Here is a 54,697-nt window from a genome sequence, read left to right on the forward strand (position 1 = left end):
ACACCGACCGAGGTATTTATGGCGCATTTGCGCGAAGATGGGTGATCCCCTATCCTGCAAAACAGGCATGATGCACTTGGGTTAGCTTCTCCACCGGGGTGGGTTCAAAGTTGAAGTGTCCTGTTTCTGAGTGTCGCCAGATGATTTTGGACTTCGGTCAAGCACTCTTGGACTGTGCACCAATAATTTTGGATTATGACTCTCCTGCCCGAATGCCTGACCTCTCCGCCTGTCAGGCGATGCCGGAACGAACCGGCAGCGGATCGAACATCCGCTGCCCAAGATAATTCAACGAGTGGTCTGCTTATTTTGCCGGAGCTTTGTAGGCAGATGCGATTTTGCCCGCCTTTTCTTGAGCGGCCTTGAATTCCGCACCTGTGTACGCTCGCACGGTTTTGATATTCGATACTGCTCCCGAAGCGCCGACGACAAGAAGCGCGGGGATCAGGTCAACACCGTCGGGGAATTCTGCGATTACCATCCAGTCGGTTTCGCCGGTCGTGACGTAGAAAGAATGCTGCTTCCCGCCTGCTGCTTCCATGATGGCACGGGCCGCCGCTTCCCGGTCCGATGGATCGGCGATCATTCCCTTTGTTGCCGCGGCTGAATAGCACCCTGTGATTATGAACAGTGGCATAGGACATCCTCCTCAACAATCGGGCAGATCGGGCGATCTGCCGCATATTCAGTATCTCACATCCAGGCGTTGACCGCGATTAGGTAAACCGGAGTAAACCCCGGCGTAGGGCGCCCTGTCGCGCATGGTTGCATGTGCTTGATCTGCAACGTCGTTTCCTATCGCACCTCGAATTCCGGATCTGAGGGAACCTGCATGGCGAGAGCGAGATGATTTGTCTGCGCGGCAAGGCCGATGATCATCAGAAGTTCGCCATGTTGGGCATCGGTCATGCCGCGGGCTCGGGCAGCTGCGGTGTGGGATTGAATGCAATACTGGCAGGCATTGGCCGTCGACACGGCGATGTAGATCATCTCCCGTGTCAACGGATCAATCGCGCCTTCGACGGTCATGACCGATTTGAGCGTCTCCCATACTCGCTTGAGATTTGCCGGATCGTTTGCAAGTGCACGCCAGAAATTGTTGATGAAATCGGTCTTGCGTGTCGCCCTGATGTCGTCGAACACCGCTTGCACGGCTGGAATGGCTGCGGCCTCTTGGTCCGACAGGAGTTTGACTGTTGCCATCGATTTTCCTTTCGGGTTTGCCGATACACGGCCTTGAGCACGATGTTTGCTCCGCGAGCCCATGTTGCCGGCGGAAGATACGAAGAAATTCCAGCGGCCGCCAGCCTCCCTCCCGGCGAGGAAATCGAAGACGGCTGTTTCAGGAAAACAGGCAAAATTAGAAATTATTGTCTACAGATTTTATAGATTATACGGTTCCATAGACCTGTCGACTTTCAGCGATGAGATTTCGAACACCCGAAGAATCCTTCTGCGGGCGCAGGTGACCTGCCGACTTCTTCAACACCAACAGGAGATTTTCATGAGCAATCCGGTTCTCGTCGATCAGATCATACCCGAGTCCGATGTCGTCCCGCTGACCGGCCGCGTCGGCGCCGAAATCAAAGGTGTTCGTCTTGGCGGAGATCTTTCGGATGCAACGGTGGCAGCCATCAACCAGCTTCTGCTCAAACGCAAGGTGATCTTCTTCCGCGATCAGGGACATCTTGACGATTCCGAACAGGAAGCCTTTGCACGCCGGCTCGGCGATCTCGTGCCGCATCCAACCCAGGGGCCCGTCGCCGGCACGGCGTCCATCCTCAATCTCGATTCCAGCCGCGGCGGCGGCAGGGCGGACCAGTGGCATACCGACGTCACCTTCGTCGACGCCTATCCCAAATTCTCCGTCCTGCGCGGTGTCGTCATCCCGGCAGCCGGCGGTGACACGATCTGGTCCAACACCCATGCCGCCTATGAAAGCCTGCCGGCGCCGCTCAAACTGCTGGCGGACAGTTTGTGGGCTATTCACAGCAATGCCTATGATTATGCGGCCGTTCGCCCTCGCGCCACCGCCGAAGAGAAGAAGCATTTCGAGGAAGTTTTCACGTCGACCATCTACGAAACCGAGCATCCGGTCGTGCGTGTCCATCCGGAAACCGGCGAAAGATCGCTGCTCCTAGGCAACTTCGTTCAGCGCCTTGTCGGCCTGTCGAAGAGCGACTCCGCAACACTCTACGAGGTGTTCCAGTCCTACGTCACCGCCCCGGAAAATACCGTGCGCTGGCGCTGGAGAGCCGGGGATGTGGCGATCTGGGACAATCGCGCCACCCAGCACTATGCCGTCAACGACTATGGCGACCAGCACCGCGTCGTGCGCCGCGCCACGGTCGATGGCGATGTTCCCGTCAGCATCGATGGCCGCCGCAGCATAACGCATGTCAAGGCTGCCAAGCCGCAAGCAAGGGCGGCGTGACCGCGCACATATGAGTGTTGCCCGGCCCATGAAGCGACCAGAGCTTCATCGGCCGGTCTTCGCAAGTGCAAATGAGCCGCATGCCTTATGAGAAGGAAAGCTTCTCACTTGGCCGCGTCAGCGTTTCCGGGCGCAGGACCGCATCGAGATGCTCCTTCTGCATCAGGCCGCGTTCGAGAAGGATTTCATAGACTCCCCGCCCCGAATGATGTGCTTCCAGCGCGACCTCCGTGGCATTGCGATAGCCGATATAGGGGTTCAACGCCGTCACGATGCCGATCGAGTGCTCGACTGTCTGGCGCAGCCGGTCACGGTTGGCGGTGATGCCTTGAATGCAGTTGGCCTCGAGCGTCAGGCAGGCATTGGTCAGGTGGCTGAGACTGCGGTAGAGGCTGTAGAAGATCACCGGCTCGAAAGCATTCAACTGGAGCTGGCCCGCCTCGGCCGCCATGGTGATCGTCACGTCATTGCCGATGACCTCGAAAGCCACCTGGTTGACGACTTCCGGGATGACCGGGTTGACCTTGCCCGGCATGATCGACGAACCCGCCTGGCGCGCCGGCAGGTTGATCTCGTTCAGCCCGGCGCGCGGCCCCGAAGACAGAAGCCGCAGGTCGTTGCAGGTTTTGGACAGCTTGACCGCGACGCGCTTGAGGACGCCCGACAGCTGCACGAAGGATCCGCAATCCTGCGTCGCCTCCACCAGATCCGGCGACGTCACCAGATCGACCCCGACGATCTCAGACAGGCGCTCGCGCACCAGCGCTGCATATTGCGGGTGGGCCGTGATGCCGGTGCCGATGGCCGTGGCGCCAAGATTGATCTCGCGGATCAGCGAGACGGCTTCTAAGAGGCGCGCCTCGTCCTCTGCCAGCATCAGCGCATAGGTTCCGAATTCCTGCCCCAGCGTCATCGGCACGGCGTCTTGCAACTGGGTGCGGCCCATCTTGAGGACGTCGGCAAACTCGATCGCCTTGGCCTCGAACGATCGCCGCAGAATCGCCATGGCGTCGACGAGACGATGAACGCCGATCCATGCAGCGAGCTTCAGGGCCGTAGGATAGACGTCGTTGGTGGATTGCGACAGATTGACATGTTCGTTCGGGTGCAGGTGCTGATAATCCCCTCGCCCATATCCCATGATTTCAAGCGCCCGGTTGGCAATCACCTCGTTGGCGTTCATGTTGGTTGAGGTGCCGGCGCCGCCCTGGATCAGATCGACAACGAAGTGGTCGTGCAGTGCACCGTCGCGGATCTCGATACAAGCCGCAATAATGGCGTCGGCGCGCGCCCGGTCCAGAAGGCCGAGGCTTGCATTGGCCTGGGCCGCCGCCTGCTTGATCGCAGCGAGCGACGCAATCAGGTCCGCCGATTCCCGCAGGGTCTGACCGGTGATCGGAAAATTCTCGACCGCACGCAGCGTATGCACGCCGTAATAGGCCGAGGCCGGCACCTCGCGATCGCCGATCAGGTCATGCTCGACGCGGATTTTCGCAATATCGGAGATAGTCATGGCTGGACTTTCGAAAGCGGCGCTGCGGACCTGAAATGCGGCGGCAGGCCGGAGAGATGATCGGTTAAGGCGCGGCAGAATTGCCGCGTCCGGAAGCGTCATTGTATCAAAGCTGCAGGACTGGACTACTCCCCCTCCGGCTCCGGTATGCGCAGCCTGAACGGAAAGGACACGCCACCGCTCGAAACACCCATGGTGTTCACCCGCTTGGGACGATGGAACGTTGCAAGCTCTCGGCGGAGTTCGGGCGAACCGATGCCGAGCTGATCGAGGATTTCCGTCACAACCGCGTAGAGGATTTCGATGTTGCCATCCTCGACCTTGACCGAAATGCCGAGCGCCCCATCCGCCCCCAATTGCCTGGTGTCATCCGAGGCGCGCACACCGATTGCATAGCTGGCATCGGCGCCGAGCTTGCCGATCAGCGCGCCGTTGAACGCGCGCATCAACACTGTGCAGTAACGCCCCTCGCCCGCGACCATTTCGGGGTGGCGCGCCATCGCCCGGAAAATGCGAGCGAGTGCTGCGTCTCGCCTCGACAAACCCTCCTGCCCCTCGCCCCGATCTGCTGCCGAAGCAAGCTTGGCGTAGAGGCGCGCCAGGCGATCCAACGGAAAGGCGGGCGTCGGCAGATTGCATCCGTCGATCCCCCATTCCACGTCCTGCGGATCAAGATCGCATAGTTCGGCGACTGTACGCTTCACGAGCACCTGCATCGGATGATCCGGCAGGTGATAGTCTTCGACGCCCGCGCCGATGGCCCGGGCGCCTGCAATCATTCCAACGTGTTTTCCCGAACAGTTGCTGCAGACCGCCGTCGGCGTATAGTCCTGCCTGATCCAGGCGCGATTCACGGTTTCGGACAAGGAAGGATGGCCGCCGCAGCGAAGATCGGCCTCTTCTGCCCGGATCTTCGCCAGCATGGTCCGCGTGTGCGCGATATGCAGCTCTTCGCTGCTGTGCGAAGCGCATATTAGCGCGAGATCCGCGTCATCGAAGCCGTAACGCTCGATCCCACTCGTCTCCAGGATGGCGAGCGCCTGGGCCGGCTTGGCGGCAGACCGGGCAAGCGTCAGGCGCCTCGGGTTTCCCAGCGCATAAAGCAGCCGGCCTTCTGCATCAACGACCGCCGCATGGACGCGATGGCGGTTCTCGACGATGCCGCCACGGTCGGTGACGACGAAATCCTCACTCGGGATCATTTCTCTCTCCATTGAAGCGGCCCCGGCGGCATTTGGCGCCGGGGCAAGCCTTGCTGTCGCGCCGGTCAGGCCAGATCGAAACCGCCGCGATCGTCGCCTTGTTCTGCCGCGATCATGTGGATGCGCTCCCGCATCAGAAGCCAGCCGACCACCAGCGCCGGAATGATCAGCAGCAGCGACGCGACCGTGTAGGTGCCGACCGGATAATCCAGCGCCATCAGGATCACGACGACCGCAAGGAAGCCGAGCGTCAGCACGCCGGTATAGGGCGCGCCGAACATCCGGAATTCGGGCCGCGCCAGCTTGCCCTGACGCGACAGGTGCCACAGCTTAAGCTGGCACAGAACAATCACGCCCCATGCCGCGATGATGCCGAGCGCGGCGACATTCAGTCCGATCTCGAACGCTTCTGCCGGAACGACGGCGTTCAGCACGACGCCGAAGGCGGTCACGACAGCCGTCACCGCAATGCCGCCATAGGGCACGCCGGATCTGTTCATCTTCGCCAGCGTGGCCGGCGCCGAGCCCGAAATCGCCATGGAATGCAGGATGCGGCCGGTCGAATAAAGGCCGGCATTGAGCGACGACAGGACCGCGGTCAGCACGACGAGGTTCATGACGACGTCGGCGCCTTCAACGCCGATCTTGCCGAAGAAGGTCACGAACGGGCTCTCGCCGCCCTTATAGGCGGTATAGGGCAGCAGCAGCGACAGCAGCAGAACCGAGCCGACATAAAAGACCACCAGGCGCAGCACGACCGTTCGGATCGCGCGCGGCATGACCTTGCGCGCATTTTCGGTTTCGCCCGCGGCGGTGCCGATCAGCTCGATCGAGGCATAGGCGAAAACCACGCCCTGGATCACCACAAGCGCGGGCAGGATTCCGTTCGGGAACATGCCGCCGAAGTCGACAATCGTATTGAGGCCCGGAGCGTGGCCGTCGATCGGCGTGCCGGTCACAACGAAGTAGACCCCGACAAGCAGGAAGACGACCAAAGCGAGAACCTTGACGAGGCTGAACCAGAATTCCAGTTCGCCGAACACCTTTACCGACAGAAGGTTCATGGCGAGAACGAGGACCAGCGCCGCCAGCGCAAAGACCCACTGATCGATCATGGCGATCCATGGGACGTAGGCCTTGAAGAAATTCATGTAGAGAGCCACGGCGGTGACATCGGCGACCGCCGTCATCGCCCAGGTCAACCAGTAGAGCCAGCCGACCGCGAAGGCGAGCTTTTCACCGTAGAATTCACGGGCATAGGAAACGAACGAACCGGAAGTCGGGCGGTGCACGATCAGTTCGCCGAGAGCCCGGAGAACGAGGAACGCGAAAAAGCCGCACAAGGCATAGACCAGCACAAGCGCCGGACCGGCAGCGGCAAGCCGCCCGCCCGCGCCCAGAAACAGCCCGGTGCCGATCGCTCCGCCGATGGCGATCATCTGGATCTGCCGCGGCTTCAGTGCCTTTTTGTAACCGAGATCCTCCTCGGCGAAAATCTGCCCATCGGCCTCGGTTCTGGTGGATTCCATCACTGTCATTTCTCCTCCCTCTTGGGTTCGGCAGCCTCCCCGGCCGCCCCTCCGCGCAGCTTCGACAACATGTCAATCTGCTATGCGGTCTGACAGGTTTAGCGAAGTAGATGGAAACGTACACCTCCGTCAAGCTCCTTCGTTCGAGGATGTGCATAAATGGAAGCCGGTTCGCCCATCGGGCAGCTACCGATGCGGACGCAACGGTGTGTCAGAAGGCTCCGATAGCGTTGGCGCCGCTTAGCGCGGTTCGGCGCCGATGATGCGATTGACCGCCGCCTCCACCTTTTGGAGATGGATTTCCATCGCGGCCCGGGCTTCGATGTCCGAGCCTGCGCGGATGGCCTCGACGATTGCGCGATGCTCATCGTTCGACTCCTGCCGCCGCGGCCCTAACACCGTTAGAAGGCCGGATTGCTGCGCCATCGCCTCCCGAACCTCATCGACGATATCGCGGAAGACGGCATTCTTCGATGCAGCGGCGATCAGTCCATGAAACTCCGAATCCAGCTGCACCCAGGCCTCGGTATTTTCCTCTTGCTCCATCTCGTCGCAAAGCCTGAGCAACCCGGACAGTTCGTCATGGTTTCGACGCAGCGCCGCCCAGCCGGCGGCCGACACCTCGACGTGAGGCCGCGCCTCCCTCAGATCACGCGCCGAATAATCGCCGTAACTGATGTCTCCGTCGCCGGCAGCCGCAAGCACATATGTGCCGCTGCCCGTTCGTGTCTCCGTCAGCCGCAAAATCTGCAGCGAGCGCAGCGCCTCCCGCACGATCGGTCGGCTGACGCCATATTTTGCAGCGAGCTTGGCTTCTGACGGAAGTTTCGAACCGGCGGCAAAACGGCCGGAAAGGATCAGGCTGCGCAATTCCTCGAACACAAGTTCCGAGGCGCTTTTGCGACTGAGGGTCGCGGAATCGGACAGCCAGTTTTCTAGATCGTTCATCGCTTGCATTCGATCGGCCGCACGGGATATCCGGGCGTAAATTTGAAATCATGCCTTCTGGGCAGTTCGCCTTTCATCGGAAATCCCGATGATGGAGCGCTTCACCTCCAGCAGGTGCTCTGCCATCGCCGCCCGCGCATCCTGCTCGCTGCCTGCAGCAACTGCCTCCAGAATTCGGCGGTGCTCCGCATTGGACCTTTTGCGCCGCCCGCGAACATGCTCGACCAGTTCCGACTGCGTCGAGAGCGCGCCGCGAACATCGGCGACGACTTTCCGGAAGATCGCATTGCCTGAAGCCTCCGCGATTTCTCCATGAAAGGCCGCGTCCATCCGCACCCATTTCTGGACATCCTCCTCCTCATCCATTCGGTCGCACAAGGATGTCAGCCGGGCCAGCTGCTCGCCCGAACGACGCAATGCCGCCCAGCCGGCTGCCGGGATTTCAATGCAGGGCCGCGCTTCCATCAGGTCGCGGGCGGAATAGGCGCCGCCGCCGAGCTGCCGCGCGGGGCTGTCCGAAACGATGAAGGTGCCCCGGCCGGTTCGGGTTTGCGTGAAGCCCAGCGTCTGCAGGGAGCGAAGCGCTTCACGCACGATCGCCCGGCTGATGCCGTAGCGTTCGGCCAGTTGCACCTCCGAGGGAAGACGGCTTCCGAGCGGCAGTTTCTGATCCACAATGGCCGTGCGGATATCTTCGAAGACCGCTTCGGCAGCGTTTCTTCGGTTGATTTCGTTCTTCTCCGACAGCCATGAATCCATATCCCGCATCGAAGGACGATGCGTGTTAACCGGAGAGCTGTCAAGCAACCGGACAGGTGCGGGCATGCCTCGTGTGCGGCCTATGCGAAGCCGCTTACCAGAGCTTCATATGCCGATTGACATCTTTGTAGAGCAGGTAGCGGAAGCGGCCGGGACCGCCGGCGTAGCAGGCCTGCGGGCAGAAGGCGCGCAGCCACATGAAATCGCCGGCTTCGACCTCGACCCAATCCTGGTTCAGACGATAAACCGCCTTGCCCTCCAGCACATAGAGGCCGTGCTCCATGACGTGCGTTTCCATGAAGGGGATCACAGCACCCGGCTCCAGCGTCACGATATTGACGTGCATGTCGTAGCGCACATCGGCCGGATCGATGAAGCGGGTCGTGCCCCAGCGGCCGTCGGTGTCGGGCATGGCCTGGATCGGGTGATCATCCTCATGCGTAAAAATTGCCGGCGGCGGCTCCAGCCCCTCGACTTCCTGGAATGCCTTCCGGACCCAATGGAAGATCGCCGCGGTCGAACCATCATTTTTGAGGCGCCAAGCCGAGCCGGCCGGAAGATAGGCGAAGGAACCGGTGCGCAGCGCATGGCTGACGCCCTCGAGCTCAACCGTCATGCCGCCTTCGACGACGAAGAGCACCGCTTCGGCTCGTTTGTCGGGCTCCGGCCGGTCGCTTCCGCCGCCCGGCTGAACTTCCATCACATATTGCGAGAAGGTTTCGGAGAAACCGGAAAGTGGCCGTGAGAGTACCCATGCCCGCGTTCCCGTCCAATGCGGAAGGAGGCTCGTGACAATATCGCTCATGACACCGCGGGGGATGACCGCGTAAGCCGTGGTGAAAACGGCCTTACCGGAAAGCAGTTGGGTCTGCGGCGGCAGGCCGCCGAGCGTCGAAAAATACTCTGTCTTGTTCATCGGTGCGGCTTTCCAAGCATTTGTCTCCGCATCTGCTTTATGCGCCGCTGATCCGTTAGGCAACTCCCAGCCCGGACGAGCGCTCGGCCATGACCAGATGGCCCGGCCCGACCTCGCGATAGGAGGCTATCGGAGGGGCGTAGTCGACCGGGCGCATCGGGCTCTTGATCTCGTCGTTCGCCGCCATCCGCTTCTCGTGGCGGCGGTCGGGATCTGGCACCGGCACGGCGGCGATAAGCTTCTTGGTATAGGGATGCTGCGGATTTTCGAAGACGGCGGCGCGCGGGCCGATCTCGACGATCTCGCCGAGATACATCACCGCCACGCGGTGGCTGACCCGCTCGACCACCGCCATGTCATGCGAGATGAACAGGAAGGCGAGGTTGAGACTCTGCTGCAGATCCAGCATCAGGTTGATGACCTGCGCCTTGATCGAGACGTCGAGCGCCGAGACGCTTTCGTCCGCTACGATCACCTTCGGCTGCAAGGCAAGCGCGCGGGCGATGCAGATGCGCTGGCGTTGGCCACCGGAAAATTCATGTGGGTAGCGCGCCGCCATATCCGCGGACAGGCCAACCTTCACCAGCAGGTCGGCGACGACCTCCCTTGCCTGTTTCGCATTGCCCATCCGGTGTTCGAGATAGGGTTCGGCGATCGCAGCCCCCACCGTCATGCGCGGATTGAGGCTGGCGAAGGGATCCTGGAAGATCATCTGCACGGATTTGCGCATCTCGCGCAGCTCCTTCCTGTCGAGGCCGAGCACCTGCCTGCCCTCGACGAGAACGGAACCCGCCTGCGGCTCGATCAGGCGCATGATGGCTCGCCCCGTCGTCGATTTGCCGCAGCCGGATTCGCCGACGAGCGACAACGTCTCGCCGGCATGAAGATCGAAGGAGACGTTTTCGACCGCGTGCACGCGGCTGGTCAGCCGGCCGAAAAGGCCGGAATGGATGTCGAAGCGCTTGGTGAGGTTCTTCACCTGCAGGACGGGCTTCGCCGCGACCGTATCGGCAGCCTCGGCGGGAATGTCCGATTCGCCCGTCGCGGTGTTAACCAAGGGAAAGCGCAGCGGCCTCTGCCGGCCCTGCATCGAGCCGAGCACCGGCACGGCTGACAACAGCGCCCTTGTGTAGGGATGTTTGCCGCGGTGAAAGATATCGGTAGTGGCGCCGCTTTCCACCTGTTCGCCGCGATACATCACCACGGTCCTGTCGGCGATCTCGGCGACGACGCCCATGTCATGGGTGATGAAGAGAACAGAAGTCCCCTCCTCTTCCTGCAGCAGCTTGATGAGATCGAGGATCTGCCCCTGGATCGTCACGTCGAGTGCGGTCGTCGGCTCGTCGGCGATCAAGAGCTTCGGCCGACTGGCGAGCGCCATGGCGATCATCACCCGCTGGCGCATGCCGCCGGAAAAACGATGCGGATATTCGTCGAAGCGCGAGGCGGCTGAGGGGATACGGACCTTTTCCAGCAGCCTGATCGTCTCGGCCCTGGCATCGGCCTTGCTCATAGCGGAATGGCAGAGCAGCGCTTCGGAGATCTGATTGCCGATGGTGAAGAGCGGATTGAGCGAGGTCATCGGCTCCTGGAAGATCATCGCCACCTCATTGCCGCGCACCTGCCGCATCGCGTGTTCCGGCAGGGCCAGCAGGTCGCGGCCGCCGAGCATGACGCGGCCCTCGATGCGGCTCGTCTCCGCCTGCAGCAGCCGCATGATCGAAAGCGAGGTGACGCTCTTGCCCGAGCCGGATTCGCCGACGATCGCCACAGTTTCACCGGCCGCGACGGTGAAGGAGACGTCGCGCACGACCGGTTTCCAGGCGCCGTCGACCAGGAAGGACGTAGTCAGCCGGTCGACGGAAAGAACGGGGCTCAATCTCTCGATCGGCTGGGCTTGGGCGTTGGCCATATCGGCTCCTCTTGCGGCGGATGAGAACGGTCGATCAATCCGGCCAGCGCAGCAATCCGTCGAAGCGGTGCCGGCTGCGGTTTTCGATCGGTGTGGCGATGATCTCGTTGGAGGCGCGCGCCTTGTCGAGCTCCTCAGCAAGACGGTTTGCGACGATTATCTCTTCGCCCGGATGCAGGTTGCAGGGGTCGAGATAGAAATAGCGGTGCTCCACCTCATGATCGCGCACGATGATCGGCGGACTGCCCTTGGCGAGCGCATCGGCCAGATCCCAGGCGGTGATATGCGCCTCTTCGGGATCGACGATGAGGCGCAGCCGATCGAGCGGATTGTTGGTCGGGTCGGGCTCGATCAGCGGGGTGACGCCGGGGCGACCGTCGAGCGTCTTCTTCCAAAGATTGAGATAGCCGGTCTCGCGCTCGCGGATGCCAGCATGATCGCGCCTTTCCCACGCCTCCAGCGCCGCCATGACGCCGAAGATACTTTCCTTGCCGACCTTCATGCCGCGGCCGATCCCCATATTCTGCAGGAAGGCGTGCCGCACCAGTTCCTTGCTGCCGGCAACGATACCCGAGGTCGGGCCGCCGAGAAACTTGTGGCCGGAATAGAGCGCGATATCGGCCCCCTGCTCCAGGAAGGTCCTCAGGTCATATTCCGAGGCCGCATCGACGATGACGGGAATGCCCCTGGCATGGGCGATCTCGATAAATTCCTTGAGGTTCAGCAGGCCATAATCGACGACATGATGGGAAACGACAAAGACGGCAGCAGCCGTCTTGTCGGTGATCGCCTTTTCCATGTGGAAACGATGCGTCGAGGTCGCCTGTCCCACAAGCACCACCTTGCCGCCGGCAAGCCGGATCGCCTGGTCGACCGGCGCGCCGTAGCTTACCACATGGCCCATCTGCACCAGCACCTCGTTCCTCTCCGGCACGGCGTCCGGGAGTTTCTCGATCGCCAGCAGATTGTCGCCGGTGATTGCGCCGGCGACGGCAAGCGAAATTCCGGCCGAGCAGGAGGCGGTGACGAAACCCGCCTCGCCGCCGGTCAGCCGGGCGATGATGCTGCTTGCCTTGCGCTGCAAGTCGTTGATTTCGACGAAGTGCGGCAGGATCGCTGCCATCGCCTCGATCGCCTGCGGAACGACGATCGAGGCGCCGAGGCTGGTCATCGTGCCGGACACATTGATGACGGGACGAAGGCCGAGCGAAGGTCTGATATCATCGGGCATGAAGATCTCCGGAAGTCTGGGAGGAAGGGCAGAACATGGCGCGACCATGTGGCAGTGTCGAGCAGCCGGGGGAAGGATGCGTGCTAAAATAGAAAAAAGTCATCCGAAGACCACTCCAAACACGAAAGCACGTTCAGCAATGCAAGGCGACGATGGCCTCGATCTCAACGGTGATATTGCCGGGCAGCGAGCTGAAGCCGACGGCCGAGCGGGCATGTTCGCCGGCCGCGCCGAAGACGGCGATCAACAGATCCGAGCAGCCGTTGATCACGCTCGGATGATCCTCGAACTCGGGCACGGCATTGACCATGCCGAGCAGCTTGACCACCCGCCTGACGCGGGAGAGATCGCCAAGCGCTTCATGCATGACGGCAAGCAGGTTGATGCCGGTCAGCCGCGCATGTCGGTAAGCTTCCTCGACACCAACTCCGCCGCCGACCTTGCCGGCATGCAGGAAGCCATCGGCCTCGCGCGGGCCCTGGCCTGACAGATAGAGCATGTTGCCTTCTAGCACATGCGTCACGAAATTGGCGATCGGCGGCGGTGGCGGCGGCAGCGTTATGCCGAGCGCGGCTAACCGTTGGTAAGGCGAGTTCTCGACCTTGCCGGCGGCGGCGGGGAACTGATTCACGCGAACTCCTGTCATGCGAATTTCTATTGGCGGATTTGGATTGGGCGACCTCTGGTCGGCGGATTAAAGGTCCTTGCGAAGTCTTGGATCGAGCATGTCTCTCAGGCCGTCGCCGACCATCTGCAGCGACAGCACCGAGAGGACGACCGCCACGCCGGGGAAAACCGTCATCCAGTCGGCCTGCCCGATATATTGCCGGCCGGCAGCGATCATCGTTCCCCAGGTCGGCACTTCGGGGCTGACGCCGAGGCCGAGGAAGGAGAGGCCGGCTTCGGCAAGCATGGCGCTGGCAAAGAGGAAGGTGGCCTGTACCAGGATCGGCGACAGCAGATTGCGCAACACGTGTCGCGTCATGATGTGGAAGGTCGAGATGCCAAGCGCCCTCGCCGCCTCGACATAGGGCAGCTCGCGGATGACAAGCGTCGAGGCACGGACGATACGGGCAAGGCGCGGCGAGTAGACGATCGACAGCGCAATGATGACCGTCGTCAAGGACGGGCCGAGAGCGGCGACGAGGGCGATGGCGAGCAGGATATCCGGAAAGGCCATCATCGCGTCGATCAGCCGGGCGATCGGCGTATCGAGCTTTTGAAAGAAGCCGGCAAGCAGGCCGAGCGTCACGCCGATGGCGACCGACAAGGCCACAACAGCCGCACCGACGAGCAGCGACAGGCGGCCGGCGAAAATCGTGCGCGAGAAGACGTCGCGGCCGAACTCGTCGGTGCCGAAAAAGAAGGTGCCGCTCGGCGGCTTCAGACGGTTGACGATGGAAAGCTTCGACGGCGAATAGGGCGCGACCACCGGTGCTAACACCGCCAGCAGCACGAAGACCGTCAGGATCAGCAGGCCGAAGGCCACCGTCCTGCGCTTAATCAGGCGGCGGACGAACTTGCTGCCTTCGCTTTCGACGGGTTTGATTGCGACATCGGCCATCAGTAGCGCACCCTCGGATCGACCAGCAGGTAGAGCATGTCGATCGCAAAATTGATCAGCACGTAGAGGGCGGCGATGACGAGCAGCGCCCCTTGAATGACGGGATAGTCGCGGCGCAGCACCGCCGAAACGACGAGATTGCCGACACCCGGCAGTCCGAAAACGGTTTCGGTGACGACAGCGCCCGAGATCAGCACCGCCGCCGTCAGGCCGAGCACCGTCAGGATCGGGATCAGCGCATTCTTCAGAGCGTGCTTGAGGATGACCTTACGCTCGATTAGCCCCTTGGCGCGCGCCGTGCGGATATAATCGTCGCCGAGCACATCGAGCATCGAGGCACGGGTGAAGCGCAGGATCAGCGCCGAAGAGACGATGCCGAGCGCAAAGGCCGGCAGCGTCAGATGATACATCCGGTCGATGAAAGTCGAGCCCGGGCCGCCATAGCCGGAGACCGGGAAGAGATTGAATCGGACAGCGAAGAACTGCATCAGGATGAGACCGAGCCAGAAGCTTGGAATGCTGGCAGCGAACATGGCAAGCGTCGTTGCCGCCTGGTCAATGAAGGACCCGCGCCGATAGGCGGCATAGATGCCGATCGGCAGGGCGACGGCGCTGGCGATGGCAAGCGAAAACAGCGTCAGGAAGAAAGTCGGCTCGGCCCGGTCGATGAGCGCGGATGTGACCGGCATGTTAAGGAAGATCGACTGACCGAGATCGCCCTTCAGCAGTTCGCCTATGTAATAGACATATTGCAGGCCGAGCGACTGATCGAGGCCGAGCCGGGCCCGGAGATCGGCAATATCCTGCGGCGTCGCATCCGGCCCGAGCATGACGGCGGCCGGATCTCCCGGGGTCACGCGCACGATGACGAAGACGATCGTGACGACCAGGAACATCACGACCATCATGCCGAACAGGCGTTGGAGGATGTAGCGTATCATGAATGCCGGCCTTCAATCCCTTGCAGATGCGGCAGAAAAGATGACCGGTACCGGTCCCGAAGGGCGGCACCGGCGGTGTTGCTTACTTCTTGATCGAGGCGTTCCAGAAATATGGCCACGGAGCCGGATCGACGCCTTCGAGCTTGATCGACTTCGCCGAGACGGCGTTGAAATCGCCGATCTTCATGAAGGGTGCGTCTGTATAAACGGCCTTCTGGACATCGGCCCAGAGCGCCACGCGCTTCTTCGGATCGACTTCGGAGGTGAAGGCATCGACCGCGGCCTTGCGGGCCGGCGTGTCCCACCAGCCGGGCGAACTCGTCGACAGCGAGCCGATGAGCGCCGGCTCCGGCAAGAAGGGGCTGTGGGTAATGTAGATATCCCAAAGCTTCGGATCGGTGCGGCGCTGGGTTAGCGTCGCCCAGTCCACCACCTGCATATCGACAGTGAAGCCTGCAAGTTTCAGATACTCGGCGGCGACCTGCGCCATCTTGTAATGGAACTCGTATTGGCGGCTGGTCAGGATGCGGATCGGCTCGCCATTGTAACCGGCTTTCTTGGCGGCCGCGGCCGCCCCTTCCGGATCGGCGACGTTATAGGCGCCCTCGGCGCCGGTATCGGTCGACCAGGCGAAGGACTTCGGATAGATGGCGCCGTCGAGCGCATAAAAATCCTTGCTGCCGAAAGCCGCCGCCAGCATGTCTTCCATGCTGAGCGCCTGGCGGATCGCCTTGCGCACCTCGACGTTGGCAGCAGCACCTTCCTTGGTGTTGAAGACGAAGACAGGATAACCGAAGGGCTTCAGCATGACCGGTTGCGAGGCGGTCGAGGCTTTCAGCTTGTCGTAGGATTCGACAGGAATCGAGTCGACATAATCATACTGGCCGGAAACGGCGGCCTCGACGCGGGTGTTCGGGTCCGGCACCGGCACAAAGCGGATTTCATCAAGATATTGATGACGCGCGCCGCCATAGCCATCGCTCTCGCCGGAGCGCGGCTTATACCCATCGAAGCGGACAAGCTGGATATACTGGTCGGCTTTCCGTTCCTTCAGCATATAGGGACCGGTGCCGATGAACTCCTTCATCGGCTCGTCCTGCTTTTCGGACGGGATGATGATCGCCGCCGAATTGTTGAAGGCGAGCAGCGAGGTCAGCGGCGCATAGGGCTGCTTCAGCGTGATCGTAACCGTCGAAGGATCGGTAGCTGCGACCTTGTCGATAAAGCCGGCCACCTGCTTGCCCCGCGAGGCGATCTTCATCCAGCGGGTAAGCGAAGCGACCACATCCTCGGACGTCATATCGGTATTGTCGTGGAACTTGACGCCAGTCCTGAGCTTGATCGTATAGGTTTTGCCGTCGGCGCTGATCTCGGGCAGGCTTTCAGCGAGAAGCGGCGTGACGTTCCAGCTCTTGTCGAAAGTGTAGAGCGTCTCGAAAATATGCTGCGTGACGATGCCGACGAGATCAGCCGTGGACGACATCGGATCGAGCGTCGGCGGCTCGCCGATCGTCGCGACATTGATGACGCCGCCCTTTTCCTGAGCGAGCAGGGTCGAAGGCAGGGCGACGAGCGCGGTGCCGAGAAGGAATGCGACGAATGTTTTCATATGAGAGCTCCCGATTTAGTTCCACAATTATGTAATTCATCTTTTTGTAACAGAATAGAAGCTGGAGCTATCGTGTCAAGCATGAGCGGTCGATTATGCAGCCGCGGATGGCGCGTTTCCGGAAAGCACCATCTTCAGCTGCGCTAGTTCTCCGCACGGGGCCTGCGTGATACGCCAAGTGAGACGACTGCCCTGCGGCAAGATTAAAGGAAGGGAGAAGCGAATGAGCATCGACTTCAATGACGGGAAATGGCTGAACGAGCCGGCCAGCTGGCACGCCGACGAAACTGGCCTGACGATGACGACAGGCGAAAAGACCGATTTCTGGCGCGAGACCTATTATGGCTTCACCCGCGACACCGGCCACTTCCTCGCCTTTCCCACCGGCGACAGCTTCACCGCACAGATCCGCGTCCAGGGCGAATTCCGCACCCTCTACGATCAGGCCGGCCTGATGGTACGCATGGACGAGAGCCGCTGGGTGAAAACAGGCGTCGAATTCACCGACGGCGAAGCCTTCCTCAGCACCGTCGTCACCGACGGAAAGTCAGACTGGTCGGTGTCGCATCCCTTCAAGGAATTGGAGGATTTCCGCATCCGTGTGACTGTCGCAAACGGCGCCGTGCGCATCCAGGGCTCCCGCGACGGTAGCCGCTGGCCGTTGCTGCGGCTAGCACCCTTCCCGGCTGCCGATCGCTATGAGGTCGGGCCGACAGCCTGTACGCCGGAGCGGAGTGGTTTGAGGGTTCGATTTTCGGAGTTTTCAATCAGGCCGGCTATTACGACGGGGCTGCATGATTTGAGTTAGGCAAAATTGGATGCCTTCAGGATTGCGCTGGGAAGGCCTCCAGCAATGTCCACGCCCAAGGGCAGCCGCTCCGAAATACCGGAATACTCACTTTCGGAGTGACAGCCGCGCCCTTCTCTGCGAAAAAGAGCGTGATGAGAGACAGGGGCGTTCGTCGACAGACGGGCTGAGAAGAACCCTTCGAACCTGAACCGGATAATGCCGGCGGAGGGAGTCGCTCGGGGCATCGCCGTAAGAGCAGCGCCCCGCGCCCGCCCCCGCCTGAAAGGGGCACCATGCAGAGCAAGATCACGTCGGGAGCCATGCTGAAGGCGATGCGCGAAAAGCCGCCGCTCGTTCAGTGCATCACCAATTATGTCGCGATGAATATCGCGGCCAACGTCCTGCTGGCCGCGGGCGCTTCGCCCGCCATGGTGCATGCCGCTGAAGAAGCCGGCGAATTCGCCGGCATCGCCAATGCTTTGACCATCAACATCGGCACGCTCTCGACGCAATGGCTCGAAGGCATGCAGGGGGCTGCCAAGGCCGCCATTGCGGCCGGCAAACCCTGGGTGCTCGATCCGGTGGCCCATTACGCCACGGGCTTCCGTCGCGCCGCGGTGGCCGACCTTCTGGAGCTTCGCCCGACGATTATCCGCGGCAACGCCTCCGAGATCATCGCGCTTGCCGGCGGCGAGAGCCGTGGTCAGGGCGTCGACAGCCGCGATCCAGTCGAACAGGCGGAGGATTCGGCACGGCGGCTGGCGGAGAGGCAGCGGACCATCGTCGCCGTCACCGGTGCTGTCGATTTCGTCACCGATGGCGCAAGGGCAGTCCGTATTGCGGGCGGATCGGCCCTGATGCCGCAGGTCACCGCGCTCGGCTGCTCGCTCACCTGCCTCGTCGGCGCCTTTGCCGCGACCGCGCCCGAAGATCTCTTCGGCGCGACTGTCGCCGCGCTTGCGACCTTCGCCGTCGCCGGCGAAGATGCAGCGCTCGGCGCCGCCGGCCCGGGCTCCTTTTCCTGGCGCTTCCTCGATGCGCTGGCTGCGATCGACGCCGAAACGCTCGATGCCAGGGCAAGGGTATCGGTCGCATGAAGCGCTTCGACCTTTCGCTCTATCTCGTTCTCGATCCCGATCTCTGCGCCGGAATCGGCATGATCGAGACGGCGCGGCTTGCCGTTGCCGGCGGCGCGACGATGGTGCAGTTGCGCGACAAACATGCCGGCACGGCCAGCATGATCGAGACCGGCCGCGCCTTGAGAGAGGCGCTCGTTGGAACCGGCGCCCTCCTCATCGTTAATGACGATGTCGAGGCTGCGGTCGCGATCGGCGCCGATGGCCTGCATGTCGGCCAGGAGGATATGAATGCGCGCAGGGCACGAGACATGATCGGACCCGAGATGATCCTTGGTCTCTCGGTGGAAACAGCCCGGCTCGCTGCCGCCGTCGACCCTGATATTGTCGATTATGCCGGCCTCGGACCTGTCTTTGCGACGCCGACCAAGGCCGACCACAAGCAGCCGGTCGGCTTTGATGGTCTTGCCAGGCTGGTGAAGGCATCGCCGGTGCCGTCCGTCGCCATCGGCGGCCTCAAGGCGGAGCATGTGGCGGAAGTGTTTGCAGCTGGAGCCGAAGGGCTTGCCGTCGTCTCCGCCATTGCGGGCACGCCGGACCCTGAGGCCGCCGCCCGCCGCATCGCCGCAGAAATCCGAAAGGTCCGCCCATGATCCGCAATGTTCTCTCCATCGCCGGCTCGGATCCCTCCGGCGGCGCCGGCATCCAGGCCGATCTCAAGGCCTTTGCCGCCCGCGGCGTTTATGGCATGGCAGTGCTGACCGCGCTGACGGCACAGAACACGCAAGGGGTGACCGGCGTGCATCTGGTGCCGCCGCAATTCGTCGCCGACCAGATCGATGCCGTCTTCGCCGACGTGCGCGTCGACGCCGTCAAGATCGGCATGATCGCCAATGCCGCCATAGCCGAGGCTGTCGCCGCAGCCCTTGCCGATCGACGGGGAATCCCCATCGTTCTCGACCCGGTGATGATCGCCAAGGGTGGGGCCGCCCTGCTCGCGCCCGAAGCGGTCGACGTGCTGACCCGGCGGCTGCTGCCGCTCGCAACCCTCCTGACCCCGAACCTGCCCGAGGCCGCGGCCCTGTTGCACCAGCCGGTCGCGACCAATCGCGATGAGATGGCGGCGCAGGCCGAGCGGCTGCGCGCGCTTGGCCCCGCCGCCGTATTGGTCAAGGGTGGCCATCTCGGCAGCGACGAGAGCCCAGACGTGCTTGCCACGGCCGACGGCCTGCACTGGTTCGAGGCCAGGCGAGTGCCGACGAAAAATACGCACGGCACTGGCTGCACGCTCTCCAGCGCACTGGCCGCCGAGCTTGCCAAGGGCGCATCGGCCGAGCAAGCCGTCGCCATTGCGAAGGATTACCTTGCCGATGCAGTCGCCGCCGCCGGCAGTCTCACTGTCGGCTCCGGACATGGCCCGGTGCAGCATTTTCATGCGCTTTGGAAGCACGGCGAATAACCGATCCCGCCGAAAGCGGCGCAGGCTCACGAGAGAAAACGGCCCGGCCTCCCCCGGGCCGTTTTCATTCGCGCCAGCCGGCGCTGATCCGAAGCTGGGCGCACCGCTCCATTTGAAAATCCCTGTTGACAAGCCCAGTTAGATAGCCAAGTCTATGACATTAAACGGATATATATTCCGCTATAAAGGAATATCTGGAGGAGAGACAGGTGCCAGACCTGCTTGTGAGCTTATATTCCAACAGGCTCGCCGACCTGAAAGAGCGGGCCGATCATCGTGGCATCTCCATTCGTCCGGCTCTTCCTCCGGAACTGCACCTCGTGGTCAACTGGGTTCGCGAACAATTCAGCGAGAATTGGGCGAGCGAGGTTTCGGTTGCTTTTTCCCGCCAACCCGTCGCCTGCCAGATTGCCGTCGACGGCGGCAAGCTGCTCGGCTTTGCCTGCTATGACACGACGGCGCGCGGCTTCTTCGGCCCGACCGGCGTCGATCCCGAGGCGCGCGGCAAAGGCATCGGGCTCGCGCTGTTTTCCGCCTGCCTTCAGACGATGAAGGCGCTCGGCCATGCCTATGCCTTTATCGGCGATGCCGGCCCAATCGATTTCTACGCCAAGACCGCAGGCGCAATCGTTATCCCCGCCCCCGATAAGGGCATTTACGAAGGCATGCTGAAAAGCGCGCCGAAATGACCAGCTGATATCGGAGTTACAGAATTGTCCTCGACCCCGCTCGCCCTTTTCGTCGGCCTCCCGAACGCGATTTCGGATGACGAATACGCCCTGTTTCGCGAGACCAATCCGCTCGGCCTGTTCGTCGGCCGGCGCAATCAGCGCGAGCCGGAGCAGACAAAGCGGCTGATCGAACGCTTCCGCGAAGCCGTCGGCCGAGAGGATGCGCCCGTCTTCACCGACCAGGAAGGCGGCCGCGTCCAGCATCTCGACGCCGGTCCCTGGCCGCTCTTCCGCAGCTTCGGCCAGTTCGCCGAACTGGCCCGCCGCGATTTCGATCTGGGCAAAAAAGCACTGCGCCTTTCCTCCCAGGCCATGGGCGCGATGATGACGGAACTCGGCCTTTCCAGCGGCTGCTCGCCCGTTCTCGACCTCGTCTTCGAGACGACGAGTGCGGTCATCGGCGCCCGCTCCTTCGGCCCCGATCCCGACTTCATCGCTGCCCTCGGCCGTGAGGTGGTCGACGGGCTGCTAGAGACCGGCAACATGCCGGTCATGAAGCATATTCCCGGCCACGGCCGCGCCACGCTCGACTCCCACAAGGAGCGTCCGGTCGTCGATGCCAGCCGTGAGACGCTCACCGCCACCGATTTCAAGCCTTTCGTCGCACTGAAGGATACGCCCTGGGCCATGGTCGCCCATGTCGTCTACTCGACCTACGATGCCGAATTGCCGGCATCCGTCTCGCCTGTCATGCACGACGTGATCCGCAAACAGATGGGTTACGAGGGCGTGCTGATCTCCGACTGCATCTTCATGCAGTCGCTCACGGGCACCTTGCCGGAACGTGTCGCCCAAGTCCTCGATGCGGGTTTCGATATCGCCCTCCACAGCCACGGGGACGTCAGGGAAAGCGAAGCCGCCGCCAAGGCCGCCCGCCCGCTCACGGATGCCGCTCTAAAGCGTATCGCCGCCGGCAAGGCTCGCCTCGGCAATCTCAAGATCGACGTCCGCGCCGCCCATGCCGAGGTGGAAGACATGTTTGCCAGCGTGCCGGCCGCCTGACCGGCAGATCATTTTTCACGCATAAGAAAAGGGGAATGGAACATGAAAAAATATCTATTTGCAGCCGCCGCACTGACGCTGCTTTCGGGATCCGCCATGGCGCAGACGATCCTGACGGCGAATATCGAACCGGCCACGACCTGGGTTCGCAACTTCAACCCGTTCAACCAGACCTCGGCGCGCCAATCGACGCTCGATTTCATCTACGAGCCGCTGGTTATTTTCAATCGCTTCGACAGCAACAAGCCGGTCTATCGCCTGGCCGAAAGTTTCAAGCTCTCCGACGACCTGAAGAGCATCGACTTCAAGCTGCGCCCGAACCTGAAATGGTCTGATGGCAAACCGCTGACGGCAGCCGACGTCAAGTTCACCTATGATTATCTGAAAAAGTTCCCGGCGCTCGACTTCGTCAGCATCTGGACCTTCGTCACCGACGTGCAGGCCGTCGACGGCCAGACGGTGCGCTTCGCGCTTGCCAATCCGAGCTCGCTTGCTGCCGAGCAGATCTCGCAGCTGCCGATCGTTCCCGAACATGTCTGGAAGGATGTCGCCGATCCTGTCACCTTCGCCAACGAGAACCCGGTGGGCAGCGGGCCGTTGACCGAGGTGCCGCGCTTCACCGGCCAGACCTACGACCAGTGCCGCAACCCGAATTACTGGGACAATGCGCATCTGAAGGTCGACTGCATTCGCTTCCCGCAGCTTGCCGACAACAACCAGATCCTGACGGCGACCGCCGACGGCACGCTCGACTGGGGCGTCTCCTTCATTCCCGATATCGACAACGTCTATGTCGCGAAGGACCCGGCGCATTTCCATTACTGGTATTCACCGAGCAGCATGGTCGCCTTCCTGTTCAATCTGGAAACGGCGAACGAGAACAATAGAAAGGCCTTCAACGATGTGAAATTCCGCCGCGCCATCGGTATGGCGCTCGATCGCAAAACGATGATCGACGTCGCCGGCTACGGCTATCCGACGCTGAACGAAGACCCCGGCCTGATGGGCGAGCTCTACAGGAGCTGGGCGGATCCGTCCGTCAAGGCCGACTTCGGCAAGTTCGCGACCTATGACGCCGACGCCGCCAAGGCCCTGCTCGACGAGGCCGGCTACAAGGACAAGGACGGCGACGGCTTCCGTGATAATCCCGACGGCAGCAAGATCTCCTTCTCGATCATCGTCCCGAACTCCTGGACGGACTGGGTCGACACGGTCAACATCGCCGTCGAAGGCATGCAGGCGGTCGGCATCGACGCCAAGATCGAAACGCCTGAAGAAGCCGTCTGGACCGGCAACCTCATCGCCGGCAAGTTCGATGCGGCGATCAACAGCCTGCCGGCTTCGGCCTCGCCTTATTATCCCTACAAGCGCGCCTTCAGTGCTTCGGACAAGGGCAAGACCCGCTTCACCGCGCAGCGCTGGTTCAACCCCGATGTCGAGAAACTCGTCACCGAGTTCACCCAGACAGCAGACCTTGCCAAGCAGAAGGAGGCGATGAACAAGGCACAGCGCATCGTTGCCGAAAACATGCCGATGATTCCAGTCTTCAACAATCCGAATTGGTACCAGTACAACACCAAGCGTTTCACCGGCTGGTCGACCAAGGAAAACCCCTTCGTCAATCCGTCGATCTCGCGCACCAATCCGGCACGCCTCTTGAACCTGCTGGCCCTGGAACCTGTGAAGTAAAGCATCATGGTCTCGGGAGCGGTCTTGAAACGCCGCTCCCGTCACGACGGAGTTCCCATGGCTTTCCTGCTTCGCCGCCTCGTCTTCTATATGGCAGCCTTCATCGCGGCAGCGACGATCAATTTCTTTCTGCCCCGGCTGATGCCGGGCGATCCCGTGCAGATCATGTTTTCGAGCGCCGGCACAGAACTGCCGCCGGAAAGCCTGCAGGCGCTGAAGCTCACCTTCGGCTTCGTCGACGGCCCGCTCTGGCAGCAATATCTCACCTATCTCGGCAGCATCTTCACCGGCGATCTCGGCCGCTCGATCAAATATTTCCCGCTGCCGGTCACCTCGGTGCTCGGCCATGCTCTCGTCTGGACCGTCGGCCTGATGGGAACAGCGACGATCGTCAGCTTCGCGCTCGGCACCTTGTTCGGTATCGTCGCCGCCTGGCGGCGCGGCAGCAGGTTCGATGTCGTCGTTTCCGTCGGCGCGATCTTCGCGACCTCGGTCCCAGCCGTCGTTACCTCGCTGATCGTCCTTTTCATCTTCGGTTTCACGCTAGGCTGGTTCCCGAACGGTTATGCCGCCGACCCGTCGCTCGATCCGGCCTTCAGCCTGCACTATATCGGCAGCGTCGCCTATCACGGCATTCTGCCGATGGTGACGCTCTGCACCGTGCTGATCGGCGGCTTCACCGTGACCATGCGCAACAACATGATCAACCTGCTCGGGGAGGACTATATCGTCATGGCCCGCGCCAAGGGCCTTTCCGACCGGCACGTGATGCTGTGGTATGCGGCGCGCAACGCCCTGCTGCCGACCGTCTCCAGCCTTGCCATCGCCATCGGCACCATCCTCGGCGGTTCGCTGGTCACCGAAGTCGTCTATAACTATCCCGGCCTCGGCAATATTCTGTACCAGGCGATCCTCGCCCGCGATTATCCAGTCATCCAGGGCCAGCTCCTCATCATGACCGCGACCATGCTGATCGCCAATTTCATCGTCGACGTCAGCTATATCTTGCTCGACCCGCGGCTGAAGGGAGCTTGAGATGAAAAGCCTGCTTCGAAACCGCAAGGCCCTTGTTGGCCTCATCATCATCGCTTTCATCGTCGTCGTCGCGATCGCAGCGCCGCTGCTGACGCAATACGATCCCGCCGCCCGCACCGGCAGGCCGCACCAGCCGCCGTCGCTCGACCATCTGCTCGGCACCACCCGCATCGGCCAGGATGTTTTCGCCCGGCTGCTCTACGGCGCCCGCACCTCGCTTGCCGTCGGCTTCGGCGCCGGGCTGCTGATCACCCTCGCCGGCACCGCGCTGGGCATCATTTCCGGTTATCGCGGCGGCAAGACCGACGAAGTCATCAGCTTCTTCACCAATATGGTGCTCGTCGTTCCCAACCTGCCGCTGCTGCTCGTGCTCGCCGCCTTCATCGGTCAGGCAAGCCCCGTCGTCATCGCCCTCATCCTCGGCGCCACTTCGTGGGCTTGGGGCGCGCGCGTCACCCGCGCCGAGACGCTTTCCGTCAAGCAGAAGGATTTCGTCAAATCGGCCGAGATGATGGGCGAGCCGCAATGGCGCATCATGACATTCGAGATCTTCCCCAACGTGATCTCGATCGTCGGCATCAATTTCATCGGCAGCGTCATCTTCGCCATCATCACCGAGGCGACGCTGGAATTCTTGGGCCTCGGCGATCCCAAAGCGATCTCCTGGGGAACGATGCTCTACAATGCCCAGAAGGCCTCCGCCCTTTCGGTAGGCGCCTGGTGGGATATCCTTACCCCCTGCTTCGCGCTTGCTTTCCTCGGCATCGGCATGTCGCTGCTGAACTTCGCCGTCGACGAGATCGCCAATCCGCGTCTGCGCACCGGCAATCAACTGAAGCGCTGGTCCCTGCTCGTCCGTTCCGGGGAGGGTCGCCTGTGACCCAGCCGCTGCTTTCAGTGAGGAACCTCACCATCGACTACATCGGCGAGGAGAAGGATTTCCGCGCCGTCGACGATGTCAGCTTCGATGTCGCACCGGGCGAAGTCTTCGGCCTTGCCGGCGAATCCGGCTGCGGCAAGAGCACCATTGCCTTTGCCATCAGCCGGCTGCACAAGCCGCCGGCATTGATCCGCAGGGAAAGCCGGATCCTGCTCGACGGCCGCGACGTGCTCGGCCTCGACCAGCAGGCGCTCAGCGCGTTCCGTTGGCGCGAGGTCGCCATGGTTTTCCAGAGCGCGATGAACTCGTTGAACCCTGTGCTGCGCATCGAGAGGCAGTTCTACGATGTGCTGCGCACCCACAAGAATATGAGCCGTGCGCAAGCGCGCGAACGCACTGCCGAGATGCTCAAGCTCGTCGACATCGCGCCGGACCGCATGTGCGACTATCCGCACCAGTTTTCCGGCGGCATGCGCCAGCGCATCGTCATCGCCATCTGCATGGCGCTCGATCCGAAGCTGGTCGTCATGGACGAGCCGACGACGGCGCTCGACGTCGTCGTTCAACGCGAAATCCTGCAGCGCATCAACGAGCTACGCCGCAGCTTTGGCTTCTCCGTGCTGTTCATCACCCATGATCTCGGGCTGATGGTGCAGTTCTGCGACCGTATCGGCATCATGCTTGCGGGCAAGCTTGTCGAGCAGAACGGCGCCGAGGCGATCTACAGGACGCCGAAACACGCCTACACGAAGAAGCTGTGGGCCTCCTTTCCCTCGCTTCATGGAGGCGTGCTGCTGTGAGCGATGCCATCCTTGCCCTCGACAATGTGACGAAGACCTTCGGCCACGGCGCATCCGCCGTTCATGCCGCTCGCTCGATCTCCATTTCGCTGCATGCCGGCCGGGCGCTGGCGCTCGTCGGCGAATCCGGCAGCGGCAAGACCACCTGCGCGCGGATGGCGATGCGCGAATATCAGCCGACATCGGGGCAGATCCTCTTTAAAGGCCGCCCGGTGGAAGGGGCGAGAGCAAATGAGATCGCTCGCTATCGCCGCTCGGTACAGATGATCTTCCAGGACCCTTTCGCTTCGCTCAACCCGGCGCATACCATCGCCCATCATCTGAGGCGGCCCTTGAAGCTGCACCGGCCGGAGATCAACGGAGCTGAGATCGACATCACCGTCCGCAGACTGCTACAGCGCGTCAGGCTCGATCCCGATCTCGTCGCGCCGAAATATCCGCACGAACTCTCCGGCGGTCAGCGCCAGCGCGTCAATATCGCCCGCGCCCTTGCCGTTAAGCCCGAGGTGATCGTTGCGGACGAACCGACCTCGATGCTCGACGTCTCGGTGCGCCTGGGGGTGCTCAACCTGTTGAACGAAATGAAGCAGGATATGAATCTCGGCCTGCTCTACATCACCCATGACATCGCCACCGCCCGCTATGTCGCGGAGGACATCGCGGTGATGTATGCGGGCCAGATCGTCGAATGGGGCAGCACCGCCAGCGTGATCGACAATCCGCTGCATCCCTATACAAGACTGCTACTTTCGGCCGTGCCCGATCCCGATGTCCGTTTCGAAGACCCGAAAGCCCGGCTGAGGCCCGATGAAGTCGAGGATATCCGCCGCCGTTCTGCCGCGCCACAGGATGATATCGTCGAAGTGGAGCAGGGTCACTTCATCCGGATGGTCTAAGATCGGCTCGCTGGCCTCGCCCTTTGCGCTATGCTAGGGACCGTCCCTTTCATGTGAGGCGAAACCATCATGCTGCCCTGGATCCAGCTCGATTCCGCGACCATTCCCGGCGAAGACGGCGAACTCAGGCTGAAGCGGCGCGGCGGCGAATTCTCGATCATGCTCGGCGCCAACGAGCTGATGAACAGCCGCCTCAGCGGCTCGGAAGAAGCGCTGGCGACCCTTTCCTGGGAGCGGATCAAGGCGCACCCAAAGCCGAAAATCCTGATCGGCGGGCTCGGCATGGGCTTTACCCTGCGCGCCGCCCTTGCCGTCGTTCCCGAAGATGCCGGCGTCATCGTCGCGGAACTGGTGCCCGCTGTCGTCGCCTGGGCGCGCGGACCAATGGCCGAAGTTTTCAAGGGATGTCTAGACGACCCGCGCGTCCACATTCACCAGGGCGATGTTGGCGAGGCGATCCGCGCCGGCAAGGCTGCCTATGACGCGATCCTGCTCGATGTCGATAACGGCCCGGACGGGTTGACCCGCAAATCCAATGACCGGCTCTACGATTTCGCCGGCCTTCGCGCCGCCCGCGACGCGCTTCGCCCCAACGGCGTGCTCGCCGTCTGGTCGTCCGGCCCAGATCCCGATTTCACCCGCCGTCTCAAGGACAGCGGCTTCTCCGTCGACGTGGTCAATACCCGCGCCAACCGCAAGCGCGGCGCCCGCCACGTGATCTGGCTGGCGGCCAAACCGGCTCGCTGAGACGAGCTCAGCCGGCGGAAGCGATCCTGCGCGCAGCGTTGATCGCTCGGCGGGCGCCGGCGCGCAGTTGCACGGTCTCCGCGCCGGCGATGACCAGATCGAATCCGTACTTCAGCAGTTCCCCGGCCCGTTCGCCATCGCCGGCATAGGCGCAGGCGAATTTCCCGTGGGCGCGGCAGCGGGAAACGGCGTGCTGCATAGCGCTGTCGATCTCGGCGGCGTTCGGCGCCACCTGATCGCCGTTCGACAGAGCTATCGAAAGATCGGCAGGGCCGACGAAAATGCCGTCGATGCCGGTAACGCCAAGAATGCCGTCGATCGCATCGAGCGCGGCGCGGGTCTCAACCATGGCGATGGCGACCGTGAGCTCGTTGGCGCTCTTGAGATAGGCATCGGCCGACAGGCCGGTATGGTTCAGCGCCAATGACGGCCCCCAGCTTCGCTCGCCGAGCGGCGGATATTTCGTGGTCCTGACCAGCGCTCGCGCATCTTCTGCCGAATTGATCATCGGCGCGATGATGCCGGAGGCGCCGGCATCGAGCAGGCGCGAGGCGGAAGCGAAATCGCCGACGGGTATGCGGGCGATGGCCGGCTTTCCGGCGAGACGAACCTGAGCGACGGCGTTTGCCGCCGATTGCATATCCCACATGCCGTGCTGCATATCGAGCACGACGGCATCGAAAGCCTCTTGCGCCAAATGGTTGACGAGCATGGCATCGGGGATGCCGACCCAGGCGGAGATCATGCCGCCCTGGTGCTTTCTGATACGGTCGGCAAAACCGTCGATTTCAGCTGCGCTCATGCCATTCTCCTCATTTCGACAGGCCGTCAGCGGCCGGATTTGCCGCCAGACGGCAGCAGCAATTCATCCTCTGCGACGCAGCCGCGAGAGCATGACGATCACCACGATACCCGCTGCGGCCAGAATGGCTCCCCAGAGCATCCAGATCTTTTGAGCGATCATGAAACTGGACGCCGGATAGGGAAAATAGCCGCTTCCCTGCCCGATCCAGATCAGGCCGAGCAAGACCATGAGCAGACCTATGACATATCCGATCGTTCGCATGCTTCAGCTACCTTCGCCATCGATTCGGCCCCACAATGTCGATCGCGATCGCCGATGACAAGGCTTCTCCTGGACAGAACTGCAACCGCCGCTAATCATTTCTCTTCACCTCATCCACCAGCCAGGCGCTGAGCCTCTCGCTGTGAACGTTTGGAGACCGCGGCGGCACCAGCCAATAACCGCGGTCGGGCGCCTCCAGCGGTGGACCGGCTTCGACGAGCATGCGTGCCGAAAGAAGCGTATCGACGAGGCCCTTCCAGCCGATCGCCACGCCCTGCTCGCTGAGGGCGGCCTGGATGACCAAGGAATAGGTATTGAAGCTGATATCGCCGCGCCCGGCGTTGATGTCGCGCAGGACCGAGAATTCGGCAAAGTAGCTGCGCCAGTCGAACCAGGGCGATGGCAGCGGTCCGTCAAGATGGATCAGCCGCGCCTTTGCGAGCTCTCTTGGATCGTCGAGGGGGCCGTTGCGATCGAGAAATCCGCGCGTGCAGACGGGCACGACCCTCTCCGGCAGCAGGAGCGTACCGACGGCTGCAAATTCCTTACGCGTACCGAAAACCACCGCGACATCGGCTTCATCGCGGAATCCGGCCGCAAGCCTCTGCGTCGCAATGATCTGAATGTCCGTTTCTGGATGCAGAAGGCGAAACCTCTCCATCCGTGGTATCAGCCAAAGTGCCGAGAATGCATAGTCTGTCCTGAGCCTGACGACCGGCCGTTGAGCTTCGACGCGAAAACTGCGGGCGAGTGCATCGATGTCGCCGACCGCTTTGGCCGCCACCGTGAGAAGCCGCTCGCCTTCCGCGGTCAGCTCGACGCCACGATGCTGGCGGCGCAGCAGGCTGACACCGAACTGTTCTTCCAGCCGGCGGATCTGGTAGCTGACGGCGGGCTGGGTCAGCCCGAGTAGCGTCGCAGCCGCCGAAAAACTGCCCAGTCGCGCGACTTCAACGAAAAGGCGCATCCATCCAAGCTCAGGCGGGTGTTCTGCCATAAAAATCCCTTTAGGCAGCTATCGAAAAAAGCTGCCTTTACAGGCGCAATGATAGGCGCTTCAATAAAATCTTCAAATAGCAAAAGGCAAATCATATGGCGCGCCCGAATATCCTCATTCTCATGGTGGACCAGTTGAATGGGACCTTGTTTCCCGATGGTCCGGCCGATTTCCTTCATGCGCCGCATTTGAAATCCCTGGCCGAGCGCTCGGTGCGCTTCGCCAATACCTATACGGCAAGCCCGCTCTGCGCGCCGGCGCGGGCATCCTTCATGTCGGGACAATTGCCGAGCCGAACGCGCGTCTACGACAATGCGGCCGAATTCGCCTCCGACATTCCGACCTATGCCCATCATCTGCGCGCCGCCGGTTACCAGACCGCACTCTCAGGCAAGATGCATTTCGTCGGCCCCGATCAGCTGCACGGTTTCGAAGAGCGCCTGACGACAGACATTTACCCCGCCGATTTCGGCTGGACGCCCGACTACACCAAGCCCGGCGAGCGCATCGACTGGTGGTACCACAATCTCGGCTCGGTCACCGGCGCCGGTGTGGCCGAAATCACCAACCAGATGGAATATGACGACGAGGTCGCCTATCACGCCACGCGGAAACTCTACGATCTCTCCCGTGGCCATGACGAGCGCCCCTGGTGCCTGACCGTCAGCTTCACCCATCCGCATGACCCCTATGTCGCGCGCCGCAAATTCTGGGATCTCTATGAGGACTGCCCGGCCCTCGATCCGGCGGTTGCGCCGATCGCTTTCGATGAGCAGGACCCGCACTCGCAACGTCTGATGAAAGCCTGCGATCACGAGGCTTTCGACATCAGCCCGGAGGAGATCAGACGGGCAAGACGCGGTTATTTCGCCAATATCTCCTATGTCGATGAAAAGATCGGCGAGATTCTCGATGTGCTCGAACGCAGCCGCATGGCCGACAATACGATCATCCTCTTCGTGTCCGACCATGGCGACATGCTCGGCGATCGCGGCCTCTGGTTCAAGATGAACTTCTTCGAAGGATCGGCTCGCGTTCCACTGATGATCGCAGCGCCCGGCTGGGCGCCGAAGCGCATCGACCAGCCGGTTTCCACCCTCGACGTGACGCCGACGCTCGCCGGCCTCGTCGGCATCGATATAGCCTCACTGAAACCGTGGACCGAGGGCGAGGATCTCGCCCCGCTCGCCCAAGGCACCGGCAGCCGCGGCCCCGTGCCGATGGAATATGCCGCTGAAGGTTCCGAAGCGCCGCTCGTCTGCCTGAGGGATGGGCGATACAAGCTGTCGCTCTGTGAGAAGGACCCGCCGATGCTTTTCGACCTCGAGGCCGACCCGAGAGAATTGAATAATCTGGCGAGCGATCCCTCGCATGCTGAAGGCTTGGCGCGGCTAACCGAGCAAGCAAGCCGGCGCTGGAACCTTGGCGATTTCGACGCAGCCGTGCGCGAAAGCCAGGCGCGCCGCTGGGTGGTTTACGCAGCGCTTCGCAACGGCGCCTATTACCCCTGGGATTATCAGCCGCTGCAGAAAGCCTCGGAGCGTTATATGCGCAACCACATGGATCTGAACGTGCTGGAGGAAAGCCAGAGATTCCCGCGTCAGGAATAAGCGCGAAGTCCTTGGACTTTAAGCCGTCCTGCGCTCTGGCGCCTCGCGCAGAAAATCCTCGATGAATTGTTTTTGAAGCAGGATCCCGTCCCATTCATCGGCGAAGAACGGCGAGTCGTAAATCACAGTGAAAGGACCGGCGTAACCGGCCTGCTCGCACATCTCCAGGCACTTGCGGTAATCGTCGGCATCGAGACCTGCAGGGCCGTAATCGGCCTTGGCGTGGCAGATTTCCGCCCGGCGCATGATATCGGCAAGACCTTCGTACTTGGCGGGTGCCGACCAATTGCCGAGGTCGCCGTTAAGGCCGACCTTGCCGTCCAGCCGGTCCAGCAGCCAGTTCATCTCCGCCGGCGACGGCAGCAGGTCGAACCAGTTCTCGACCACGACGCGCACCCCACTGCCTTTGGCCTTGTCGGCCAACCAGTTCAGATGGCGGGCAGCGCGAGCAAGGTTTCCCTCCGTCGGCTTCTGCTTGCCGGCAATGACCCGCATCCGCTCAGCCCCGAGGGCAGCGGATATGTCGATCCAACGCGCCATCCATTCGACGTCGCGTTCGGCCGTTTCGGGATGGCTCGGGTCACCGTCCTCGACGAGCAGCGTCTGGAACAGCACATTGGACGCTGCCATCGCGTCGCGCAGCTCGTGGAGGTAGCCGGTTTCGAGGCTCGGCAGATGGAAGGAACAGATCTCCAGCCGATGGATGCCACGTACCGCCAGCGCCGCCGGAACGTCGATCAGCGCCGCGACACCGGGGCCATACGGTTCTTTGGGGGCAGCGCGTTTGCTGGGATCAGGGCTGTAGGCATGGACCGCGCCGAGCAGCCGGTGCAGTGACCACGTCGAAACCGCAAAGCGTTCGTTCTGCAAAAGCTGCATGTGCCTTCCTCCAGAAAGCTTCTCGTTCCATTAATGGCAAAAAAAGCCCGCGCGCTTCAATTGCCGTCAAGCGAAATCGCCACGGATGACTGCCTCGGCGGCCAGGGCAGCCCCCAACAGCGCCTCGTCGCGACGGGCGGCCGCTGAAAGCAGCAGGCCGACAGGCATGCCGGCCCCGGCCGTGCCGCAGGGAATGGAAACGCCGCACCAGTCGAGAAAGTTACCGAGCGCGGTGTTGCGCAGCGTCTTGTTGTTGGTGGCGAAGAAGAGCTCGTCGTCGCGCTCCAGCGGGCTGATCGGCGGAGCGACATGGGCAACAGTGGGAAAGACGATGAGGCGGTTGCCGACCAGGCGATCGACGTCGGCGATAAGCCGATCGCGCGCCTGCAGGATCGCGATGTAGTCGGGCAGCGTCGTCCTGCTTCCCAGGCGAGTGCGCATGACGACGCGGTGGTCCATGCGGTCTGCGTCCGGTCCCGCGAGGCGTTCGTGGTGAAGGGCGAACGCCTCTGCCGTCACCAGCGGACCGTATCTCGTCATCAGATCGAAAATCTCGTTGAACGCTGGGATGACGGTGCGGGATATATGGGCGCCGGCGCTTTGTAGGCGTTGCAACGCTGCGTCGAACGCGGCGACGACACCCGGTTCGGCTTCATCGAAAACGACATTTTCTGGCACAAGCAGTTCCAGCCCCGGCAGGGCAGGCTCGACGACGTCAGGCGCGGTCAAGCCCCGCATTGCCGCATCGATCCAGACTGCGTCCCTGACGCTGCGGCAGAGCGGCCCCAGCGAATCGAGGCTTTTTGCCAGCGGGTAAACTCCATCCATCGCATAACGGCCACGTGTCGCCTTGTAGCCGACGATGCCGTTGAACGCAGCGGGAATGCGCACCGAGCCGCCGGTATCCGTGCCCATCGCGACAGGCACCAACCCGGCTGCGACGGCAACACCGGCGCCAGAGGAGGAGCCGCCGGGGATGCGCGGGAGATCGGTGCTGCGCGGATTGACCGGCGTGCCGTAATGCGGATTGATGCCAAGGCCGGAAAAGGCGAATTCGCTCATATTGGTGCGGCCGATGGCGACCATGCCCGCCCGCCTGAGGAGACTGACGATCGCCGCATCGCGAGTGGCGGGTGCGTCGGAAGCCAGGACGATTGACCCCGCCGTCGTCGGCAGGCCTTCAATGTCGAAAAGATCCTTCCAGGCGATCGGAATGCCGTCCAACAAACCGAGCGAGCGCCCTTCCCGCAAACGTTTGGAGCAGGCGCGCGCCTCCTCCACCGCCCGACCTTCGAGCAGTGTGGTGAAGACCGCCTTGTCGGCATAGTTCGCTATGGATTCGAATACCGTCTCGGCCACATCGACCGGATCGGCGGCGCCGCCTTGGATGAGAACGGAAAGCTGGGCGACCGACATCGCACCGAAGGATTTGCTCATGAGATGGTCCTGATGAGAGATGCTGCCAAGAACTAACCTGGATCATTCGAGCGGGCCAGAGCCTCACGATCTTTTGCATTTATTGGTACGAATTTTTGAACACTGAGTTTGAATATTGCCCCTTCAATTGCCACGATTGAAGACACACATGCATGCACGCATGGCGAGCCGGTTCGACGGGAGGGTGAGAGTTTACTCTTCGACCGACCGCATGTGTTGCAGGAGTAATTAAAAATGACAGATTGTGAAACTTTAAGCCGTCGCCAGGACATGGTGACCCTCCACGTGAAAGAGGACGAAACTCTCGGTCCAGGCGAGCGTGACTATGTGGAACATGTCAGCGCGCAGAAACTTTCCGGTTTCGAGCGCATCGTGGTGGTCGCAGCGTTGGTTGTCTTGAGCTTTGTTGGTTTTGCCGCATATTCTTCCAGTGTGACGGATCCGGTGACGACATCGGCCATTGCCGCCATCCCTGGCGATACGCCGCATCATCAGCCTTACGGCCATTGCCGTGACAGCAGCCCTTATGCTGAACGGGTCTGCTGACAGCAAGCCGACTACCCCGGGCGACATTGTTGTTCGCCCAGGGAGAAGTTTCTTCGCCGGGCATGGAGCCCCTCTGGCTCAAGCTGCGTTGACAGCAAAGGGAAAGAACCATGGCCGGCAAGATCGATTACAATCTCGAACGTTTCGTCAATGCCCAAAACGGCGTCTACGAGCAGGCGCTTTCCGAGCTGAAGGCCGGACGGAAAACGTCTCATTGGATGTGGTTCATCTTCCCGCAGATCGCTGGGCTCGGCACTTCTGCAATGGCGGAAAAATATGCCATACGCTCGGCCGGGGAAGCGGCCGCCTATCTCGCCGATCCCACGCTCTCAAGCCGGCTGCTGCGCTGCGTCGAGGCTCTTTTATCGATCGACGGCCGATCGGCCCATGACATCCTCGGCTCGCCTGATGATGTCAAGCTTCGCTCATCGATGACCTTGTTTGCAGCGATCAGCGATCACGGGTCGCCCTTCCACCGGGCGATCGACCGTTTTTATCAAGGAAAATTCGACGAGCGGACGATCGAGATCCTCAGCGCCAAGGACTAGAGCGGTTCAGCTTTTCACGGAAGCGCAGAACCGCTCCAAGTTTTTGTTTTTACGCAATTCCCGGCAAAGGCGCTTCGCGCTTTGCCTGGGAAAACCGTTCACACTTTTCCTGGAATTGCTCTAAGCGGAGCGACATGCGCCGCCAAGTTTTTCTATCAGGCCGAGATTTTGGGGCGCACATGTTGCCTACCCCGAGTAGTTGGCGTTTATTGCCCATGGCGCAAGCCAGCGAAGACCGCCTCTGTCGCCTTTTTTGTGAGTATCTGCTTAAATTCTTGAGTTGTTAGCTTTTTTTCACGATGATGCCGGTGAACGCATCCGAGTCTTGGGTAAGAATGTCTGATGGGGATCAAATTGCCAATGCTGCAGATCAGAGCTGGGACTAAATGCATTGCCTTTTTGCTGGCGACCGGAGCGATTTTGGCTGGTTGCCAGTCATCCGGCGTTGATGGTCTGGCTGCTTACGGCGACAGCGCAAAAACTCTCCAGGATGACTCGGCCGTCGCCTTCTACAAGAACGACGAGCTGATAACCAACGGCAAACTGCAGTTTCAGGAAAAGAATTACGGAAAATCCTACGCCATCTACAAGCGAGCGGTTGACGTTTTTCCGGAAGACCCGGCCGCCTGGTTAGGCTTGGCGGCCTCCGCCGATATGGTTGCCCGCTTCGATACCTCCGACCGCGCTTATCAGCAACTCTCGCGGATGATCGGCAACACCCCGGTCTACTACAACAATATCGGCTATTCTCACCTGTTACGCGGTGACCTGCGTACCGCCCGGCGCTATTTCCTGAAAGCCTATGAGCTTGATCCCGGAAACGAAGTCACTGCCCGTAATCTCGAACTGATGAAGAACAGCGTGAAGTATGCTCAGCGGTAATCGATCCTTCAGCGATCGGCAATCTGCGTCGAGATGAGAACAATATGAGCAGCGGCACGGTGCCTTTGGCGGCGTCCACCGATTGCTTTGGAGATTTCGGCGAGTCGGTGTTTACCGTGCCTTCCGAAGAATGAGCTTGCCTTCCGGCGAGAGTGTGCGTTCGTAACGCGGCAGGTTACTGACGGAAATGCCGCCGGCTTCGATCGACGCAAGGGTGCTATCTGCAGTTTGTGTTTCCGCTGACACGCCACGGGGTGCGAAAAACTGTGCCGGTTCCTTGCCGGGTGCACTGAGGACCAAAGCTGAACCCATGCGTGCACCGCTCATGTCGTTGCGCATTCCTTCGTTGATCGACAGAATGGACTTTTGCAGGCTATCCATCTCCTGGCGGATCAGTGCGACTTCGTCGGCCTTGGCATTCTCCGCGATGTTGCGCGACTGCTTTTCCATTTGTCCTCTCAGGCCATCGATGGACCTTTTGAGCGCAGCGATGGTCTCGCGGCTCTCGCGGACATCGGCCGAGTTCTTGGCCGTATAAATGAGAACGCCGGCATTCACAGGCAGGAGCATGAGGATCAAACCGACGAGCAGCGGGTTTCTTGAGACTCTCGGCTCTGGTGTTCGCATATGGCTTGGTTTTGCGCCGTCGACTTCGACGTCGATATTCGGGATGCCGGTCATTCGCTTACTCCCCGTAAGTCATCAAATCTGCGTTGGCATTGTCCAGGAACAGGCCGTGATCAGCGCCAAGTCCGCAATCATTCCGACGTAAATACACCTTCCCACGCGCGTTCGAGCATATCAAGCGACGCGATTCGCGCTAAGCCATTAAACTCGCAGTAGGAACCGACGAAATCGAGAAGATATTTCGGATGGTAGCAAGACGCTAGCACATCGCCGTTGTACTTGCGATCGTAGAACAAGTTCAGCTCTGGGTCAGAGATAACCAATCCAGTGCCGCTGGCGTAGGATTTGAAAATTCTGAGATATTCGTCGCGCGACGGAGTGTTGACAAAAATCTTGTATTTGAGGCGCCGCAAGCCCGCCTCGTCGGAGAGGTCCTTCGGTGCGATATTCGTCGAAAATACGACCAGCTCGTCAAAGGGAACCTTGAACTTCTTGCCGGTGTGCAGCGTCAGAAAGTCATATCCGCGCTCGAGCGGCACAATCCAGCGATTGATGAGCGCCTGTGGCGCCACTTGCTGACGCCCGAAGTCGTCGATGATGAACACGCCGCCGGACGCTTTCAAGTGTATGGGTGCTTCATAGACATTTGGCCCGGCGTTGAAGGTGAGATCGAGCTGATCGAGAGTCAATTCCCCGCCCGTCTTGATCACCGGACGGCGGCATTCGATCCATCGTTGATCCGCTTTCGAATGGGAGTCCGCGCCAGCCTCCGATACGGGGTGATGCACGGCCTCGTCATAGAAACTGATGACATGGCCGCCGACCTCGATGGCATATGGCACCCAGATCGTTTGGCGAAACAGCTGCGACGTCCGCTCGGCGATGCTGGTCTTCCCGTTGCCGGGCGGTCCGTAAAGCAGGATAGAGCGACCGGAGTTGATGGCCGGGCCGAGTTTTTCGACCAGGGTGTGCGAGAGCACCAGCCCCTCGAGGCTGTCGGTCAGCCGCTCTGGGGTTACGCGCTCGTGATGGATGGACTGCAAACCTATTTGCCGGCAGAACGCGTCGAGCGACACCGGCGCCGGCCCGACATATTGGCATTGGCGCGACGCCGCGTGGGCATATTCGAACCCCTTCATTGACAGCGCATATCGGACATCGGATCTGACATCCTCACCCGCCAGGCCGCGAGCCTCGAGGTATGCGAGTTTCACCAGTTCCTTGATCAGGATATTGACGATCACTTTCGGCAATTTCATGCGTTCAGCGAGATGAGAGGCCGTGGTCGTATCCTGCTCGGCCGCACATTTTGCGGCCAGCCGAAGCAGGAACGACTGATCCAATCCCGCTTGCTCCATGCTTCCCGGTGCCATTGGCATACGCGGATCGAGGGAAATGATGGCGTCACGATTCTGTTCGAGCGAATACTGCATACGACCTCGCTTGGCTTAACCGCCGGGTTTCATGCCGACAAGAAGACTGATGACACGCATAACAACGGGCACGAGCACAATGACGAGGCTTACCGGAAAAAGGAACGCGCCCAGCGGCAGCAGCATCTTGACCGGCAAGGCGTTCGCCTTTTCCTCGGCGCGCACAATACGCAGGTCGCGCATTTCCTTGCTGTAGACCCGCAGCGTCTGGGTGACGCTGGTCCCGAGCTCCTCCGATTGGCGGAACAGAACGGACAGGGCCCGGGCCTCGTCGATTCTCAGGCGGGTGGCCAGGTTAGCGAGCGCCTCACGCAGTCGCCGGCCGCCCCGCACTTCCAGCATCATGATCGAGAGATGGAGGCCGAAGTCCTGCTGCTTGGCCACGAATTCCCGGGCAACACGGTTCGCGGCCGCTTCGATGCTCATCCCTGCATCGAGGCAGACGATCAGCATATCCATGAAATCTGGAAAGAGACGGCGGTATTCCCTCTCCTTGGCGGTGCCACGCCGGTCGATATAAATGTTGACGAGAATAAAGGTCGCGCCCGCAGCAAACATGGCAATGATCAGGGCGCCTATCTGCGGCATGTTCGGCGCGATCCGGTTTAGGACCCAGACCGCCCCGACCAGCATGCAGATACAAATCACCGCGCGGACCACCTGGAAGGTGGTCACCGCGCCGGCAGCAAAATAGCCCGCCCGAATCAGCCGGTTCTGGGTGGAGTTCAGATTCGTGTCACGTCGCGTAATTTCGAAATAGCGGCGGATCAGCCGGTTTTCCGCCTCGCCGAGATCGGCAATCGTCGTATCGCCAACATGGAACTCGTCGCGCACCGCCGAGCTCTTTGACACCCGAACGGAGACCTCGCGCTGTCGAAAAAACAATTCCGAGGCTGCCGCCGAAAATATCAGCACTGCAAAGAAGACGATGAGGTAGATTCCATACTCGCTCGACATGACCGCCTCAGTACTCGAAGTTGACCATCTTGTAGAGAATGACATTCCCGATCGCCATGATGGCCAGCAGAATGCTCACAACGGCAGGTCCGTGGCCGCTGTCCCAGACGGGATCGAAGTAGGTCGGCGATAACGCCTTGATCATCGCGTAGAGCAAAAACGGATAGATCGACATGAAGATCGCCGTGATGCGTCCTTCAGACGAAATCGCCCTGACCTTTGCCTTGAGCATCGACCGGTCTCGCAGCGTTTTCGAAAGGTTCTGCAAGATCTCCACGAGATTGCCGCCGGTTCCCGCCTGTACGCTCAACGATATCGCAAGCAGATTCAGGTCCTCGACGCCGACCCGATCGGCTAAGTTCACAAGGGCATCGTCCAGCGTCACGCCGTAGGTGAGTTCATCCGAGAGGAGGCCGAACTCGGTGCCGATCGGATCAGGCATCTCGCGTGCCACCAAAGAAATCGCCGCCGGCAGCGGGTGGCCGGCGGCCAGGCTGCGATTGGCGACATCGAGCGCTTCAGGAAGCTTCAGCTCGAATTTCTTCATGCGGCTCGCCCGGGCGCGCCAGACGACCAACGCGGGGATGAGCAGGCAGATCAGCAGAAAGACGGGTATTCTAAACAGAGTGCTCGGCACGAGGAACTGAACTGCCAGCCACGTAAAAAGTGCGCCCGCGATCGCGAAGAGAGCAAATCGCCTGGCATCGAACTTGATTCCCGACTGCGCGTAGAACCGCAGCAGCCGCTGCATCATGGGGGTTTGCCGCCAACCACCGGCGACACCCCGCTCCTTGAGCATATCGCTATAGGTCTTGCGATGATCATCGCTGACCTCGAGCAAGCTCAACCGATGGTTCACGGCGCGGTGGCGTTCGGATGTCTTGAAGTAGCCGCGCATAATCGCTTCAACAGCGACAAGGGCCGCGGTGAAAACGGCAGCGTAAACGAGAGTCAGGGTCATTGAACAGGTCCCGTTTGGAGCGGTTTACCGGGATCAAAAATTGCCACGGGAATCTCGATCCCGAGTTCCGCAAATTCCTCGACGAATCGCGGCCGGATGCCGGTGGCGCGGAATTCGCCATGGATCCGCCCGCCTTCGTCAGTGCCGATTTTCTTGAACTTCATAATCTCCTGCATCTGCACGACTTCGCCCTCCATGCCGGTGATCTCGGAAATCGAGACAACTTTGCGGCTGCCGTCGCTCAAGCGCTGGACCTGCACGATGATGGTGATGGCCGACGAGATCTGTGAGCGAATGCTCAACTGCGACATCGGCATCCCCGCCATGCCGACCATCTGTTCGAGTCGGCCGACGGCGTCGCGGGGCGTGTTGGCGTGAATAGTCGTCATCGACCCCTCGTGACCAGTATTCATCGCCTGCAGCATGTCGAACGCCTCGTCGCCGCGGACTTCGCCGACGATGATGCGGTCGGGACGCATGCGAAGAGCATTTTTCAAAAGTTCGCGTTGACGGATCTCGTTGCGTCCGTCGAGTGTCGGCGGCCGGGTTTCCAAACGCCCGACATGGGGTTGCTGCAGTTGGAGTTCGGCCGCATCCTCGATGGTGATCAGGCGCTCCTTTGGAGAAATCTGCGAGGAGAGAGCATTGAGCAAGGTGGTCTTGCCGGAACCGGTGCCGCCTGAAATGACCATGGACACTTTGCCCTTGACGGCGGCGCTGAGAAGGATGCGCATCGCATCGGCCATGGCGCCATATTGCACGAGGCGCTCCAATGTCAGCGGCTTGCGGGTGAATTTGCGGATGGAAACGAGCGGCCCATCGACCGAGATCGGCCTGATGGCGACGTTGACACGCGAGCCATCCTTGAGGCGGGCGTCGACCATCGGCGTCGATTCGTCGACGCGGCGGCCGACGGCCGAGACTATCTTGTTGATCACCCGAAGCAGATGGTCCTCGTCCTTGAAACGGACGGCGGTGCTTTCAAGCTTGCCGCTCCGCTCGACATAGACGCTGCTGTAGCCGTTGATGAGAATATCTGCGATCGTCTCGTCGGCCAGCAGCGGCTCGATCGGTCCCAGCCCGAGCATCTCGTCGGTGATATCGCGGATCAGATCGTTGATTTCCTTGGCATTCAACGGAAAGTTGTTACTCCGGATATAGTCCTTGACGAGCGGCCGGATCTCGGTCGCGATCTCCTCATTGTCGAGCGTGTCGAGTATCCCGAGGTTGATACGATCGAGCAGGTAACGGTGCAGATTGACCCGCTCGGAAACCATGTCCGGCCCGAGCGACGCCTCTTCGCCACCCGCCGTGGCGCTGTCAGAGACCGGTCGGGCAGGCATGTTCTGAGCTGCGACGAGAGACAGGTCGGCCGCCTCCGGATGTTCCCGGCTTTCAGGCTCCTGCTGATGCTTGTAGAAACGCCCCATGATGCCGTTCGCCATGCTTTCCACCCCTGAACTATTTTACAATGACCGTGGAACCGACTTTCACCCTCTCATAGAGATCGATGACGTCGGCATTGCTCATGCGAAAACAGCCCGATGAGGCGAAATCGCCGACCGTCGACTGCTCGTTCGTTCCGTGAATGCGGTAGAGCGTGTCGGTCCCGCCCTTGAAGAGATAGATCCCGCGAGCGCCCAAGGGATTGAGCGGTCCGGCAGGTACCAAGTCCGGAAGTCCGGCCGCGCGCGCCTTCATCTCGGCAGGCGGGCGCCAGTCGGGCCACTCTGCCTTGCGTCCGACCTTGACGGTCCCGCTCCAGCGAAATCCGTCACGTCCGACGCCGATCTTGTAACGGATCGCACGTCCTTCAGAGATGACGAGATCCAGCGTTCGGTTCGCGCTGACGATGACGATCGTTCCAGCCGCGTAGCTTTTTTCGATTGTCACCACGGTGCTTGTCGTCGGCCCCAGGGTTCGTGGCACAAGCCCGGCTGCCGCGGCATCCCCGGCAACGGCCAGAACGACCAGAACCAGAAGGCCGACGCAGGACCTTATGCGGCCACGGTCAATCGCCTTCATCGCACCAATGCTCCAAGTTTACCGACCGCGCCGCAGAATCGCGCCCGGGAATTCACCTGAGCCGGCAGCACACCGCGGTTAACCGCCTCGCTCAAAGTATCCCACTCATCCGCAATGACATGCGTCGGGATGCCCTTGAAGATCTTCTCCGTCTGTTGTCGGCGCAGGCCGAGGCCGAAAAGCTTGGCTCGGTATTTATTGATGACGATGAATATCTGGTCCGAACTGCCTCGCAGCCGTACCAGATTGGCAAACAAATCCCTGGCTTGAGATAGCGCAGGGACCGTCATTTCGGTGACGATGTAGATGCTGTTGACCGAAGTGAGCACCTCGTATTTCCACGGCGTGTCATAATAGGGGACGTCGACGACCGTGTGGTCGCTCTCGAAGGCGGCCACGTCGAGCATACGCAGCACGAGTTCACCGCCCTTCGGCGACAGAAGGACTGACGGCTGCTTGAAGGAAAGCAGTGAAAAGCCTCCCGGATGCCGCTTTCGGACAAGATCGATGAATTCAAGATCGACCCGGGAAGGGTTGGCGATGACCGGTTTCAAGTCATAGTCGTTCACAAGATTGAGATAGTAGCCAAGCGCCCCGGAGCAAAAATCCGTATCGAACAGGTCTACCCGCGGCGTCGAGTTCTTGGTCGGCTGAGCCAGCGAATGCGCAAGCGACGAAGCGATCATGCTGGCGCCCGCACCACCGACGGCTGATACCACGGCATGCACCCGGCTGTCGCTGGCCCCGGTGCCTGGCGCATGGGTCGAAATCATGTCGATCAGGGCGCGGCGCTCGAGCGGCTTCTTCAGCCAGTCATTGCCGTTCAGGCGGAAGAGCAGCCGCAGCATGTCGTCCGGCAGATCTTCAGAAACGACGACGAGCGGAATGTCCCGATAGGCGGTGCGAAACGAGAAGAGCTCCGGTTGCTGCAGCAAACTTCCGTTGTCGACGTCGAGAACGATCAGGTCGAACTGCGTCGGATCGAGCCGGCCCTTTTCCCCGAGTGCCTTCAGCGAGAAATGGCGGACATCGTAACGCGAAAGCGATCCGAACGTATCGAGCATGAAGCTCGCTGCAGCCGCGTCGTCGGAGAGAACCAGGATCTTGGCCGATGCGGCAATGTTCATGTGCGCTGTCATTTTCGCTTTCCTACGCGTTAATTAAGGAATCAGCAGGTTGAGCAGGTCTTCAGGTCTTCCGTCGTGATCGTTACTGGATGGGCCGGGATGGTGACGTCGTTCAGTCCCAGCAGGCCGCCGAGGATCGGCAGATCGAAGGTGATGTCGCGCACCTCTACCCGCATCGTCAGCACGGGTCCGTCAGGGCGGCCCCAATAGCCGAGTCCCGATCGCTGATAGGTAACGACCAGATTCTGCGGTTGGATACGCCAATTGAGATCGCAAATGCCGGGGTGCAGATCAGTTCCCGCGTTGCAAACGCCATCGCTTCCCAGGACGATCCGGTTCAATGCCGCCGTGCAGTTTGCAAGAGCCGGTCCGCAAGTCGAAGATATGGTGGCATTATTCGGTGTGGCTTTGCCGTTGTTGAGCGGATCGGCAGCGTCGGCCGGGAAAACGGCGTTGAAATTGGTCGTCAGCGGATCTGATACCGCCGCCAGTCGGGCACCATACTGCAGTGCCTTGACCGTCTGATTCCACTGCGACATGGCATAGCCGAACTCGATGAAGGCGGCGAAGACCAGCATGACGATGGGAAAGGTCAGCAATGCTTCGACAAGGCTGACACCACTGCTATCCTGCCAGAATGTCTTGAGCCGCCGAAAGATCACCATCCGATATATCTCTCTTCATGGAAGGAACTGAGGGTGATGGCGTCGATTCCAAGAAAGCCGAACACCGGCGAGCTCTGATAGAGATGCGCAGTGGAAAGGGTGATGTTCCCGTCGGCATCGGGCGCACTGATGGTGATGTCGGCAGGGTCGTTCCAGCCGGGGACGCGGGGTTGAGCGTTTGCCGCAGGTGTCTGCGTTCCGTAAAAAGCGATCGTCTTTGCCGTTGCTTGATTGCATGTCGGCACATAAGTTCCCGACAGCGGTCGGCATCGCGAAAGGTAACGCCCAGCATCCCGCAGACCTGCGTCGATCTGCATCCGCTGCCAAAAAATGCTGCCAAACTCCAGTATGGCCGCGGCAAAGAGCGTCACAAAGGGGACCGCGAGCAGCGTCTCAGCGAGAACCGCGCCTTCCTCCCGCCGCCAGAAGCCGAGGCACAGTCGATGCAGGATAAAATTGCGAAGCGCCATCATCTGACCAGCTCCGCTTCTTCCCGAAGGAATTCGTCCAGCGTGCCGCGTCCGCCCTTGCCGGTGATGTCGATCATCTCCAGGGAAAGGTATCGTTCGCCGGAATCCTTAATTGCCGGCTTGGTCAGAAACATGCGCGCGAAGGCGACCGCGCGCGTGGCCTTATGGCCGTTCAGATGCCCGACCGAGGCTTCATAGCCACAATTGACGATGGCTGAGAAGATTTCGCGGCGATCACCATATTCAGCCGCGGTATAGTTCGAAAGATCCGGGCCGGTATAGCACTGGCCGCCGGTTGCCGGTGTTCCGGTCTCGCCATTCGCCGAGGCATGATTGATTAGAGACGGGTTAGCAAGCTCGTAACGATAAACGTCGTAGGCGGAGGGCTGGCTCGGTGTTCCGGTCGCTTGCGGGGGATAGCTGGAGTAGTTGCTGAGGACCGTGCTCACCGAGGGCGCGGCCGTGCCCTGCGCGACATTCCAATAGGTCGTGTAGTTCCAATTGTTGCCGCTGCTGATCTTGCCGCCGGCAAGCGAGGTCATGCTCGCACCGTAGCCGAGCGGCAAAGCCTTGGTCGCATCGCCGACAACGTCTCCGACCATGACCGGAGTATAGGTGTCGCAGCCCTTCTTTCCCTTGCCGCTGATTGACTGAGCGGAGCGCACGTTCTGAGCAGGTCTGTAACGATAATCCCCGTTCGCCTTGTTGAACGACGAGGAGTAGAAGCCGAAGCGCGTATTTACGCCGTCCTCGACGGGCCCCGCCTTTGCGCCCGTCTCCGTATCGAGGCTGTCCTGTGTGTAGCATGTACCGGGATTGCCGGTGGCAAGAGCCTCCGCCAGGACGGACGCACCATTGCCCAAGGGGGTCCGCAGGAAGCCGAAATTGCCGGGCCCGGGATTGGACGCCGCGGTGCTGTGAAGCTCGATCTGCCGCCCGTAGAGATTTCCGGCCGCAAAATTGGAGTGCAACGCGGCAGCTGCAGTTTCGCTGGCGCTTTCACTGGTGTTCCCCACCGGCTCGAACGGATTGCAGATAAAGATCGGCGTCACGTCGCAGGCGCTGGCGTGATATACCGCCACGGCGTCGGCGGCAATGTTGATCGTATCGCGGTTGAAGCCGACCGGGATCGGAAAGATCGTCTGCATCGCTTGCGGCTTGGCGATAACCCAGGCATAGGAAGCTTCGCTGGCCACGGTCGTTTCCATCGAAGCCGGAATGGCCGTATCGTCGTTGGCCGGGATGCTCTTCAGAAAAAGCACGGTAACCGTGCTTCCGGCATCATTGCCGGCGTCATAGCTCACGCTGATATACGAGCCAAGCGACATGCCGGTCCCGCCGCCGGAGAAAGCCGCGCTATTGGCGATTTTCTCGATCGCCGTCTGCGCCCTCGAAATGGCATCATCGCGGCCATCGAGTTCCCGGGCCCCCGCCAACGCCATCGCATCGACCGCGTTCTGGAGATCGGTATGCAGGTTGCTGCTGCGGCCGACATCGATGACCAGCAGCGAAAAGCCGAGAAGCATTGGCATGGCGATGAGCGTCAAGGCGATGACATAGCCACGATGATCATTCCAGAACCGTCTGACAACCCTGCTGAGCATTGGCGTCCCCCCATCACGGCGCTATCGCCGTGATGACCCCGTTTCGTGCATTTCCCCTGCGGCGCGCTGCGCCGTTCATGCCTTCCGCCAGCTACTGGCTGGCGATCACCCCGTTGGAGGCCCCATTCGCCCCCATGGCCGGCGACGGCTGAACAACGCCCAGCCCGCCGTTCTGATATTGAGTGACCACCCTGCGGATCACCTTGCCGTCGCTTGCGATTCGGGTTCGCTGGGCTTCGGGCGGGAATGGGTCCTCGATCTGGATGGCCTTGTTTGCTTCCACGGCGTTGCCGACCCCGAAGGTGATCGTGTCGCGATGGTTCATGTAGTCGGCGCAGCCGGAAGCGAGGCCGGCGGCCGCAAAGACGAGAAGGACGCGCTTAGCGTTTTGTAGCAACGGCTTGGACTCCCTGGTTCAAGTCGAGACGGTGGCCATAAGGCCCGGTCACACCTACGCCATTTCGAAAGCGTCGGAGCATGTCCTTGTCGACTTCCAGAACCCCGAGCGCGAAGAGCTCGACGTCGTTGGACGAACGCGTCTGATCGAGCGGACTGTAGAGGTCCTCACCCGGGCGGGCCGGGCGCACAATGTGTGGCGTGACGACGATGACGAGGTCGGATTCCTTCTTCTGGAAACTCGTCGAACGGAACAGAGCGCCGAGCACCGGTATCTGCCCGAGTCCCGGCAATTGCTGGATGTCTTTGGCATTGATCGACTGCAGCAGGCCCGCCAAGGCAAAGCTCTGGCCGTCGCGGAGCGCGACCGTGGTGCTGGCAGCGCGCGAGATGAATCCCGGATTGCCGTTGACGTTGATCGACGGATCAATCTCGGAAACCTCAGGCTCGATCTCCAGGTTGATGAGACCATCATCAAGAACCACCGGCTTGAAGGTCAGCCGCACACCGAATGGGCGATAGTCCGTCTCTGTGGCCACCGTCGTGCCGTTGTTCGTCGTCTTCAGGATCGGCACTTCACCGCCGGCATGAAAGCTGGCGGTAGAGCCACTCATGGCGATGAGGTTCGGCTGAGCCAGGCGGCGCACCAATCCCTTCTGCTCGAGGGCGTTGATCACAACGTCGATGTGGCCGCCGGAGATTTCCAACACCTTGGCGATCAGCTGGCCGAAGGGCAACGCACCCGTTGCCGCACCCTTGGGATCAAGGAGGGTACGGGCCAAGTTGCCGTTGTCATCAACGGTGATCCCCTGGCTGGACGTTGCCTTGCCGATGCGATTGTTGTTGCCATAGCCGGACCAACCGATCCCGAGGTCACGACCCGTCTGGCGCGAGGCTTCGATGACACGGACCTCCAGCATCACCTGCTGGCTGTCACTGACGCGCAACTGGTTCAGCACTGGCTGGTCGGAATATGATTGGGCGATTTCCATCACCCGCTGCAGTTCGATGCCGTCACGGACGAAGCCTGTCAGGCGAATGCGATCGTTGGAGTTGATGACCCTGACCCGAGCCGAGGGCGCGGCAGAGCGAATGGCGGAAGCGACTTCGCTGAAATCGCTCGCAACGCGGATGTCGATGACCCCAAGCAGCGACTTGTCGTCGCCATAGACCGAGATATTGGTGGCGCCGGGCTTTTTGCCGCGGATGAACAGCGACTTGTCGGAAAGCGGCACCACGTCGATCATATCGGCGCTGCCGATGACAAGATCACCGAAGGGCTGGCCTGTATTGAGCGTCAGCGTCTCGTTCGGAGGCAAGGTCACATGCTGGACTGATTCGCCTAAAGTGATGGACTTCTCCTGTGCGTTGGCGCGGCCGGCAACTCCGGGGCCCAAACACACACAGGCCGAAAACACTGCCGCTAATGCCGCAAGGCTTTTCGTCCTCGCGATTTTTCTCTTGCCGTTCGCCATGCCTGCTTTAGCCCCCTCATCCGGCTCGCCGCACCTGCGGCATTCCGCATCAACATCACTGGACCAGGCCGACTCGGTGCTCCTCGCGCTTCGTCGTGTTCCAGACTCCCACTGTCACCCACTTCGGCTCAACCGGCAACACCGGCTCAACCTTTTGTTCCACAATCTGCACTTGTTTTGCCGGTTCTGGCAACTGCTTTTCCAAATCCTTGCCCAGTTCTGTCGCCATCGCCCCGCCACCGAGGTCGGCGACAGTGATCGGCCGGGTCTGCTCGACTGAGGAAGAGGCAACATTGCGAAGCGCCAGGGAGAGCGTGCCGACACTGGAGCCGAGGGTCAGGCGCTGCGCCTCGTCGGTCGTGACCTCAAAGGTCACCGTTTTCACGACGGATGGCTCGTCCTTGCGCTCGTCTGCCGTCTGGTCCACCGCAAGGACCTTGACGCCTTGCAGCAGCACGTCGACGAAGGTCTGATCGTTGCCCGCCTGCCCGCGCACGACCCGCGTCAGAAGCACGTCGACGCGATCGGAAGGCCTAACGAAGCCGGCAACGCCAAGCACGTCGTTGACGCGAATGGAAACGGCCTTCATGCCCTGATCCAGCGCCGCCGACAGAGTGGCGCGTTCACCAGTACCGGTGATTTTCGAGGATAGAACCGGCTCGCCAGGGTCGATCGCCGCCATGGCATAGCGCGGCTGGGCATCATTGCCGACGACCATCTCGATGCTGACGAATGAGCCTGCGGGTGTTTCATTAGAGGGCCACGGAATGGCTCTGAGGTTTTCGGCCCGGATTCGGTCGCCGAAGCGCATTGGCGTGGCGGCGACGATGAGTGTCCGTTCCTCGGCCTTCATGCCGTTCATCGCCAGCAGCCGGGCCTTCTGATCGGAGAGATACTCGCGCATGCCGAAAACTGCGGCGGCGGCAAGTACAAATGCAATGACGAGGCTTAAAATCGTTGAAGAACGCATCGCGGTCACTCGCTACACTGGACGGAGCGCATCCATTCATTGATGCTAATTTAGAAGGGAGGGGTTAACAAAAACCCCTCGCTTCTTCGAAGGCCAATATCAGGCTGGTGTCAGGTTGGCCGTAAACCAAGCTGCCCAGCCGTTCCAGACGGTAGCGAGATTGGTGCCGGCCAGTGTCACCGCCCCGATCACGCCGCCAACCAGCAAGGCAAGCAGAATAAGGTATTCGGTAAGTGCGACGCCATCTTCTTCCCGCGCGAAAGCGCGTACGCTATTTACAAATGCTTTCATCGAGAATTACCTCCCAGGTAAGTTGTGCGCCGTAATTTCCCCCGGCTGCCTTGTCGTCGAGACCGCCTCTTCGACTGGGAATATTAATAATCTGTTAAGTCTAAATTAGTCAAATGTTTTATACATAGGCGATCTACATCTATACTTTATGGTTAAAGTCAAAAATCATATTATTTGCATTCGAAAACAACTTAGGTCGCTGATGTCGAGTGAAATTGAACGTGCAAGTAGATTGTCATAGCCCAGGAAGGTTGGACTCGATGAGAGACATAGTCGTTTTTATTAATTCTATTTCAGTATTACTATTTCTCTACGCCGCCTGGACAGATTTCCGCACATGGAAGATCCCCAACGCAGTCGTGCTGGCGCTCGTGACACTTTATGCGCTGCGCGCGGTGGCCGTGATGCTTGGTTCCGAGGATGTCGGCGCGGCCCTGTTTGCTTCGAGCGGAATTGGTGGCGACCTTGGGGCCGGTCTGCTGATGTTCGTGCTTGGGGTGGCGCTCTGGGCGTTCCGGCTGTTTGGCGCAGGAGACGCCAAGCTTTTCCTGCCGATCGGCCTTTTTGTCGGATGGCCCGGAATGATGCCGTTCGCGGTGCTACTCCTTGTGCTGGGCATCGTCACGCTTCTGATCCTGCGGCTGCCGGTGCCGCTGCGCGTCGCGCATCTCGCTTTTTTCATGCGCATCGAGGAAATTCGGGCGAGCCGGAAGATACCCTATGGCGTCATCATGGTTTTCGCGACGCTCCTGACCCTGGCTTTGCCAATGATCCGGCAGCACCTGCAGCTACGGTGACCTACCCTGAAAGGGCTCTGGCCGACCTGTTCTCCAGCGCGGCGATCTCCTCGGAGACCTCGCTCAATCGCTGACGCAGGTCGCTGTCGGTGCCGTCATCGACCTCTTCCTCGCCAAAACAATAGCGTGCCTCGTGAAGCTCGAGCTTGGCTTCGAGCTCGGCGCGTCTGGCATATAGGCGCTTGAGATAGGCGTAGTTCATCTCCCGGTCTCCACATCGTCCCGGTGATGGAAAAACGGTGTGGAGGCGGTAAGGTTCCGGTCTATCAGGTGAAAGAAGCGATCGCTGCTCGGCAGGCCTTGGCGAAATGGCCGCAACAGCCGGCGGCGCCCATTGCCTGACGGCTGACGCGCGCGCCTTCGAGCAGCAGCGTCAGCGTATCGGCAAGAAGTTGAGGTTCGCGCGCACCGGCTGCCGAACAGAGCGCGGCCAAGCGATCGCGCTGTGCGGCCTTGTGCCTCTCAATCATTTCATGGGCGGGATGCCCTTCTCCCTTGAGCTCGATGGCGGCGTTGGCGAGATCGCAGCCGGCGGGCTCGCCGTTCAGACACTGCGCCCGCATCTCCACCCAGGCGTCGAGCTGGGCGCGGGGATCGCCGGGATGAGCGGCCTCCAGATCGCGCCAAATGGCATCGGCCTTTTCGGAGGCACGCCGCAGCGTCTCGCAGACGAGTTCGTCCTTCGAGCCGAAATGCCGGTAGAGCGTCATCTTATTGGTCGAGGCGGCATCGGCGATGGCATCGACGCCGATGCCGCGGATGCCGCGCTCGCGGAAAAGCTCCACGGCCGTCGAGACGATGCGCTCCCGCGGCGGGATACGATCTTCTGAAACGGTTGGGGAGATTTCATTCGAAGTTTCTGATTTTTTTGCGGACGAAGTCCTTGACATCAATGTGACCGATCGGTAACAACAGCATTGTTACTTACCGGTAACACCACAGGCCGCGAAAGTCAACGCAGAGGGTTGGCGGCGGATGTGGAACACGGGCGACCGCCCACGAAAGGAGGACAAGCCATGAGACAGACCAGAGACGACCTGACAATATCCGAAGCCCTTCGCGACCCCCTGATCGCCATGGTGTTGCGCGCCGACGGCGTGAAGCTTGAAGACTTCAAGCAACTCCTGGAAACGGCCGCCGGGAAACGCGAATCGCGCCCGACGCCGGTGGGCAAGATGATCGGAGCGCTTGCGAGCCGCGCCAATCTGCCGGCTATTCCCTGCTTCGGCTGAAAGCCGCCTGAACACCGGGGGATCTCTCCCTGCCCCCGACAAGGGCTGTCGTCATAAAGAGGCGGCGGCCCTTGCTGCTTGATCGTAGTGGCCGGAAAGCGGCGGCGATCAACTTCTCCTTGCCCGCACGCGCGCCTTTCACGAGGCCGCGCTTTTCGAACTTGCTCCGCTGCGACCAGGCCCTGCCCGCCGCCGGCGACGCCGTGATCATCACGACGCCGACCGGCGGTGGCTACGGCAAACCGTGACTGAAGCGCGCATCCTGCCAGATCGTGATCACGCGCCTCAGCTCCTGATTTGGTGCATGCCTTGATCCCGGAACCGCCAATTCCTGGCGACATGCATTACAGGATCGGCTTGCCGCCCGTGACCGCGATTGTCGTGCCGGAGACATAGCTCGACAGTGGATCGGCCAGCATGACATAGGCCGTGGCCAGTTCAGCCGGTTGACCCGGCCGTTTCATCGGCACTTGCTTACCGAAATTGCTGACGCTGTCTTCGGGCAGCGTTGAAGGAATGAGCGGCGTCCAGATCGGGCCCGGCGCCACGGCATTGGCGCGGATGCCTTTCTCGGCCAGAAGCTGGGCCAGGCCTGCGGTGAAATTCTGAATTGCGCCCTTCGTGGTCGCATAGGCCAGCAGCGACGGGTTCGGATTGTCCGCATTGATCGAGGCCGTATTGATGATGGCGCTGCCGGGCTTCATATGGGCGACAGCCGCCTTGGTCAGGTAGAACATCGCATGGATGTTGACCTTGAAGGTCAGTTCCCACTCCTCGTCACTGATCTCGTCGATGCTTTTGAAACTTGCCTGGTGCGCGGCATTGTTGACGAGAATGTCGATACCGCCGAGCTCCTTGACCGCGGTCTCGACAATTTGCCGGCAATGGGCGGGATCCTGAATATCGCCGCTGACGAGCACGGCCTTGCGCCCGGCCTGTTCGACCAGCCGCTTCGTCTCGTCGGCATCCTCATCCTCGTCGAGATAGGAAATCAACAGATCGGCGCCTTCCCTTGCATAGGCGATTGCCACTGCGCGGCCGATGCCGCTATCGCCGCCGGTAATGATCGCCCGCTTGCCCTTTAGCCGTTCGGATCCGCGATAGGTTTTTTCGCCATGGTCGGGAACCGGGTCCATCTGGGCGGTGAAACCCGGCATCGGCTGTTTCTGGGACGGGAAAGGGGGTGTTGGATAATGCGTCATTATAGCCTCCTGAGTTGAGGGACAAACTCAGGCTACGGCTGGTTGTTCCAACGGCATTGCAGGCACATCGCTTTCCGAATAAAATGACCAGAAAATTGGTCACGGGGACAATATGATGGCAGGTGTCAACCTGGCGGAAGCAAAAGCCCACCTGAGCGAGTTGCTCAATAGGGTGGAGGCCGGCGAAACGATCGAGATATTGCGGCATGGCAAGCCGGTGGCGCAGCTCGTGCCGGTGAAGACGCCGAAACAACCGATCGATGTCGAACGGCTGAAAGCATTGACGGCCTCGATGAAGCCACCGGCCGAGCCGGTCGATTCCGCGACCTTCATTCGCAATCTGCGCGATACCGATCGTTATTGATGCTTTACATCGACACATCAGTCCTCGTCGCCGCATGGACGGTCGAAACCCGCACGGACGACGTGCAGCAATGGCTGGCGGAGCGTCGATCCGAGGAGATCGCCGTCAGCAGCTGGACGATAACCGAATTTTCAAGCGCCATCGGGCTCAAGGCGAGAAACGGACAGATCGATCCGGCCGATCGCAGCAAGGCTTTGGCCTTGTTCAAGGAACTATGTTCGACGACCTTCGAATGCCTGCCGATATCGCGGTCGCACTTCATCGAAGCGGCGCGAATAATCGAACAGTTCAATATCGGTCTTCGTGCCGGTGCTGCGCTGCATCTCGCCGTCGCAATCGATAGCGACACGACGCTCGTCACGCTGGACAAGGGGCTGGCAAAAGCCTGCAGCCTCATCGGAGCGCGTCACCGCTTGTTATGAGGTGGGCGGTATCGGCGGATGCGGAAACCACGCAGTCTCCCGGTTCTACCGCCGCCACATTCGCACCGACGATCAACCTACAAAATGTTGCGATTTGCCACAGCGACCGCTGTACCATAGTAATGTAATATGGTCGCAGTGTTCATGAGGTGCATGAAATTGGACGGAAAGACATCGCCCGCAGTTTACTCCGAAGATGAGAGCCTTGCCGGCGAAGCCGGCGGCAAGAGCGCGCGCCGCGCCCGCGTCAGCGGCATCGACCGCGCTCTTCAGGTGATCGATCATCTCTATGAAACAGGATCGCCGGCCGGCGTCTATGCCATCGCCAAGGCGGTAAAGGCGCCGCTATCGACCGTCTACGTCATCGTCGACGACCTCGTCGAAAAGAATATGCTGACGCGCCAGGCGGATGGCTCGATCTGGCTCGGCGCCCGGCTTTATCATTACGGGCTTGCCTATGCCCGGTCGCTGGATTTCATGAGTATCGCCACCCACGAAATGCACGATCTCTGTCGCCAGGCCGGCGAAACCGTGCAGGTCTGCGGCCGTGACGGCGATTACATGCTGGTGCTTGCCATGGCCGACGGCCCGAGCCACTTCCAGGTGGCGTCTCGCGTCGGCACCCGGGTGCCGCTCAATTGGACGGCGTCGGGCCGCCTGCTCGTCGGCCACCTGCCCGAAGAGGAACGCATCGAGCTTTTCAAACGCTGCGCCCGCTCGTCGCCGACCGGCCGCGCCGAGATCGATCCGCGCACCCTATCGGAAGCGGCCGGCAAGGCCTTCGAGTCGCGCCTGTCGATCCAGGCCGGCGAATCCGATTATGCGGTCGCCTGCATCGCCTCGCCGATCTGCGATCGCGACGGCCAGTGCGTTGCCACCATTTCGATCGTGCTGCCGGAGCAGAAGGCCTTTTCCGACGAGAACCATTATACGGCGCATGTGCGCAATTCTGCGGAGCGGATCGAAAAACTGATGGGTTGGCGCAACCGCTGACGTGAGCTCAAACACGATCCTTGAAGGATTGTCCTCTGACTGCATTGCATCTATATTGACGTCACTGACAGCATTTGGGATCTGAATATGGCCGTTCTGACAGTTCGAAACGTGCCCGATGACGTGCATCGCGCACTGCGTGTCCGGGCGGCGATGCATGGCCGCAGCACCGAGGCGGAAGTTCGCGAAATCCTGGAAAATGCCGTAAAGCCCGAGCAGCGCATTCGCATGGGAGACGCTTTGGCTGAACTCGGCCGGCAATTGGCGCTGACCAATGATGATCTCGAGGTGCTTGATCAGCTGCGCGAAGGGGCGGCGGCGGAGCCCTTGAGGTTTGAATGATCGTACTCGATACGAATGTGCTTTCCGAGACGATGAAACCGACGCCCAGTTTGGCTGTGCGCGCGTGGCTCAACGAGCAAGCCGCGGAAACGCTGTATTTGTCGAGTGTTACCTTGGCCGAATTGATGTTCGGCATCGGTGCCTTACCGGACGGTCGACGCAAAGCGGCCCTGACCGAGATGTTTGGCGGCTTACTAGCACTCTTTGGGGATCGGGTATTGCCATTCGACGTCGGAGCGGCCCGGCATTATGCCGACCTTGCCGTCAGAGCTAGAACGAACGGCCAAGGCTTCCCGACGCCGGACGGATATATCGCCGCCATCGCCGCTTCGAAGGGCTTTGTTGTCGCGACACGCGATATAAGCCCCTTTGAGGCGGCGGGACTGACTGTCGTAAATCCCTGGAACCATCGATCATCTGAGGCCTCTCGGGAGAATTTATGATCGAACCCCGCCTCGCGGCGGATTCTATCTGTAGGAATAGCCGTGGCTGTGGCGCACCAGCCTGCGCGCCCGCGGCACGTAGCGGCTGGCGGCGACGGCCTCGGCACCCATCACCGCATAGCGTGGCTCGAACAGTTTGTTGAGGACCGAGACATCACCATTCGAATCCGTCGCCTCGAGTTCGGACTCGACGAGGTCGAAAACGGTGAATTCGGCTTGCGCGCCGACCGCAAGCCGGTTCTCCATCGACAGCTTGATGACCGAGGCCGGCGC

At 61.0% G+C, this 54,697-nt stretch carries 62 protein-coding genes and 1 riboswitch (1 of these 63 cut by a window edge); of the genes, 25 read left to right on the plus strand and 37 right to left on the minus strand.

The window, feature by feature from the left end:
• Positions 1–304: 304 nt before the first annotated feature.
• On the minus strand, positions 305–637 hold the full coding sequence (locus FHT70_RS11550) for a GYD domain-containing protein (protein ID WP_097600749.1): 333 nt from the start codon (positions 635–637) through the stop codon (positions 305–307).
• Between the two features lie 158 nt (positions 638–795).
• Positions 796–1,203, minus strand: a complete 408-nt coding sequence (locus FHT70_RS11555; protein WP_183701064.1) for a carboxymuconolactone decarboxylase family protein — start codon at positions 1,201–1,203, stop codon at positions 796–798.
• 301 nt (positions 1,204–1,504) lie between these two features.
• Between FHT70_RS11555 and FHT70_RS11560 the strand changes: the two genes are divergently transcribed.
• On the plus strand, positions 1,505–2,434 hold the full coding sequence (locus tag FHT70_RS11560) for a TauD/TfdA family dioxygenase (RefSeq protein WP_183701066.1): 930 nt from the start codon (positions 1,505–1,507) through the stop codon (positions 2,432–2,434).
• A gap of 85 nt (positions 2,435–2,519) precedes the next feature.
• Here the strand turns inward: FHT70_RS11560 and aspA are convergent, their stop codons facing one another.
• The 12 genes from aspA to FHT70_RS11620 form a co-directional block, all read right to left on the minus strand.
• Positions 2,520–3,947 (minus strand): aspartate ammonia-lyase, encoded by a 1,428-nt coding sequence (gene aspA / locus FHT70_RS11565; protein WP_097600889.1) that lies wholly within the window; start codon positions 3,945–3,947, stop codon positions 2,520–2,522.
• A 125-nt stretch (positions 3,948–4,072) separates the two neighbouring features.
• The gene (locus tag FHT70_RS11570; protein WP_183701068.1) at positions 4,073–5,149 is read right to left on the minus strand and encodes an asparaginase; all 1,077 of its coding nucleotides are present in this window, start codon (positions 5,147–5,149) and stop codon (positions 4,073–4,075) included.
• 65 nt (positions 5,150–5,214) lie between these two features.
• Positions 5,215–6,687, minus strand: coding sequence for an amino acid permease (locus tag FHT70_RS11575; RefSeq protein ID WP_183701070.1), 1,473 nt, complete (start codon positions 6,685–6,687; stop codon positions 5,215–5,217).
• A 231-nt stretch (positions 6,688–6,918) separates the two neighbouring features.
• On the minus strand, positions 6,919–7,626 hold the full coding sequence (locus FHT70_RS11580) for a FadR/GntR family transcriptional regulator (RefSeq protein WP_183701072.1): 708 nt from the start codon (positions 7,624–7,626) through the stop codon (positions 6,919–6,921).
• Positions 7,627–7,674: 48 nt separating this feature from the next.
• Positions 7,675–8,394 (minus strand): FadR/GntR family transcriptional regulator, encoded by a 720-nt coding sequence (locus tag FHT70_RS11585; RefSeq protein WP_183701073.1) that lies wholly within the window; start codon positions 8,392–8,394, stop codon positions 7,675–7,677.
• A gap of 85 nt (positions 8,395–8,479) precedes the next feature.
• Positions 8,480–9,301 (minus strand): bifunctional allantoicase/(S)-ureidoglycine aminohydrolase, encoded by an 822-nt coding sequence (locus FHT70_RS11590; protein WP_183701075.1) that lies wholly within the window; start codon positions 9,299–9,301, stop codon positions 8,480–8,482.
• Between the two features lie 55 nt (positions 9,302–9,356).
• A complete protein-coding gene (locus FHT70_RS11595) occupies positions 9,357–11,213 on the minus strand; it encodes an ABC transporter ATP-binding protein (RefSeq protein WP_183701077.1) in 1,857 nt (618 codons plus the stop codon).
• Between the two features lie 34 nt (positions 11,214–11,247).
• Positions 11,248–12,444: an aminotransferase class V-fold PLP-dependent enzyme gene (locus FHT70_RS11600; protein ID WP_097600756.1), complete on the minus strand. Its 1,197-nt coding sequence runs from the start codon at positions 12,442–12,444 to the stop codon at positions 11,248–11,250.
• Between the two features lie 133 nt (positions 12,445–12,577).
• Complete coding sequence (locus FHT70_RS11605) at positions 12,578–13,090, minus strand: RidA family protein (protein ID WP_097600757.1); 513 nt, start codon at positions 13,088–13,090, stop codon at positions 12,578–12,580.
• A gap of 48 nt (positions 13,091–13,138) precedes the next feature.
• A complete protein-coding gene (locus tag FHT70_RS11610) occupies positions 13,139–14,008 on the minus strand; it encodes an ABC transporter permease (protein ID WP_183701079.1) in 870 nt (289 codons plus the stop codon).
• Positions 14,008–14,949, minus strand: coding sequence for an ABC transporter permease (locus FHT70_RS11615; RefSeq protein ID WP_183701081.1), 942 nt, complete (start codon positions 14,947–14,949; stop codon positions 14,008–14,010). Before FHT70_RS11615 ends, FHT70_RS11610 begins: the two co-directional genes overlap by 1 nt.
• Positions 14,950–15,031: 82 nt before the next feature.
• The gene (locus FHT70_RS11620) at positions 15,032–16,558 is read right to left on the minus strand and encodes an ABC transporter substrate-binding protein (protein ID WP_183701083.1); all 1,527 of its coding nucleotides are present in this window, start codon (positions 16,556–16,558) and stop codon (positions 15,032–15,034) included.
• A 223-nt stretch (positions 16,559–16,781) separates the two neighbouring features.
• Between FHT70_RS11620 and FHT70_RS11625 the strand changes: the two genes are divergently transcribed.
• The 12 genes from FHT70_RS11625 to FHT70_RS11680 all read left to right on the plus strand — a co-directional run bounded on the left by FHT70_RS11625 (position 16,782) and on the right by FHT70_RS11680 (position 27,663).
• Positions 16,782–17,366 (plus strand): DUF1349 domain-containing protein, encoded by a 585-nt coding sequence (locus FHT70_RS11625; RefSeq protein WP_183701085.1) that lies wholly within the window; start codon positions 16,782–16,784, stop codon positions 17,364–17,366.
• Positions 17,367–17,499: 133 nt separating this feature from the next.
• Positions 17,500–17,596, plus strand: a riboswitch (TPP riboswitch).
• 45 nt (positions 17,597–17,641) lie between these two features.
• Positions 17,642–18,445, plus strand: a complete 804-nt coding sequence (gene thiM, locus FHT70_RS11630; protein WP_183701098.1) for a hydroxyethylthiazole kinase — start codon at positions 17,642–17,644, stop codon at positions 18,443–18,445.
• The gene (thiE, locus tag FHT70_RS11635) at positions 18,442–19,077 is read left to right on the plus strand and encodes a thiamine phosphate synthase (protein WP_183701100.1); all 636 of its coding nucleotides are present in this window, start codon (positions 18,442–18,444) and stop codon (positions 19,075–19,077) included. Before thiM ends, thiE begins: the two co-directional genes overlap by 4 nt.
• Complete coding sequence (gene thiD, locus FHT70_RS11640) at positions 19,074–19,883, plus strand: bifunctional hydroxymethylpyrimidine kinase/phosphomethylpyrimidine kinase (RefSeq protein ID WP_183701102.1); 810 nt, start codon at positions 19,074–19,076, stop codon at positions 19,881–19,883. The genes thiE and thiD overlap by 4 nt, the downstream gene beginning before the upstream one ends.
• 209 nt (positions 19,884–20,092) lie before the next feature.
• On the plus strand, positions 20,093–20,572 hold the full coding sequence (locus FHT70_RS11645; protein ID WP_183701104.1) for a GNAT family N-acetyltransferase: 480 nt from the start codon (positions 20,093–20,095) through the stop codon (positions 20,570–20,572).
• Between the two features lie 24 nt (positions 20,573–20,596).
• On the plus strand, positions 20,597–21,616 hold the full coding sequence (locus tag FHT70_RS11650; RefSeq protein ID WP_183701106.1) for a glycoside hydrolase family 3 protein: 1,020 nt from the start codon (positions 20,597–20,599) through the stop codon (positions 21,614–21,616).
• Positions 21,617–21,658: 42 nt separating this feature from the next.
• Positions 21,659–23,305 carry an ABC transporter substrate-binding protein gene (locus tag FHT70_RS11655; RefSeq protein ID WP_183701107.1) on the plus strand — a complete coding sequence of 549 codons (1,647 nt, stop codon included), beginning with the start codon at positions 21,659–21,661 and terminating at the stop codon, positions 23,303–23,305.
• A gap of 57 nt (positions 23,306–23,362) precedes the next feature.
• Positions 23,363–24,340 (plus strand): ABC transporter permease, encoded by a 978-nt coding sequence (locus FHT70_RS11660; RefSeq protein WP_097600768.1) that lies wholly within the window; start codon positions 23,363–23,365, stop codon positions 24,338–24,340.
• 1 nt (position 24,341) lies between these two features.
• Positions 24,342–25,220 carry an ABC transporter permease gene (locus FHT70_RS11665; protein ID WP_183701109.1) on the plus strand — a complete coding sequence of 293 codons (879 nt, stop codon included), beginning with the start codon at positions 24,342–24,344 and terminating at the stop codon, positions 25,218–25,220.
• Positions 25,217–26,020: an ABC transporter ATP-binding protein gene (locus FHT70_RS11670; RefSeq protein WP_097600770.1), complete on the plus strand. Its 804-nt coding sequence runs from the start codon at positions 25,217–25,219 to the stop codon at positions 26,018–26,020. The genes FHT70_RS11665 and FHT70_RS11670 overlap by 4 nt, the downstream gene beginning before the upstream one ends.
• Complete coding sequence (locus FHT70_RS11675; protein ID WP_183701111.1) at positions 26,017–26,916, plus strand: ABC transporter ATP-binding protein; 900 nt, start codon at positions 26,017–26,019, stop codon at positions 26,914–26,916. Before FHT70_RS11670 ends, FHT70_RS11675 begins: the two co-directional genes overlap by 4 nt.
• Before the next feature lie 69 nt (positions 26,917–26,985).
• A complete protein-coding gene (locus FHT70_RS11680; RefSeq protein WP_097600773.1) occupies positions 26,986–27,663 on the plus strand; it encodes a hypothetical protein in 678 nt (225 codons plus the stop codon).
• 7 nt (positions 27,664–27,670) lie between these two features.
• On the opposite strand, the gene FHT70_RS11685 is transcribed toward FHT70_RS11680, so the two are convergent.
• The 3 genes from FHT70_RS11685 to FHT70_RS11695 form a co-directional block, all read right to left on the minus strand.
• Entirely contained in the window at positions 27,671–28,465 is a 795-nt protein-coding gene (locus FHT70_RS11685) for an aldolase/citrate lyase family protein (RefSeq protein ID WP_097600774.1), read from the minus strand.
• A 63-nt stretch (positions 28,466–28,528) separates the two neighbouring features.
• The gene (locus tag FHT70_RS11690) at positions 28,529–28,729 is read right to left on the minus strand and encodes a hypothetical protein (protein ID WP_097600776.1); all 201 of its coding nucleotides are present in this window, start codon (positions 28,727–28,729) and stop codon (positions 28,529–28,531) included.
• A gap of 91 nt (positions 28,730–28,820) precedes the next feature.
• Positions 28,821–29,726 (minus strand): LysR family transcriptional regulator, encoded by a 906-nt coding sequence (locus FHT70_RS11695; protein WP_183701113.1) that lies wholly within the window; start codon positions 29,724–29,726, stop codon positions 28,821–28,823.
• Positions 29,727–29,821: 95 nt separating this feature from the next.
• Here FHT70_RS11695 and betC point away from each other — a divergent pair, with 95 nt between their 5' ends.
• A complete protein-coding gene (betC, locus tag FHT70_RS11700) occupies positions 29,822–31,336 on the plus strand; it encodes a choline-sulfatase (RefSeq protein WP_183701115.1) in 1,515 nt (504 codons plus the stop codon).
• Between the two features lie 18 nt (positions 31,337–31,354).
• On the opposite strand, the gene FHT70_RS11705 is transcribed toward betC, so the two are convergent.
• Both FHT70_RS11705 and FHT70_RS11710 read right to left on the minus strand, forming a co-directional pair.
• Positions 31,355–32,215, minus strand: coding sequence for a TIM barrel protein (locus tag FHT70_RS11705; RefSeq protein WP_183701117.1), 861 nt, complete (start codon positions 32,213–32,215; stop codon positions 31,355–31,357).
• Between the two features lie 66 nt (positions 32,216–32,281).
• Positions 32,282–33,652: an amidase gene (locus tag FHT70_RS11710; RefSeq protein WP_183701119.1), complete on the minus strand. Its 1,371-nt coding sequence runs from the start codon at positions 33,650–33,652 to the stop codon at positions 32,282–32,284.
• Between the two features lie 270 nt (positions 33,653–33,922).
• Between FHT70_RS11710 and FHT70_RS11715 the strand changes: the two genes are divergently transcribed.
• The 3 genes from FHT70_RS11715 (at position 33,923) to FHT70_RS11725 (ending at position 35,628) form a co-directional block, all read left to right on the plus strand.
• The gene (locus FHT70_RS11715) at positions 33,923–34,198 is read left to right on the plus strand and encodes a hypothetical protein (RefSeq protein WP_183701481.1); all 276 of its coding nucleotides are present in this window, start codon (positions 33,923–33,925) and stop codon (positions 34,196–34,198) included.
• A 110-nt stretch (positions 34,199–34,308) separates the two neighbouring features.
• Entirely contained in the window at positions 34,309–34,746 is a 438-nt protein-coding gene (locus FHT70_RS11720; RefSeq protein WP_183701121.1) for a DUF1810 domain-containing protein, read from the plus strand.
• Between the two features lie 360 nt (positions 34,747–35,106).
• On the plus strand, positions 35,107–35,628 hold the full coding sequence (locus tag FHT70_RS11725) for a tetratricopeptide repeat protein (RefSeq protein ID WP_097600785.1): 522 nt from the start codon (positions 35,107–35,109) through the stop codon (positions 35,626–35,628).
• A gap of 111 nt (positions 35,629–35,739) precedes the next feature.
• Here FHT70_RS11725 and FHT70_RS11730 read toward each other — a convergent pair whose 3' ends face one another.
• The 14 genes from FHT70_RS11730 to FHT70_RS11795 form a co-directional block, all read right to left on the minus strand.
• The gene (locus FHT70_RS11730) at positions 35,740–36,309 is read right to left on the minus strand and encodes a hypothetical protein (RefSeq protein WP_183701124.1); all 570 of its coding nucleotides are present in this window, start codon (positions 36,307–36,309) and stop codon (positions 35,740–35,742) included.
• A 77-nt stretch (positions 36,310–36,386) separates the two neighbouring features.
• Positions 36,387–37,688 (minus strand): AAA family ATPase, encoded by a 1,302-nt coding sequence (locus tag FHT70_RS11735; RefSeq protein WP_183701127.1) that lies wholly within the window; start codon positions 37,686–37,688, stop codon positions 36,387–36,389.
• A gap of 15 nt (positions 37,689–37,703) precedes the next feature.
• Entirely contained in the window at positions 37,704–38,645 is a 942-nt protein-coding gene (locus FHT70_RS11740; RefSeq protein ID WP_183701130.1) for a type II secretion system F family protein, read from the minus strand.
• 7 nt (positions 38,646–38,652) lie between these two features.
• Complete coding sequence (locus FHT70_RS11745) at positions 38,653–39,606, minus strand: type II secretion system F family protein (protein ID WP_097600789.1); 954 nt, start codon at positions 39,604–39,606, stop codon at positions 38,653–38,655.
• Positions 39,603–41,051: a CpaF family protein gene (locus FHT70_RS11750; RefSeq protein ID WP_097600790.1), complete on the minus strand. Its 1,449-nt coding sequence runs from the start codon at positions 41,049–41,051 to the stop codon at positions 39,603–39,605. The genes FHT70_RS11745 and FHT70_RS11750 overlap by 4 nt, the downstream gene beginning before the upstream one ends.
• A 16-nt stretch (positions 41,052–41,067) precedes the next feature.
• Positions 41,068–41,631: a L,D-transpeptidase gene (locus FHT70_RS11755; protein ID WP_183701133.1), complete on the minus strand. Its 564-nt coding sequence runs from the start codon at positions 41,629–41,631 to the stop codon at positions 41,068–41,070.
• Positions 41,628–42,770, minus strand: a complete 1,143-nt coding sequence (locus FHT70_RS11760) for a pilus assembly protein (protein ID WP_183701136.1) — start codon at positions 42,768–42,770, stop codon at positions 41,628–41,630. The genes FHT70_RS11755 and FHT70_RS11760 overlap by 4 nt, the downstream gene beginning before the upstream one ends.
• A gap of 29 nt (positions 42,771–42,799) precedes the next feature.
• Positions 42,800–43,423: a TadE/TadG family type IV pilus assembly protein gene (locus tag FHT70_RS11765; RefSeq protein ID WP_183701138.1), complete on the minus strand. Its 624-nt coding sequence runs from the start codon at positions 43,421–43,423 to the stop codon at positions 42,800–42,802.
• Positions 43,417–43,896: a TadE/TadG family type IV pilus assembly protein gene (locus tag FHT70_RS11770; RefSeq protein ID WP_183701141.1), complete on the minus strand. Its 480-nt coding sequence runs from the start codon at positions 43,894–43,896 to the stop codon at positions 43,417–43,419. The genes FHT70_RS11765 and FHT70_RS11770 overlap by 7 nt, the downstream gene beginning before the upstream one ends.
• Positions 43,893–45,497: a TadE/TadG family type IV pilus assembly protein gene (locus FHT70_RS11775; RefSeq protein ID WP_183701142.1), complete on the minus strand. Its 1,605-nt coding sequence runs from the start codon at positions 45,495–45,497 to the stop codon at positions 43,893–43,895. The genes FHT70_RS11770 and FHT70_RS11775 overlap by 4 nt, the downstream gene beginning before the upstream one ends.
• Positions 45,498–45,588: 91 nt before the next feature.
• Positions 45,589–45,894 (minus strand): hypothetical protein, encoded by a 306-nt coding sequence (locus tag FHT70_RS11780; protein ID WP_183701143.1) that lies wholly within the window; start codon positions 45,892–45,894, stop codon positions 45,589–45,591.
• Entirely contained in the window at positions 45,878–47,368 is a 1,491-nt protein-coding gene (locus FHT70_RS11785; protein WP_183701144.1) for a type II and III secretion system protein family protein, read from the minus strand. The genes FHT70_RS11780 and FHT70_RS11785 overlap by 17 nt, the downstream gene beginning before the upstream one ends.
• A 55-nt stretch (positions 47,369–47,423) precedes the next feature.
• On the minus strand, positions 47,424–48,338 hold the full coding sequence (gene cpaB / locus FHT70_RS11790) for a Flp pilus assembly protein CpaB (protein WP_183701145.1): 915 nt from the start codon (positions 48,336–48,338) through the stop codon (positions 47,424–47,426).
• A gap of 99 nt (positions 48,339–48,437) precedes the next feature.
• Entirely contained in the window at positions 48,438–48,629 is a 192-nt protein-coding gene (locus FHT70_RS11795) for a hypothetical protein (RefSeq protein WP_183701148.1), read from the minus strand.
• A gap of 260 nt (positions 48,630–48,889) precedes the next feature.
• On the opposite strand from FHT70_RS11795, the gene FHT70_RS11800 reads away from it, so the two are divergent.
• Positions 48,890–49,426 (plus strand): prepilin peptidase, encoded by a 537-nt coding sequence (locus tag FHT70_RS11800; RefSeq protein WP_183701151.1) that lies wholly within the window; start codon positions 48,890–48,892, stop codon positions 49,424–49,426.
• Position 49,427: 1 nt separating this feature from the next.
• Here FHT70_RS11800 and FHT70_RS11805 read toward each other — a convergent pair whose 3' ends face one another.
• Together FHT70_RS11805 and FHT70_RS11810 are read right to left on the minus strand one after the other, a co-directional pair.
• Positions 49,428–49,628 carry a hypothetical protein gene (locus FHT70_RS11805; RefSeq protein ID WP_097600797.1) on the minus strand — a complete coding sequence of 67 codons (201 nt, stop codon included), beginning with the start codon at positions 49,626–49,628 and terminating at the stop codon, positions 49,428–49,430.
• A 64-nt stretch (positions 49,629–49,692) separates the two neighbouring features.
• Positions 49,693–50,316, minus strand: a complete 624-nt coding sequence (locus FHT70_RS11810; protein ID WP_183701154.1) for a TetR/AcrR family transcriptional regulator — start codon at positions 50,314–50,316, stop codon at positions 49,693–49,695.
• Positions 50,317–50,442: 126 nt separating this feature from the next.
• On the opposite strand from FHT70_RS11810, the gene FHT70_RS11815 reads away from it, so the two are divergent.
• Both FHT70_RS11815 and FHT70_RS11820 read left to right on the plus strand, forming a co-directional pair.
• Positions 50,443–50,658 carry a hypothetical protein gene (locus FHT70_RS11815; RefSeq protein WP_183701157.1) on the plus strand — a complete coding sequence of 72 codons (216 nt, stop codon included), beginning with the start codon at positions 50,443–50,445 and terminating at the stop codon, positions 50,656–50,658.
• Positions 50,659–50,729: 71 nt separating this feature from the next.
• Complete coding sequence (locus tag FHT70_RS11820) at positions 50,730–50,906, plus strand: hypothetical protein (RefSeq protein ID WP_183701160.1); 177 nt, start codon at positions 50,730–50,732, stop codon at positions 50,904–50,906.
• 96 nt (positions 50,907–51,002) lie between these two features.
• On the opposite strand, the gene FHT70_RS11825 is transcribed toward FHT70_RS11820, so the two are convergent.
• Complete coding sequence (locus tag FHT70_RS11825) at positions 51,003–51,860, minus strand: SDR family oxidoreductase (protein WP_183701163.1); 858 nt, start codon at positions 51,858–51,860, stop codon at positions 51,003–51,005.
• A gap of 115 nt (positions 51,861–51,975) precedes the next feature.
• On the opposite strand from FHT70_RS11825, the gene FHT70_RS11830 reads away from it, so the two are divergent.
• The 5 genes from FHT70_RS11830 to FHT70_RS11850 all read left to right on the plus strand — a co-directional run bounded on the left by FHT70_RS11830 (position 51,976) and on the right by FHT70_RS11850 (position 54,424).
• On the plus strand, positions 51,976–52,224 hold the full coding sequence (locus FHT70_RS11830; RefSeq protein WP_183701166.1) for a type II toxin-antitoxin system prevent-host-death family antitoxin: 249 nt from the start codon (positions 51,976–51,978) through the stop codon (positions 52,222–52,224).
• The gene (locus tag FHT70_RS11835) at positions 52,224–52,646 is read left to right on the plus strand and encodes a type II toxin-antitoxin system VapC family toxin (RefSeq protein ID WP_183701169.1); all 423 of its coding nucleotides are present in this window, start codon (positions 52,224–52,226) and stop codon (positions 52,644–52,646) included. The genes FHT70_RS11830 and FHT70_RS11835 overlap by 1 nt, the downstream gene beginning before the upstream one ends.
• 153 nt (positions 52,647–52,799) lie before the next feature.
• Positions 52,800–53,639, plus strand: a complete 840-nt coding sequence (locus tag FHT70_RS11840; RefSeq protein WP_097600802.1) for an IclR family transcriptional regulator — start codon at positions 52,800–52,802, stop codon at positions 53,637–53,639.
• Positions 53,640–53,726: 87 nt separating this feature from the next.
• Complete coding sequence (locus tag FHT70_RS11845) at positions 53,727–53,981, plus strand: plasmid stabilization protein (RefSeq protein WP_183701171.1); 255 nt, start codon at positions 53,727–53,729, stop codon at positions 53,979–53,981.
• Positions 53,978–54,424 carry a type II toxin-antitoxin system VapC family toxin gene (locus tag FHT70_RS11850; RefSeq protein WP_183701173.1) on the plus strand — a complete coding sequence of 149 codons (447 nt, stop codon included), beginning with the start codon at positions 53,978–53,980 and terminating at the stop codon, positions 54,422–54,424. Before FHT70_RS11845 ends, FHT70_RS11850 begins: the two co-directional genes overlap by 4 nt.
• A 24-nt stretch (positions 54,425–54,448) precedes the next feature.
• Here FHT70_RS11850 and FHT70_RS11855 read toward each other — a convergent pair whose 3' ends face one another.
• Positions 54,449–54,697, minus strand: the 3' portion of a protein-coding gene (locus tag FHT70_RS11855; protein ID WP_183701484.1) for an amidohydrolase/deacetylase family metallohydrolase. 960 nt of this gene lie beyond the right edge of the window; 249 of the gene's 1,209 nt are visible here — the last part of the coding sequence; its start codon lies beyond the right edge, outside the window — the gene reads right to left on this strand; it ends in the stop codon at positions 54,449–54,451.

The organism is Rhizobium sp. BK049 (assembly GCF_014193135.1).
Lineage (GTDB): Bacteria > Pseudomonadota > Alphaproteobacteria > Rhizobiales > Rhizobiaceae > Rhizobium.

What these genes read in the sequence shown, in the direction of transcription:
- FHT70_RS11550 (WP_097600749.1), bottom strand. Translation starts at nt 637, where the DNA reads ATGCCACTGTTCATAATCACAGGGTGCTATTCAGCCGCGGCAACAAAG.
- FHT70_RS11555 (WP_183701064.1), bottom strand. Translation starts at nt 1,203, where the DNA reads ATGGCAACAGTCAAACTCCTGTCGGACCAAGAGGCCGCAGCCATTCCA.
- FHT70_RS11560 (WP_183701066.1), top strand. Translation starts at nt 1,505, where the DNA reads ATGAGCAATCCGGTTCTCGTCGATCAGATCATACCCGAGTCCGATGTC.
- aspA (WP_097600889.1), bottom strand. Translation starts at nt 3,947, where the DNA reads ATGACTATCTCCGATATTGCGAAAATCCGCGTCGAGCATGACCTGATC.
- FHT70_RS11570 (WP_183701068.1), bottom strand. Translation starts at nt 5,149, where the DNA reads ATGATCCCGAGTGAGGATTTCGTCGTCACCGACCGTGGCGGCATCGTC.
- FHT70_RS11575 (WP_183701070.1), bottom strand. Translation starts at nt 6,687, where the DNA reads ATGACAGTGATGGAATCCACCAGAACCGAGGCCGATGGGCAGATTTTC.
- FHT70_RS11580 (WP_183701072.1), bottom strand. Translation starts at nt 7,626, where the DNA reads ATGAACGATCTAGAAAACTGGCTGTCCGATTCCGCGACCCTCAGTCGC.
- FHT70_RS11585 (WP_183701073.1), bottom strand. Translation starts at nt 8,394, where the DNA reads ATGCGGGATATGGATTCATGGCTGTCGGAGAAGAACGAAATCAACCGA.
- FHT70_RS11590 (WP_183701075.1), bottom strand. Translation starts at nt 9,301, where the DNA reads ATGAACAAGACAGAGTATTTTTCGACGCTCGGCGGCCTGCCGCCGCAG.
- FHT70_RS11595 (WP_183701077.1), bottom strand. Translation starts at nt 11,213, where the DNA reads ATGGCCAACGCCCAAGCCCAGCCGATCGAGAGATTGAGCCCCGTTCTT.
- FHT70_RS11600 (WP_097600756.1), bottom strand. Translation starts at nt 12,444, where the DNA reads ATGCCCGATGATATCAGACCTTCGCTCGGCCTTCGTCCCGTCATCAAT.
- FHT70_RS11605 (WP_097600757.1), bottom strand. Translation starts at nt 13,090, where the DNA reads ATGACAGGAGTTCGCGTGAATCAGTTCCCCGCCGCCGCCGGCAAGGTC.
- FHT70_RS11610 (WP_183701079.1), bottom strand. Translation starts at nt 14,008, where the DNA reads ATGGCCGATGTCGCAATCAAACCCGTCGAAAGCGAAGGCAGCAAGTTC.
- FHT70_RS11615 (WP_183701081.1), bottom strand. Translation starts at nt 14,949, where the DNA reads ATGATACGCTACATCCTCCAACGCCTGTTCGGCATGATGGTCGTGATG.
- FHT70_RS11620 (WP_183701083.1), bottom strand. Translation starts at nt 16,558, where the DNA reads ATGAAAACATTCGTCGCATTCCTTCTCGGCACCGCGCTCGTCGCCCTG.
- FHT70_RS11625 (WP_183701085.1), top strand. Translation starts at nt 16,782, where the DNA reads ATGAGCATCGACTTCAATGACGGGAAATGGCTGAACGAGCCGGCCAGC.
- thiM (WP_183701098.1), top strand. Translation starts at nt 17,642, where the DNA reads ATGCAGAGCAAGATCACGTCGGGAGCCATGCTGAAGGCGATGCGCGAA.
- thiE (WP_183701100.1), top strand. Translation starts at nt 18,442, where the DNA reads ATGAAGCGCTTCGACCTTTCGCTCTATCTCGTTCTCGATCCCGATCTC.
- thiD (WP_183701102.1), top strand. Translation starts at nt 19,074, where the DNA reads ATGATCCGCAATGTTCTCTCCATCGCCGGCTCGGATCCCTCCGGCGGC.
- FHT70_RS11655 (WP_183701107.1), top strand. Translation starts at nt 21,659, where the DNA reads ATGAAAAAATATCTATTTGCAGCCGCCGCACTGACGCTGCTTTCGGGA.
- FHT70_RS11660 (WP_097600768.1), top strand. Translation starts at nt 23,363, where the DNA reads ATGGCTTTCCTGCTTCGCCGCCTCGTCTTCTATATGGCAGCCTTCATC.
- FHT70_RS11665 (WP_183701109.1), top strand. Translation starts at nt 24,342, where the DNA reads ATGAAAAGCCTGCTTCGAAACCGCAAGGCCCTTGTTGGCCTCATCATC.
- FHT70_RS11680 (WP_097600773.1), top strand. Translation starts at nt 26,986, where the DNA reads ATGCTGCCCTGGATCCAGCTCGATTCCGCGACCATTCCCGGCGAAGAC.
- FHT70_RS11685 (WP_097600774.1), bottom strand. Translation starts at nt 28,465, where the DNA reads ATGAGCGCAGCTGAAATCGACGGTTTTGCCGACCGTATCAGAAAGCAC.
- FHT70_RS11690 (WP_097600776.1), bottom strand. Translation starts at nt 28,729, where the DNA reads ATGCGAACGATCGGATATGTCATAGGTCTGCTCATGGTCTTGCTCGGC.
- FHT70_RS11695 (WP_183701113.1), bottom strand. Translation starts at nt 29,726, where the DNA reads ATGGCAGAACACCCGCCTGAGCTTGGATGGATGCGCCTTTTCGTTGAA.
- betC (WP_183701115.1), top strand. Translation starts at nt 29,822, where the DNA reads ATGGCGCGCCCGAATATCCTCATTCTCATGGTGGACCAGTTGAATGGG.
- FHT70_RS11705 (WP_183701117.1), bottom strand. Translation starts at nt 32,215, where the DNA reads ATGCAGCTTTTGCAGAACGAACGCTTTGCGGTTTCGACGTGGTCACTG.
- FHT70_RS11710 (WP_183701119.1), bottom strand. Translation starts at nt 33,652, where the DNA reads ATGAGCAAATCCTTCGGTGCGATGTCGGTCGCCCAGCTTTCCGTTCTC.
- FHT70_RS11715 (WP_183701481.1), top strand. Translation starts at nt 33,923, where the DNA reads ATGGTGACCCTCCACGTGAAAGAGGACGAAACTCTCGGTCCAGGCGAG.
- FHT70_RS11720 (WP_183701121.1), top strand. Translation starts at nt 34,309, where the DNA reads ATGGCCGGCAAGATCGATTACAATCTCGAACGTTTCGTCAATGCCCAA.
- FHT70_RS11725 (WP_097600785.1), top strand. Translation starts at nt 35,107, where the DNA reads ATGCTGCAGATCAGAGCTGGGACTAAATGCATTGCCTTTTTGCTGGCG.
- FHT70_RS11730 (WP_183701124.1), bottom strand. Translation starts at nt 36,309, where the DNA reads ATGACCGGCATCCCGAATATCGACGTCGAAGTCGACGGCGCAAAACCA.
- FHT70_RS11735 (WP_183701127.1), bottom strand. Translation starts at nt 37,688, where the DNA reads ATGCAGTATTCGCTCGAACAGAATCGTGACGCCATCATTTCCCTCGAT.
- FHT70_RS11740 (WP_183701130.1), bottom strand. Translation starts at nt 38,645, where the DNA reads ATGTCGAGCGAGTATGGAATCTACCTCATCGTCTTCTTTGCAGTGCTG.
- FHT70_RS11745 (WP_097600789.1), bottom strand. Translation starts at nt 39,606, where the DNA reads ATGACCCTGACTCTCGTTTACGCTGCCGTTTTCACCGCGGCCCTTGTC.
- FHT70_RS11750 (WP_097600790.1), bottom strand. Translation starts at nt 41,051, where the DNA reads ATGGCGAACGGCATCATGGGGCGTTTCTACAAGCATCAGCAGGAGCCT.
- FHT70_RS11755 (WP_183701133.1), bottom strand. Translation starts at nt 41,631, where the DNA reads ATGAAGGCGATTGACCGTGGCCGCATAAGGTCCTGCGTCGGCCTTCTG.
- FHT70_RS11760 (WP_183701136.1), bottom strand. Translation starts at nt 42,770, where the DNA reads ATGACAGCGCACATGAACATTGCCGCATCGGCCAAGATCCTGGTTCTC.
- FHT70_RS11765 (WP_183701138.1), bottom strand. Translation starts at nt 43,423, where the DNA reads ATGGTGATCTTTCGGCGGCTCAAGACATTCTGGCAGGATAGCAGTGGT.
- FHT70_RS11770 (WP_183701141.1), bottom strand. Translation starts at nt 43,896, where the DNA reads ATGATGGCGCTTCGCAATTTTATCCTGCATCGACTGTGCCTCGGCTTC.
- FHT70_RS11775 (WP_183701142.1), bottom strand. Translation starts at nt 45,497, where the DNA reads ATGCTCAGCAGGGTTGTCAGACGGTTCTGGAATGATCATCGTGGCTAT.
- FHT70_RS11785 (WP_183701144.1), bottom strand. Translation starts at nt 47,368, where the DNA reads ATGGCGAACGGCAAGAGAAAAATCGCGAGGACGAAAAGCCTTGCGGCA.
- cpaB (WP_183701145.1), bottom strand. Translation starts at nt 48,338, where the DNA reads ATGCGTTCTTCAACGATTTTAAGCCTCGTCATTGCATTTGTACTTGCC.
- FHT70_RS11795 (WP_183701148.1), bottom strand. Translation starts at nt 48,629, where the DNA reads ATGAAAGCATTTGTAAATAGCGTACGCGCTTTCGCGCGGGAAGAAGAT.
- FHT70_RS11800 (WP_183701151.1), top strand. Translation starts at nt 48,890, where the DNA reads ATGAGAGACATAGTCGTTTTTATTAATTCTATTTCAGTATTACTATTT.
- FHT70_RS11805 (WP_097600797.1), bottom strand. Translation starts at nt 49,628, where the DNA reads ATGAACTACGCCTATCTCAAGCGCCTATATGCCAGACGCGCCGAGCTC.
- FHT70_RS11810 (WP_183701154.1), bottom strand. Translation starts at nt 50,316, where the DNA reads ATGTCAAGGACTTCGTCCGCAAAAAAATCAGAAACTTCGAATGAAATC.
- FHT70_RS11815 (WP_183701157.1), top strand. Translation starts at nt 50,443, where the DNA reads ATGAGACAGACCAGAGACGACCTGACAATATCCGAAGCCCTTCGCGAC.
- FHT70_RS11825 (WP_183701163.1), bottom strand. Translation starts at nt 51,860, where the DNA reads ATGACGCATTATCCAACACCCCCTTTCCCGTCCCAGAAACAGCCGATG.
- FHT70_RS11830 (WP_183701166.1), top strand. Translation starts at nt 51,976, where the DNA reads ATGGCAGGTGTCAACCTGGCGGAAGCAAAAGCCCACCTGAGCGAGTTG.
- FHT70_RS11835 (WP_183701169.1), top strand. Translation starts at nt 52,224, where the DNA reads ATGCTTTACATCGACACATCAGTCCTCGTCGCCGCATGGACGGTCGAA.
- FHT70_RS11840 (WP_097600802.1), top strand. Translation starts at nt 52,800, where the DNA reads ATGAAATTGGACGGAAAGACATCGCCCGCAGTTTACTCCGAAGATGAG.
- FHT70_RS11845 (WP_183701171.1), top strand. Translation starts at nt 53,727, where the DNA reads ATGGCCGTTCTGACAGTTCGAAACGTGCCCGATGACGTGCATCGCGCA.
- FHT70_RS11850 (WP_183701173.1), top strand. Translation starts at nt 53,978, where the DNA reads ATGATCGTACTCGATACGAATGTGCTTTCCGAGACGATGAAACCGACG.